51 protein-coding genes (1 of these 51 running past the window's edge) are annotated in these 57,671 nt (G+C 43.0%); 20 read left to right on the top strand and 31 right to left on the bottom strand.

The features are described 5' to 3' along the window. Positions 1-287 carry the 3' portion of an LpxL/LpxP family Kdo(2)-lipid IV(A) lauroyl/palmitoleoyl acyltransferase gene (gene lpxL, locus KO511_RS08970; protein WP_215987107.1) on the top strand. The gene continues 664 nt to the left of window position 1, outside the view, so only the last 287 of its 951 coding nucleotides appear in the window; its start codon lies beyond the left edge, outside the window; it ends in the stop codon at positions 285-287. A gap of 17 nt (positions 288-304) precedes the next feature. Continuing rightward, the gene (lpxM, locus tag KO511_RS08965; protein ID WP_215987106.1) at positions 305-1,264 is read left to right on the top strand and encodes a lauroyl-Kdo(2)-lipid IV(A) myristoyltransferase; all 960 of its coding nucleotides are present in this window, start codon (positions 305-307) and stop codon (positions 1,262-1,264) included. A gap of 91 nt (positions 1,265-1,355) precedes the next feature. Here the strand turns inward: lpxM and pyrE are convergent, their stop codons facing one another. Together pyrE and rph are read right to left on the bottom strand one after the other, a co-directional pair. Further along, positions 1,356-1,997: an orotate phosphoribosyltransferase gene (pyrE, locus tag KO511_RS08960; protein WP_215987248.1), complete on the bottom strand. Its 642-nt coding sequence runs from the start codon at positions 1,995-1,997 to the stop codon at positions 1,356-1,358. Between the two features lie 112 nt (positions 1,998-2,109). After that, complete coding sequence (gene rph / locus KO511_RS08955) at positions 2,110-2,826, bottom strand: ribonuclease PH (protein ID WP_171359946.1); 717 nt, start codon at positions 2,824-2,826, stop codon at positions 2,110-2,112. Positions 2,827-3,001: 175 nt separating this feature from the next. On the opposite strand from rph, the gene KO511_RS08950 reads away from it, so the two are divergent. After that, the gene (locus KO511_RS08950) at positions 3,002-3,868 is read left to right on the top strand and encodes a YicC/YloC family endoribonuclease (protein ID WP_215987105.1); all 867 of its coding nucleotides are present in this window, start codon (positions 3,002-3,004) and stop codon (positions 3,866-3,868) included. A 56-nt stretch (positions 3,869-3,924) separates the two neighbouring features. Here the strand turns inward: KO511_RS08950 and KO511_RS08945 are convergent, their stop codons facing one another. Both KO511_RS08945 and KO511_RS08940 read right to left on the bottom strand, forming a co-directional pair. Beyond that, positions 3,925-5,619 carry a hypothetical protein gene (locus KO511_RS08945; protein ID WP_215987104.1) on the bottom strand — a complete coding sequence of 565 codons (1,695 nt, stop codon included), beginning with the start codon at positions 5,617-5,619 and terminating at the stop codon, positions 3,925-3,927. A 316-nt stretch (positions 5,620-5,935) separates the two neighbouring features. Continuing rightward, positions 5,936-7,492, bottom strand: a complete 1,557-nt coding sequence (locus KO511_RS08940) for a hypothetical protein (protein WP_215987103.1) — start codon at positions 7,490-7,492, stop codon at positions 5,936-5,938. 582 nt (positions 7,493-8,074) lie between these two features. On the opposite strand from KO511_RS08940, the gene gmk reads away from it, so the two are divergent. The 5 genes from gmk to recG all read left to right on the top strand — a co-directional run bounded on the left by gmk (position 8,075) and on the right by recG (position 14,195). Continuing rightward, on the top strand, positions 8,075-8,698 hold the full coding sequence (gmk, locus tag KO511_RS08935) for a guanylate kinase (RefSeq protein ID WP_215987102.1): 624 nt from the start codon (positions 8,075-8,077) through the stop codon (positions 8,696-8,698). 116 nt (positions 8,699-8,814) lie between these two features. Next, complete coding sequence (rpoZ, locus tag KO511_RS08930) at positions 8,815-9,087, top strand: DNA-directed RNA polymerase subunit omega (protein WP_215987101.1); 273 nt, start codon at positions 8,815-8,817, stop codon at positions 9,085-9,087. 39 nt (positions 9,088-9,126) lie between these two features. Then, the gene (gene spoT / locus KO511_RS08925; protein WP_215987100.1) at positions 9,127-11,250 is read left to right on the top strand and encodes a bifunctional GTP diphosphokinase/guanosine-3',5'-bis pyrophosphate 3'-pyrophosphohydrolase; all 2,124 of its coding nucleotides are present in this window, start codon (positions 9,127-9,129) and stop codon (positions 11,248-11,250) included. A gap of 62 nt (positions 11,251-11,312) precedes the next feature. Further along, on the top strand, positions 11,313-11,996 hold the full coding sequence (gene trmH / locus KO511_RS08920; RefSeq protein ID WP_215987099.1) for a tRNA (guanosine(18)-2'-O)-methyltransferase TrmH: 684 nt from the start codon (positions 11,313-11,315) through the stop codon (positions 11,994-11,996). A 120-nt stretch (positions 11,997-12,116) separates the two neighbouring features. Then, complete coding sequence (recG, locus tag KO511_RS08915) at positions 12,117-14,195, top strand: ATP-dependent DNA helicase RecG (RefSeq protein ID WP_215987098.1); 2,079 nt, start codon at positions 12,117-12,119, stop codon at positions 14,193-14,195. 37 nt (positions 14,196-14,232) lie between these two features. On the opposite strand, the gene cysQ is transcribed toward recG, so the two are convergent. The 4 genes from cysQ to KO511_RS08895 form a co-directional block, all read right to left on the bottom strand. Continuing rightward, the gene (gene cysQ / locus KO511_RS08910) at positions 14,233-15,060 is read right to left on the bottom strand and encodes a 3'(2'),5'-bisphosphate nucleotidase CysQ (protein ID WP_215987097.1); all 828 of its coding nucleotides are present in this window, start codon (positions 15,058-15,060) and stop codon (positions 14,233-14,235) included. A 27-nt stretch (positions 15,061-15,087) separates the two neighbouring features. Beyond that, complete coding sequence (gene nudE, locus KO511_RS08905) at positions 15,088-15,636, bottom strand: ADP compounds hydrolase NudE (protein WP_215987096.1); 549 nt, start codon at positions 15,634-15,636, stop codon at positions 15,088-15,090. Positions 15,637-15,764: 128 nt separating this feature from the next. Further along, entirely contained in the window at positions 15,765-16,352 is a 588-nt protein-coding gene (gene nfuA, locus KO511_RS08900) for a Fe-S biogenesis protein NfuA (RefSeq protein WP_215987095.1), read from the bottom strand. A gap of 72 nt (positions 16,353-16,424) precedes the next feature. Next, positions 16,425-17,156: a ComF family protein gene (locus KO511_RS08895; RefSeq protein WP_215987094.1), complete on the bottom strand. Its 732-nt coding sequence runs from the start codon at positions 17,154-17,156 to the stop codon at positions 16,425-16,427. 62 nt (positions 17,157-17,218) lie between these two features. Between KO511_RS08895 and bioH the strand changes: the two genes are divergently transcribed. Both bioH and KO511_RS08885 read left to right on the top strand, forming a co-directional pair. Further along, the gene (bioH, locus tag KO511_RS08890) at positions 17,219-18,016 is read left to right on the top strand and encodes a pimeloyl-ACP methyl ester esterase BioH (RefSeq protein WP_215987247.1); all 798 of its coding nucleotides are present in this window, start codon (positions 17,219-17,221) and stop codon (positions 18,014-18,016) included. Positions 18,017-18,128: 112 nt separating this feature from the next. After that, entirely contained in the window at positions 18,129-18,599 is a 471-nt protein-coding gene (locus tag KO511_RS08885; RefSeq protein ID WP_215987093.1) for an ATP-dependent Lon protease, read from the top strand. A gap of 60 nt (positions 18,600-18,659) precedes the next feature. On the opposite strand, the gene KO511_RS08880 is transcribed toward KO511_RS08885, so the two are convergent. Continuing rightward, positions 18,660-20,972, bottom strand: coding sequence for a Tex family protein (locus KO511_RS08880; RefSeq protein WP_215987092.1), 2,313 nt, complete (start codon positions 20,970-20,972; stop codon positions 18,660-18,662). 210 nt (positions 20,973-21,182) lie between these two features. Between KO511_RS08880 and KO511_RS08875 the strand changes: the two genes are divergently transcribed. Continuing rightward, positions 21,183-23,090, top strand: coding sequence for a RimK/LysX family protein (locus KO511_RS08875; RefSeq protein ID WP_215987246.1), 1,908 nt, complete (start codon positions 21,183-21,185; stop codon positions 23,088-23,090). Between the two features lie 41 nt (positions 23,091-23,131). Here the strand turns inward: KO511_RS08875 and greB are convergent, their stop codons facing one another. Further along, positions 23,132-23,623, bottom strand: a complete 492-nt coding sequence (gene greB, locus KO511_RS08870) for a transcription elongation factor GreB (protein ID WP_215987091.1) — start codon at positions 23,621-23,623, stop codon at positions 23,132-23,134. Between the two features lie 179 nt (positions 23,624-23,802). Between greB and ompR the strand changes: the two genes are divergently transcribed. Beyond that, complete coding sequence (gene ompR / locus KO511_RS08865; RefSeq protein ID WP_215987090.1) at positions 23,803-24,522, top strand: osmolarity response regulator transcription factor OmpR; 720 nt, start codon at positions 23,803-23,805, stop codon at positions 24,520-24,522. Between the two features lie 69 nt (positions 24,523-24,591). Beyond that, positions 24,592-25,923, top strand: a complete 1,332-nt coding sequence (gene envZ, locus KO511_RS08860) for a two-component system sensor histidine kinase EnvZ (RefSeq protein WP_215987089.1) — start codon at positions 24,592-24,594, stop codon at positions 25,921-25,923. Positions 25,924-25,968: 45 nt separating this feature from the next. Here the strand turns inward: envZ and KO511_RS08855 are convergent, their stop codons facing one another. Genes KO511_RS08855 through gspC form a run of 12 tightly spaced genes read right to left on the bottom strand, consistent with a single transcriptional unit; the run spans position 25,969 to position 37,219 of the window. Then, complete coding sequence (locus tag KO511_RS08855; RefSeq protein ID WP_215987088.1) at positions 25,969-26,733, bottom strand: type II secretion system protein N; 765 nt, start codon at positions 26,731-26,733, stop codon at positions 25,969-25,971. A gap of 6 nt (positions 26,734-26,739) precedes the next feature. Then, positions 26,740-27,231, bottom strand: coding sequence for a type II secretion system protein M (locus KO511_RS08850; protein WP_215987245.1), 492 nt, complete (start codon positions 27,229-27,231; stop codon positions 26,740-26,742). A gap of 23 nt (positions 27,232-27,254) precedes the next feature. Further along, on the bottom strand, positions 27,255-28,466 hold the full coding sequence (gene gspL / locus KO511_RS08845) for a type II secretion system protein GspL (RefSeq protein WP_215987087.1): 1,212 nt from the start codon (positions 28,464-28,466) through the stop codon (positions 27,255-27,257). Then, positions 28,429-29,454, bottom strand: a complete 1,026-nt coding sequence (gene gspK / locus KO511_RS08840) for a type II secretion system minor pseudopilin GspK (RefSeq protein WP_215987086.1) — start codon at positions 29,452-29,454, stop codon at positions 28,429-28,431. Before gspK ends, gspL begins: the two co-directional genes overlap by 38 nt. Continuing rightward, positions 29,451-30,098: a type II secretion system minor pseudopilin GspJ gene (gene gspJ / locus KO511_RS08835; protein WP_215987085.1), complete on the bottom strand. Its 648-nt coding sequence runs from the start codon at positions 30,096-30,098 to the stop codon at positions 29,451-29,453. Before gspJ ends, gspK begins: the two co-directional genes overlap by 4 nt. Beyond that, on the bottom strand, positions 30,085-30,438 hold the full coding sequence (gene gspI, locus KO511_RS08830) for a type II secretion system minor pseudopilin GspI (protein ID WP_215987084.1): 354 nt from the start codon (positions 30,436-30,438) through the stop codon (positions 30,085-30,087). Before gspI ends, gspJ begins: the two co-directional genes overlap by 14 nt. Beyond that, positions 30,428-31,030 (bottom strand): type II secretion system minor pseudopilin GspH, encoded by a 603-nt coding sequence (gspH, locus tag KO511_RS08825; protein ID WP_215987083.1) that lies wholly within the window; start codon positions 31,028-31,030, stop codon positions 30,428-30,430. Before gspH ends, gspI begins: the two co-directional genes overlap by 11 nt. Positions 31,031-31,063: 33 nt before the next feature. Continuing rightward, positions 31,064-31,507 carry a type II secretion system major pseudopilin GspG gene (gspG, locus tag KO511_RS08820; RefSeq protein WP_215987082.1) on the bottom strand — a complete coding sequence of 148 codons (444 nt, stop codon included), beginning with the start codon at positions 31,505-31,507 and terminating at the stop codon, positions 31,064-31,066. 53 nt (positions 31,508-31,560) lie between these two features. Further along, entirely contained in the window at positions 31,561-32,784 is a 1,224-nt protein-coding gene (gspF, locus tag KO511_RS08815; RefSeq protein ID WP_215987081.1) for a type II secretion system inner membrane protein GspF, read from the bottom strand. Further along, positions 32,784-34,268: a type II secretion system ATPase GspE gene (gspE, locus tag KO511_RS08810; protein WP_215987080.1), complete on the bottom strand. Its 1,485-nt coding sequence runs from the start codon at positions 34,266-34,268 to the stop codon at positions 32,784-32,786. Before gspE ends, gspF begins: the two co-directional genes overlap by 1 nt. Next, on the bottom strand, positions 34,268-36,316 hold the full coding sequence (gene gspD, locus KO511_RS08805; protein WP_215987079.1) for a type II secretion system secretin GspD: 2,049 nt from the start codon (positions 36,314-36,316) through the stop codon (positions 34,268-34,270). The genes gspE and gspD overlap by 1 nt, the downstream gene beginning before the upstream one ends. 36 nt (positions 36,317-36,352) lie before the next feature. Then, positions 36,353-37,219 (bottom strand): type II secretion system protein GspC, encoded by an 867-nt coding sequence (gspC, locus tag KO511_RS08800; RefSeq protein WP_215987078.1) that lies wholly within the window; start codon positions 37,217-37,219, stop codon positions 36,353-36,355. A gap of 255 nt (positions 37,220-37,474) precedes the next feature. Between gspC and hslR the strand changes: the two genes are divergently transcribed. The 4 genes from hslR to KO511_RS08780 all read left to right on the top strand — a co-directional run bounded on the left by hslR (position 37,475) and on the right by KO511_RS08780 (position 42,892). Further along, the gene (hslR, locus tag KO511_RS08795; protein WP_215987077.1) at positions 37,475-37,861 is read left to right on the top strand and encodes a ribosome-associated heat shock protein Hsp15; all 387 of its coding nucleotides are present in this window, start codon (positions 37,475-37,477) and stop codon (positions 37,859-37,861) included. A gap of 50 nt (positions 37,862-37,911) precedes the next feature. Continuing rightward, positions 37,912-38,787, top strand: a complete 876-nt coding sequence (hslO, locus tag KO511_RS08790; RefSeq protein WP_215987076.1) for an Hsp33 family molecular chaperone HslO — start codon at positions 37,912-37,914, stop codon at positions 38,785-38,787. A gap of 339 nt (positions 38,788-39,126) precedes the next feature. Continuing rightward, positions 39,127-40,755: a phosphoenolpyruvate carboxykinase (ATP) gene (pckA, locus tag KO511_RS08785; protein ID WP_215987075.1), complete on the top strand. Its 1,629-nt coding sequence runs from the start codon at positions 39,127-39,129 to the stop codon at positions 40,753-40,755. Between the two features lie 181 nt (positions 40,756-40,936). Beyond that, entirely contained in the window at positions 40,937-42,892 is a 1,956-nt protein-coding gene (locus KO511_RS08780) for an AsmA family protein (RefSeq protein WP_215987074.1), read from the top strand. Here KO511_RS08780 and KO511_RS08775 read toward each other — a convergent pair. The 9 genes from KO511_RS08775 to typA all read right to left on the bottom strand — a co-directional run bounded on the left by KO511_RS08775 (position 42,847) and on the right by typA (position 52,781). After that, on the bottom strand, positions 42,847-43,785 hold the full coding sequence (locus KO511_RS08775) for a bifunctional GNAT family N-acetyltransferase/hotdog fold thioesterase (RefSeq protein ID WP_215987073.1): 939 nt from the start codon (positions 43,783-43,785) through the stop codon (positions 42,847-42,849). The genes KO511_RS08780 and KO511_RS08775 overlap by 46 nt on opposite strands. A gap of 50 nt (positions 43,786-43,835) precedes the next feature. Next, a complete protein-coding gene (dtd, locus tag KO511_RS08770; protein ID WP_215987072.1) occupies positions 43,836-44,270 on the bottom strand; it encodes a D-aminoacyl-tRNA deacylase in 435 nt (144 codons plus the stop codon). After that, complete coding sequence (locus tag KO511_RS08765) at positions 44,242-45,159, bottom strand: virulence factor BrkB family protein (protein WP_436840215.1); 918 nt, start codon at positions 45,157-45,159, stop codon at positions 44,242-44,244. Before KO511_RS08765 ends, dtd begins: the two co-directional genes overlap by 29 nt. Positions 45,160-45,248: 89 nt before the next feature. Further along, positions 45,249-46,157, bottom strand: coding sequence for an ABC transporter permease (locus tag KO511_RS08760; protein ID WP_215987071.1), 909 nt, complete (start codon positions 46,155-46,157; stop codon positions 45,249-45,251). Then, the gene (locus KO511_RS08755; protein ID WP_215987070.1) at positions 46,154-47,122 is read right to left on the bottom strand and encodes an ABC transporter permease; all 969 of its coding nucleotides are present in this window, start codon (positions 47,120-47,122) and stop codon (positions 46,154-46,156) included. The genes KO511_RS08760 and KO511_RS08755 overlap by 4 nt, the downstream gene beginning before the upstream one ends. Before the next feature lie 34 nt (positions 47,123-47,156). Then, positions 47,157-47,984 (bottom strand): ATP-binding cassette domain-containing protein, encoded by an 828-nt coding sequence (locus KO511_RS08750; RefSeq protein ID WP_215987069.1) that lies wholly within the window; start codon positions 47,982-47,984, stop codon positions 47,157-47,159. Beyond that, a complete protein-coding gene (locus tag KO511_RS08745) occupies positions 47,984-48,913 on the bottom strand; it encodes an ABC transporter ATP-binding protein (RefSeq protein WP_215987068.1) in 930 nt (309 codons plus the stop codon). The genes KO511_RS08750 and KO511_RS08745 overlap by 1 nt, the downstream gene beginning before the upstream one ends. A gap of 15 nt (positions 48,914-48,928) precedes the next feature. Further along, positions 48,929-50,605 carry a peptide ABC transporter substrate-binding protein gene (locus KO511_RS08740; RefSeq protein ID WP_215987067.1) on the bottom strand — a complete coding sequence of 559 codons (1,677 nt, stop codon included), beginning with the start codon at positions 50,603-50,605 and terminating at the stop codon, positions 48,929-48,931. Between the two features lie 346 nt (positions 50,606-50,951). Next, positions 50,952-52,781, bottom strand: a complete 1,830-nt coding sequence (typA, locus tag KO511_RS08735) for a translational GTPase TypA (RefSeq protein WP_215987066.1) — start codon at positions 52,779-52,781, stop codon at positions 50,952-50,954. A gap of 491 nt (positions 52,782-53,272) precedes the next feature. Between typA and glnA the strand changes: the two genes are divergently transcribed. The 3 genes from glnA (at position 53,273) to glnG (ending at position 57,368) form a co-directional block, all read left to right on the top strand. Beyond that, the gene (gene glnA / locus KO511_RS08730) at positions 53,273-54,682 is read left to right on the top strand and encodes a glutamate--ammonia ligase (protein ID WP_215987065.1); all 1,410 of its coding nucleotides are present in this window, start codon (positions 53,273-53,275) and stop codon (positions 54,680-54,682) included. 198 nt (positions 54,683-54,880) lie between these two features. Then, positions 54,881-55,936 carry a nitrogen regulation protein NR(II) gene (gene glnL, locus KO511_RS08725; protein ID WP_215987064.1) on the top strand — a complete coding sequence of 352 codons (1,056 nt, stop codon included), beginning with the start codon at positions 54,881-54,883 and terminating at the stop codon, positions 55,934-55,936. A gap of 28 nt (positions 55,937-55,964) precedes the next feature. Next, positions 55,965-57,368, top strand: a complete 1,404-nt coding sequence (glnG, locus tag KO511_RS08720; protein WP_215987063.1) for a nitrogen regulation protein NR(I) — start codon at positions 55,965-55,967, stop codon at positions 57,366-57,368. Positions 57,369-57,671 lie beyond the last annotated feature (303 nt).

The following is a 57,671-nucleotide window of genomic DNA, read 5'->3' as shown; positions in this document are numbered from 1 at the left end:
CCGTCGAAGATGCCTGCACAACAACAGGAACAAGAATTCTGGCTTCTACCAGTAAAAGTGCCATTGTACCTGGCTCAGGCTTTCGCAACCAACAAGGAAAGTACGAGATCATTGCTGATAAATCTATTGAGCAAGACTTTCCACAACAAGATGATACTGCATCCGCAGCATACATGAATAAGTTTGTCGAAGAGATAATTATGCGCGCTCCCGAGCAGTGGATGTGGCTACATAAACGTTTCAAATCCTTACCCGATCATTCACTTACCAACTCAAGGTATCAGTAGCATAGGTGCTAATTTCAATGAGCAACACAGATAAAAATAGCATCGACAAATATTTGCATAATCCAACTTTTGAATGGGCGTTTTTACACCCAAAACATTGGGGCACCTGGATAGGCATAGCCTTTGCTGCTTTGCTTGCCTTTATTCCCTATCGTTGGCGTGACACATTAGCACGTAAACTATCCGTATTTGTCGTTAGAAAAAATGGCCGAGTGGTTCGCCGCGCACGAGTAAACTTGGCGTATTGTTTCCCAGAAAAATCAGACTCAGAGCGGCAACAAATATTAGAAGAAACCTTTGTCAAAGCAGCACAGTATCTCTTAGGCTATTCAGAATTCTTGGTCCGTTCAACTAAACACAACCAAGATCGAGGTGTCATGATTGGCGAGGAAAATATACTACCGCTACTCGATAATGGTGAAAAAGTGATTATTTTAGCTCCCCATGCTTGGGCGGTAGACTACCCTGCCGTCATGCTGGCAGCCAAGGGCTACAAAGTCACCACCATTATGAAGCCTCAACGAAACCCAATTGGTGATTGGCTAATGCAAGTTCAACGAATGCAATATGGGGGACGTATTTTTGCTAGACATGCTGGAGTAAAACCATTTGTGCGCTCGATTAAAGACGGCTACCTTGGTTATTGGCTACCTGATGAAGACTTTGGCGCTGAAAACTCCGTTTTCGTGCCCTTCTTCGGCACAGAAAAAGCCACACTAAAAGGTTTTGGCAAAATGGCTCGTCTGTCAAAAGCTAAGGTTGTCCCTGTATTACCTGCTTATAACGATAAAACAGGCAAGTATGAAGTGCATATTCTACCTGCGTTAGAAAACTTCCCAACGGGGGATGAAGAAGCCGATGCACAAGCAATGAATCAAGCGATAGAACAACTAGTTAGGCCTCATCCAGAACAATATATGTGGAACCTATCTCTGCTAAAAACTCAGCGAGATGGCCAAGCGATTTATGATAATTAACATTTAATAGGCAAGATTTGAGAGTAAAAGTAAAAGGGTTGACTCAAACATCAACCCTTATTTTCGCTAGTCAAATATTGAATATATTAAACTAGATACCGTATTCAACTCGGTACGCTTTAACCGCTTCTAAATGCTCAGTAGCATTGCCTTGCTCCTCAAGATAAGTAACTAAGTCGCCTAAACTAACGATAGAAATTACCGCACAGTCAAAATCACGCTCAACTTCCTGAATCGCAGACAACTCTCCCTTGCCTTTTTCTTGACGATCGATTGCCACCAGCACACCCGCTAAATCAGACCCATTGGATTGGATTATCTGCATTGATTCACGAATTGCCGTTCCCGCAGTAATGACATCATCGACCAGCATGACTCGTCCTTCCAAAGGACTACCGACTAAGTTGCCCCCTTCACCGTGATCTTTTGCTTCTTTACGATTAAAACAATAGGGCGTATCTATATTATGGTGATCCGCTAACGCCACTGCCGTTGTAGTGGCAATCGGAATACCCTTGTAAGCAGGACCAAATAACACATCAAATTCAATAGCAGAATCAGCCAGCGCAGCAGCATAAAACCGCCCTAAACGAGCTAAGTCACTACCGGTGTTAAAAAGACCAGCATTAAAGAAATAGGGGCTCTTGCGGCCAGATTTCAAAGTAAACTCGCCAAACTTCAGTACTTGCTTCTCTAATGCAAACTCAATAAATTCATGCTGGTATGCTTTCATCACTTTCTCTCTTCGTAATAAGACCTAGTTGCCTAGATAATTTATCAACATCCTCAGTGTCACCTTCCAAAAGGTAAAAAAATAGCTTCCTAAATTGGAAGCTATTTTCAAATCACTGCTCTAATGCCGCCTTCTGCGCGGCGACAATATCGCGAATACCTGTTTTTGCCGACTCAAGTAACTTCATCAAATCATCATGACTGAAAGGTTCACCTTCCGCAGTACCTTGAACCTCAATCATTCGACCATCTTCAGTCATGACCACATTCATATCTGTATCAGCAGCTGAATCTTCAACATATTCTAAATCGCATAAAATGTCTTGACCCAACAGGCCTACCGACACAGCTGCAACATGCCCTTTCATCGGGTTTGCTTTCAGCTTACCATTTTCGACAAGGTGCTGGAATGCATCAGCCATAGCGACACTCGCACCTGATATAGCAGCTGTACGCGTTCCGCCATCAGCCTGAATCACATCACAGTCAACCGTAACCATAACTTCACCCATGGCTTCAAGATCCACTACAGCACGTAAGCTGCGAGCAATGAGGCGCTGAATTTCCATAGTACGGCCACCCTGTTTACCACTGGCAGCTTCACGGCGCATGCGCGAATGCGTCGAGCGAGGCAGCATACCATATTCTGCAGTAACCCAACCTTTGCCTTGCCCTTTTAACCAGCGTGGCACATTTTCTTCAACGGTCGCATTACATAATACTTTCGTATTGCCGAACTCAACTAAAACGGAGCCCTCGGCGTAAGCAGTGTAGTTACGAGTAATTTTTATTGGGCGAACTTGGTCCGCCTTGCGATCGTTTGGACGCATTGGCATCTACCTTAGTTGTCTATCTATAGGGGAAGACGAATCAGATTGGGGCGAGATTCTAGCAGAAACCACTGTGCCGGAAAAGCACCCTATCCTTATAGCATTCCAAATCTCGCGTATTCTGCTACTATTTGCCACGCGTTATTTTCATAGATGATGAAGACAGGAAAATTCGATGATTTATAGTATGACCGCCTACGCCCGTAAAGAGGTTAAAGGTGAATGGGGCAATGCTGTGTGGGAAATCCGTAGCGTCAATCAACGTTATTTGGAAACTTACTTCCGTTTGCCTGAACAGTTTCGTGGCTTGGAGCCAGTTTTGCGAGAGCGTTTTCGTAAGCGCCTCGCCCGCGGCAAAGTTGAATGCGCATTACGCTTTGAGGCTAATCCAGCCGCTAAAGGCGAGCTCAGTATCAATGAAACCTTAGCTCATCAGGTGATCAACGCTGCTAACCAGGTGATGACCATGACGGGCGATAACAGCAGACTCAACCCATTTCAAATCATGAACTGGCCTGGTGTGATGGCAACCTCTGAGCAAGATATGGATGCGATCAACAAAGACTTACTCACCGCATTTGATGAGGCTATCAGTGATTTTATAGAGGCTCGTGGTCGCGAAGGCGAAAATATGAAAGCACTTATCGAGCAGCGTTTGTCAGCCATTACCGAAGAAGTTGTCAAAGTACGTGCGCGTATGCCGGAAATTATCGAATGGCAACGCGAGCGATTGTTCTCAAAATTTGAGGAGGCAAGAGTCGAACTTGACCCATCTCGAGTTGAACAAGAGCTGATTATACTAGCTCAAAAATCTGATGTTGCTGAGGAGCTAGATCGTCTCGACTCTCATGTTAAAGAAGCCAATAATATCCTCAAAAAAGGAGGAGCGTGTGGCCGCCGCTTAGATTTTATGATGCAAGAGTTTAATCGTGAGTCCAATACCTTGGCATCTAAATCTATCAGCACAGATATCACCGCCTCTGGAGTAGAGTTAAAAGTTCTTATCGAACAGATGCGAGAACAGATCCAGAATATTGAATAACGCATATATGGTTCATCAAAGCCCTAAGCCTAGAAATTTAAAGGCTTAGGGCTTTTTTACATCTGGCAGTTGCCACCACCTTCTGCTGAAGGGTGCCTGAATGTCGTTAATAAGACATCTGCCATTTTCAGTGCTGTCGGGACAGTGACTTGCAATGCATTAGTATTATTCGCTGACGGACTGTCTGAAACCAATTGTGCACCAGATGTAAGGATTAGGGTCTTCACTTGCTCTTTATTATCATATTCAGCGATCTGATAATGATAGTTTCGGTGGCCAAGACTATTATTTGGCACTTCTCCTTCGAATAGAAGTTTACCTTGGCCAGAACCATTAGAAAATGCTACTGGCAACGACTCTCCTGTATAGTCAATCGTTATCGTCACTTGGGGAGCATTCGCAATTAATACCCCCGTAAGAGTGGCCAAATTTCCCCCTTGGTTGAAGCAGCCAAGGTTAAAAGAAGGACGATATACAAATTGATAACCCGTCTCATCCTGAGCTTGGTTGTTGACGGCTTGCCAAATCGGATCACTAAAATACCAGCCAGTCTGCCCTCCTGCACTCAAGCTTGTTCTTAATATAGGTAGATAGACATAACCTTGATAAACCACATCAACCATTACTTGACCACTTTCTGTCAAAGAATTTAAATCAGTAGAGCGCCCTAACTCGTCCACAAATATTATCTTGTTAGCAATCGTACCAACCGAGTTCTTAGAGGCTGACATGCCTTTTTTCCAGCCAGTTCTTAGTGTCAAACGTATCGTGCGGTTACCGTCGTTGAGTGCGTTGGTAATACTTGCAAGCGACACTCCAATATCATACCCGGGCTGGAATTGATCTGACTCGCTACCATCAACAGGATTAAAGGTTCTTATCCCTCCTGTAGCTTTGGTTGGAAACTGAACATTGTTTTTCAGAGCGTTAAGCATACCTGAGTTATACTGCAAACCATTACCTACGGCACTAATCAAACGATAGGAATGTAAATACAAACTGAGTTTTTGCAATACACCAGCCCCTGAAGCAGGAATATCTGGCAGTAATTGGGTAAGGCTTTTAGCATCAGCAAGCTGAGTAAAGTTCAGTGGGGGCTTGTCTTGTGCAACCAGCCCGCTCCACTGGTAACCCACGACATATTGAACGACATAATCAAGTTTGGTTTCAATCATTACTTGATAAGGCTCAACTGTCTGATGAGCTTGGGTAATCTTCTCAGGAGTAATAGTATTGAAGGCATATTCATAGACATCAACAAGATCACTGGCAAGCGTTTCCAGCTCTTTTTGTTGCTCGGCCAACTGCTGCTTAGTTTGTTGACTTAAACTAAAATCAATTGCTGACATCACCTGTAAGTAAGCATGGCTAAAACCGTTTCCGTCAGAGAGCTGAACCGTACCTTCAACCTTACCAGGCATAACACGAGCACTTATATAGTCATAGGTATACTGGTTAAAAATAAGATTTTCGTTGAGATACCAATATGGGAAACGGCTGTGAAGTGGGTCTGCAAGTACTGCTGCAGAACCCTCAGCATCGCCGGGCAATACCTGGCTAAATTGCTTGAGCAAATACTGATAGTATTCTTTAGATACCTGCTGTGGATCGGTGTCAGGTTTATCATCACACTTACTACCCTGTCGCTCACAAACCACTTGTTGGACAGAAGAGTCACTGGAGGAATCAACCTCGGCATTAACAGTTAAGGGAAGGAAAAACAGCAATAAATAATAAATTCGCCTACACAATCTCTAACTCCTTGCTTAGGTGGGCACCCTTTGGCTTCTAAATTGTCGTCAAATACATCAACAGCCCCCTTTAATGCTAGGTGCTTTTCCTGATATTGCCCTAAAATCTGAGTGAGTTATTTAGATACAAGATTGAATTGTAAGGTTATCCAAACAATTGCAAGGCTTTTGCTGCAAATAAAAACAAAATTTGGGACAGAACAATGTGTCAATAAAAAATAAAAGGGCATGGAGATAAAACGCCATGCCCTGAATTGAATAGACCTTAAATCAATAGAGAAAGGATCTAGATCAACGACCCCTTCCCACTTTAGTCTTATTTACCCGCAACACCTGGATTAGTCACTGATGTAGCAATAACAAAGCCCTGCTTTTGGAATTCAGGTACACTTATCAGTTCTTCCGATGGCGCAAAGGTCAAGGTAAACTCACTATTCGATGCACCTTGCTCATAATGACTACTCGACGCACCTGCACTAAAACTGCCTAAAGAAATAAGACCAAATAAGCTCATATTACCCGACGTTTTAGTACTCCATGCCTGTTTGAAACTATTAAAGTCAGCATTTTTGTACTTAATAGTAATCGTTGGGTAATTACTAATAATTACGTTATTGATAAGACCAAAGTTGCCACCTTCTTTGAGAGAATCAAAATTAAATGGAGGTGGCGTAGAAGACGCAAACTTAAAGCCACTGACATCTTTACCCTGGTTTTCAACTGCTTGGCGAATAATGTCACCATTATACCAACCAGTATTAATATCTTGCTGCCATGCTAATGGGCTCATGGGTACAATAGAGTAACCTTTGTACTGCACAGTAACTTCAGCATCACGACTGCAACCTTCGAACGTTGACATGTCATATGAAGCACTGGTTCCAACAGAGAACTTGAGCCAAGAGCCAACACTAATTCCAGCACTTCCATTCACACTCACATTCATGCTAGAACCAGACGCTTCAGAAGTCGTCAAATTAAACTCAATCACACGCTGCTCGTTATTGAGGTCATTCTGAATGTCAGCCATAGATTTATTGATCTGAAACTTAGTACGCAATTTAGTTTCTACGCTACCATCTACTGGGTTAAACGTTTCCATTCCACCATTTGCTTCAGATGGATTTTGAGTATTACGAAGTGCCTGAGCAACTACCCATGAACCATTTTGACTTTGAGTTTGCAAAGCATTGACAGATTGAGTCATATTAAGGTAAATGGCAACATCATTGATCACTTGATCACTGGATCCTGGGCGCTGTGGTAATAGGTCTTTAAGATTACGTGCCGTTGACATTTGTTCATAAGTTAACGGCGCTCTATTTGCTGCAGCCGTACCACTCCACTGAGTACCCAATACATATGAAATGATATAGTCATATTTAGTGCTCACGCCCCATTGCCCAACAACTGACTTCGCTTCTGCAAGTTGATCTTCGGTAATGTTGCCGTAAGTAGTTTGAAAATCTTGAACAATAGTCGCCTGCTGAGCCTGTGCATCACCTTGTACTTTATTTAACTTAGCGGTATCAGCTTCGTTTAACGCGTAAGCAATACCACTGAGCACCTGGACATAATCCACAGCAAAACTACCAGAACTACCCAATTCTGCAGCCCCTTCGATATTACCAGGGGCAACATTACCACTCATTAAATCATAAGTACCTTGATTAAAGAGATTATTTAGATTCTGCCAATTATAAAGAAAACCACCCTGCGCAGGAAATTGCAATGGATACACTTCGTCACTGACCACACCTTGAACTGCCGATTTAGTTTGCTGCTGAAGTACTTGATAGTACTCTGTAGAAGCCAAAAGTTCGTCTTTATCACCGCCAACTAACTTTTCATTTTGTTTTAATACGTTTCCCATTATTTAAATCCTTTATGTGCCTGCGCCAACCTAGAATCAAGAGACTCAGCCCCTGTAACACACTTATTCTGCAGGTATATTTTGTAGACATCATTTGGGTTGCCATTCAACCCATTCGGTACGCAAAATGTTATGGCTCATACCGCGCCTAATACCTGAGCCAGATAAAGCGCATGCCTAGGTATAGCTCAAGATATAGAATTTTTTTTAGCCTAGTGAGAGACAAATTCACCATTGGATTGAGTAATGAACAAAGCCATAATACAAACCTTTGAATCAAATATTGAATACCATTGCGCAAAATATTAAATGGAATGAAAAACTGTAAATGGCAGAGGATAATCATCATTAAATTCAATATTCATCACAATTTAATTTCTACAAATTACCCTCATAACTTAATCACTATTAGGGATATAAACAGGAGACGATAGCTTGTTACGGACGTGCAAATTATGCTAGTCTTCGCCTCTTTTTTGTGACCAAAACATAATCACTTCAGTGATTTCTCACGGTCAGTGCTATCTTTAATATGTCTGCTTTTAAAGTTGGCAAGATCGAACCAAACTTGGAAATGTACCTATGGGAAAAGGCACTCTTTACATCGTATCTGCACCAAGTGGGGCAGGTAAATCCAGCTTGATTTCTGCAATGCTAGAGACCAATCCGACTTACACCATGAAAGTGTCAGTATCACATACCACTCGAGGCATGCGCCCAGGCGAAAAAGATGGTGTTCATTATCACTTTGTACAAAAAGAATCCTTTGAAGAATTGATACAACAAGGTGCATTTCTTGAATATGCAGAAGTGTTTGGCAACTACTATGGTACATCACGCATTTGGATAGAAGATAATTTAGATAAAGGTATTGATGTCTTCCTTGATATCGATTGGCAAGGTGCGCAGCAAATCCGTAAACAAATGCCCAAAGCACAGAGCATCTTTATTTTACCACCTTCAGATGATGAGTTGGAACGACGGCTTAATGCTCGTGGGCAAGACAGCGAAGCCGTCATTGCAAAGCGCATGGCGGAAGCAAAATCTGAAATTTCTCACTATACCGAGTATGACTATGTGATCGTCAATGATGATTTCGATAACGCATTAATAGATTTTAAGGCCATTATTAGAGCAGAAAGGTTAAAGCAAGACAAACAAGCTGCCAAATATAAGGTGATGCTTGATGCACTTTTAGCTGATTAAGCCACTCATAGGTGCTTTATCACTAATTACTCTCAGTGGCTACTAGACACTGAGAACATAGAGACTGTATAATTTCTCGTCATACAAAATTTTTAGTTAACTAATTTGGAGTTCTCATGGCACGCGTAACTGTACAAGACGCTGTTGAAAAAGTTGGCAACCGCTTCGACCTAGTTCTTATCGCGGCTCGCCGCGCTCGTCAAATGCAAACTGGTGGTAAAGATTCACTAGTGCCAGAAGAGAATGATAAGGCAACGGTTATCGCTTTACGCGAAATTGAAGAAGGCCTAATCACTAAAGACATCCTTGATGCTCGCGAGCGTCAGGAGCAACAGGAACAAGAAGCAGCAGAGCTAGCAGCCGTAAGCAGTATTGCTCACAGCCGTTAATCTGAATATCTTCTAACAACTATCTTCCGGGCCTAAAGTTTGTATCTATTCGACAGCTTAAAAGACGTTGCCCAAGAATACCTACCAGAGCCTCAAGTTGAGGCTCTGCGTCAATCTTATGTGGTAGCGAAAGATGCCCATGAAGGGCAAACTCGCTCAAGTGGCGAACCTTATATAATCCACCCTGTCGCTGTTGCTCGAATTCTGGCTGAAATGCGCCTTGATATCGAAACATTGCAAGCAGCACTGCTGCATGATGTTATTGAGGACACGGCCGCAACCAAAGAAGATTTAGAAAATCAATTTGGTGCAACCGTTGCAGAGCTCGTCGATGGGGTGTCAAAACTTGATAAACTCAAGTTTCGTGATCGAAAAGAAGCGCAAGCAGAAAATTTTCGTAAAATGGTTCTTGCCATGGTGCAGGATATCCGTGTCATCCTTATTAAGCTTGCTGACAGAACCCATAATATGCGCACCTTAGGTGCTCTACGAGCAGATAAAAAGCGCCGTATTGCTCGGGAAACACTAGAAATATACTCACCGCTTGCTCATCGTTTGGGCATCCATAACATTAAAACTGAGCTTGAAGAGCTAGGTTTTGAGGCCTTATACCCCAACCGATATCGCGTGTTAAAAGCGGTAGTAAAGTCGGCTCGTGGCAACCGAAAAGAGATGATTCAGCGTATTCATGATGAAATTGAAGGTCGCTTAACAGAGGTTGGACTTAAAGCACGAGTTTTTGGTCGCGAAAAAAACCTCTATTCCATCTATAACAAGATGAAAACGAAAGAACAACGTTTTCACACCATTATGGATATCTACGCCTTCCGAGTAGTTGTTTCTGACGCAGACAACTGCTACCGCGTTTTAGGTCAGGTTCACAGCTTGTATAAACCGCGCCCGGGGCGAATGAAAGATTACATCGCAGTACCCAAGGCCAATGGCTATCAGTCAATTCATACATCAATGGTTGGCCCTCATGGCGTGCCTGTCGAAGTACAGATACGTACTGAAGATATGGACCAAATGGCAGATAAAGGGGTCGCAGCGCACTGGTCTTATAAAGGTAATAGCGATCGCTCTGGTACGACTGCCCAGATCAAAGCACAACGATGGATGCAGAGCCTACTTGAATTGCAGCAAAGCGCCGGCAACTCGTTCGAATTTATCGAAAACGTCAAGTCTGACCTGTTCCCTGATGAGATTTACGTCTTTACCCCTAAAGGTCGAATTGTTGAACTTCCTGTTGGTGCCACTGCCGTGGACTTTGCTTACGCTGTCCATACAGACGTCGGCAATACCTGTGTCGGCGCTAGAGTAGATCGTAACCCTTACCCTTTAAGTAAGTCACTTAAAAATGGCCAGGCGATCGAAATCATTAGTGCACCAGGAGCTCGTCCAAATGCCGCTTGGCTAAATTATGTCGTCACATCAAGAGCCCGTACAAAAATACGCCAAGTTTTAAAAACGATGCGCCGAGAAGAGTCAATAACTCTCGGTCGCCGCTTACTCAATCATGCCCTTGGCGACCTATCCTTATCAGATATCCGTGAAGATAATGTCCATAAAGTTTTGACTGAACTCAAGATAGATAGTATCGATGACCTGCTCGCAGATATTGGCCTTGGGGAGTTGATGAGCATCGTCATTGCACGTCGACTACTAGGCGATGTCGATGAACTGACTGAAGCTCAATCATCAGACGGCAGTAAACCAAAGAAAAAACTGCCTATACGTGGTGCTGAAGGCTTATTACTCACGTTTGCCAATTGCTGTCACCCAATACCTGACGATCACATTATTGCTCATGTCTCTCCAGGGCGAGGATTGGTTGTCCATAGAGAAACTTGTCCAAACGTACGCGGCTACCAGAAAGAATTAGATAAGTATATGGCAGTCGAGTGGTCTGAGGATTACGAGCAAGAATTTATTACCGAACTATATGTTGACGTACAAAATCGTCAAGGTGTTCTCGCCGAGCTCACAAACGTAATTTCAAAGACAGGTTCAAACATCCATGGTCTATCAACAGAAGAGAAAGACGGGCGTTTATACACAGTCACTGTCTTACTGACGACCAAAGACAGAGTACACCTTGCTGGTATAATGCGTAAGATTAAAGCTATGCCTCATGCTCTAAAGGTTCGGCGTCGTAAAAACTAGGCTTCCACTACACAAAAATGCCCTTGAACCATCGCTTCAAGGGCTTCTACCCTATTATCATTATGAACTTAGAACGTTATAACCGGATTCAACAGGTCCTCAAGTCACGCCAAACTGATCTAACTTTTTGTCTTGAGGAAGTCCACAAGCCCAACAATGTTTCAGCTGTAATTCGCACTGCTGATGCGACAGCAATCCATAAAATCCATGCTGTTTGGCCCCATTCAATGCGAACGCTCAGTCATACTTCAGCTGGAGCTCGTAACTGGGTAGAAGTGGAAACTCATGACACCATCAGCGATGCAATCAGTACATTAAAACACCAAAATATGCAGGTTTTAGTCACCAATTTATCCGATACCGCTGTAGATTTTCGTTCTATTGATTACACCAAACCAACGGCTATCATACTAGGTGGCGAAAAAATGGGCGTATCAGAGCAAGCCAAACAGCTGGCGGATCAAGATATTATTATTCCTATGCTTGGTATGGTTCAGTCACTCAATGTATCGGTTGCTAGCGCTGTACTCATGTATGAAGCCCAACGCCAACGACAAGCAGCTGGTATGTATCAAAACTCTGTCAGTGCACTCACCGAAGACATTATTCAACGGGTGCTATTTGAGCGCGGACACCCTGTATTAGCTAAAGTCGCCAAACGCAAAAAATTGCCGTATCCGATAATCGATGAACAGGGAGAAATAATCGCAGATGAAGATTGGTGGCGCGAGATGCAAAAAAAGTAGCGCTAAAACCAATCTTGAAGTAAAAGGCAGTACCCTTACCAAGTTTTCCTGTACAAAAACACAGCTCAGTGGTTAACTAGTATCGTCAATTAGCTAGTGAATAACGTACCGAGCTGTGTCATGTCTCAATTACTCTCTGCCATTCCTTTGACTTCTCTCACTGGCGTGGGAGCTAAAGTCGCAGAAAAGTTATCCAAAGTGGGTCTCCATTCAATTCAAGACTTGCTCTTTCATCTCCCTCATCGTTATGAAGACAGAACTCGTGTTTACCCTATCGCCAAACTTCATCCTGGTTTATGGGCAAGCGTGCAAGGCAAAGTCATGAATGCCGATACCATATTTGGCAAACGCAGAATGCTAGCGATTAAGATAAGTGATGGTAATGGCACTATTACACTGAGGTTTTTCAACTTTACCGCAGCGATGAAAAACAACTTTAGTGAAGGCAAAACAGTTCATGCCTATGGTGAAATTAAACGCGGCAGCATAGGACTGGAGATCATTCATCCTGACTACAAATTCTATGCACCCAACCAAACGACTGAAGTGGAAAAAAACCTAACCCCTGTTTATCCTACCACTGACGGGCTGCGCCAACTGACTCTTCGTAATCTAACCCACCAAGCATTGGATCTGCTCGATAAAACTGCCGTACAAGAGCTATTGCCTACTGGCCTCTATAACCAGCAAGTTTCGCTTAATCAAGCTCTACATATCATACATCGACCCACTCCAGATATAGATTTAGAGCTATTTGATGAAGGTAAACATCCCGCGCAAATCCGCCTGATAATGGAAGAGCTATTGGCGCAAAATCTTTCCATGCTGTCGGTACGCAGTAAGAGCCAGAAAGATGTCGCTCTTCACCTTGCTGAGAAAGACGAATTAAAACAAAAATTCATGCAGCAGCTACCTTTTTCACCCACGAGGGCACAATCACGAGTTGTGGCAGAAATTGAACGAGATCTGGAAAAACCGCACCCGATGATGCGCCTTGTACAAGGAGATGTGGGGTCAGGAAAAACTCTGGTTGCAGCTCTCTCCGCACTACGTGCACTCGAGCATAATTATCAAGTCGCATTAATGGCGCCCACAGAGTTACTAGCAGAGCAACATGCAATTAACTTCAAGCAATGGCTAGAGCCTATGGGTATTGAAATAGGTTGGTTAGTCGGAAAACTAAAAGGCAAGGCAAAACAAGCAGAGTTAGACAAAATTAAGAGTGGCCAAGCTCAAATGGTAGTCGGGACCCACGCCTTATTTCAAGAGCATGTGAACTTTCACCATCTAGCACTAGTAATTATTGATGAGCAACACCGTTTTGGTGTTCATCAGCGTCTTGAGCTGAGAGAGAAAGGCGAAAAGCAGGGTACGTATCCCCATCAGCTCATCATGACTGCAACACCTATTCCTCGCACTCTAGCCATGACAGCGTATGCCGACCTTGATACCTCAATTATTGATGAACTCCCGCCAGGACGTACCCCGGTCCAAACTGTAGCAATCCCAGATACTAAACGTAATGATATTGTCGAACGTGTTCGTAATGCATGCCTGACTGAAGGTAAACAGGCTTATTGGGTTTGTACGCTAATTGACGAATCAGAATTACTCGAAGCGCAAGCTGCAGAAAATACAGCCCAAGAATTACAGGCTAAATTACCAGACCTAAAAATAGGCTTAGTCCATGGGCGAATGAAGGCATCTGAAAAACAATCCATAATGCAGGACTTTAAAGACAACAAGCTGCACTTACTCGTCGCCACTACTGTAATAGAAGTTGGTGTGGATGTGCCAAATTCCAGTCTGATGATCATTGAAAACCCCGAGCGTTTGGGTCTATCCCAGCTCCATCAATTGCGAGGAAGAGTTGGGCGAGGAAGCGTTGCCAGCCATTGCGTGTTGCTCTATCACTCACCTTTGTCCAAAACAGCACAAAAACGCTTAGGAGTACTAAGAGAAACCAATGATGGATTTGTTATCTCACAACGAGATTTAGAAATCCGAGGACCAGGTGAATTGTTGGGCACAAAACAAACCGGTATCGCTGACTTTAAAATAGCGGACTTGGTGAGAGATCAATATTTAATATCGGAGGTACAACGTATCGCACGTCATATCCACGATAACTACCCTGATAGCGCAGCAGCCATTATTGCACGTTGGCTGGGCGAACAAGATATATACTCTAAAGCTTAAGCAGCCTCAGTGTCTAATCACAAAAGACCAACAGCCCCTAGTCTTTAACCTGTAGAATCTCATCCCATGGTAAGCTCTGATCACCGAGCACAATAAAGTTAGGGTTTTCCAACGTCTCTCGCTCATTGTATGACAAAGGTTCTAGTTGAGTACTCAGGATTCGTCCTCCAGCCTCCTCAACAATACACTGGGTCGCGGCAGTATCCCATTCTCCTGTAGGCCCCAAGCGTAAATAGCAATCAACCGCTCCTTCTGCAACTAAGCATGCTTTGAGGGCAGCAGACCCTAATGGAACTAAATCATAGTTCCAGCGACTGTTCATTCGGCTGGTAATACGGTTGATATCTTGCCTGCGGCTAATCGCCATAGCAATTGAGCTCGCCTGCCCTTCATGGTTAAGAGTATTAATGCGCAAGCTTTCATCCATATCTGGGATCTTCCAAGCGCCTTTATTTTTGTAGGCGTAATAGGTTACACCTGACACTGGACCATACACAACGCCCATTACTGGTCGATGGTCCTCCACCAGCGCAATAATAGTAGCAAAGTCACCACTCCGCGCAATAAACTCCTGTGTACCATCTAAAGGATCAACTAGCCAATAACGTTGCCAATTGGCCCGTTTATTAAAACTGACATCGGCATCCTCTTCTGAAAGTACTGGTGTTTCTGGGGTGAGTTCTGTGAGTTTTTCTAAGATGAGTTTGTGTGCAGCGATGTCTGCACTTGTCACAGGTGTTTGGTCACTTTTAGTATAAGCTTCGTAATCTTTTTTCTGATAGATATCAAGCGTTAACTGCCCTGCCGCGCGAGCAATATCAATTACGGCTGGTAAATGCTGGGAAAAGTCGTCTGTCATTGGCATAGTCAATCCTTCAACGCTCTACATTGATCATGGTTGCAGGGTACGTAGAGCAAGCAATAGCGCTGTAATACTGCGCGCTTCACAAAAATCGAGGTGATTAAGAAGCTCTTGTGCTTGAGAAAGTGGCCAACGAATCACTTCCAAAGGCTCTGGTTCATCACCTTCTAGTTGTTCTGAGTATAGATCTTCTGCAATAAACAAGGTCATTTTACTTGAAAAATAAGAAGGGGCGAGAACAACATCTTTTAAATACGTAAGCTGATTGGAACCTAATCCAATTTCCTCTTTAAGCTCTCGATTAGCTGCATCAATGGGAAGCTCTCCACTATCCACTAAGCCCTTAGGAAACCCTAATTCGTAAGAGTCTGTGCCAGCTGCATATTCACGCACGAGTAATAAATCACCATCCATTGTCACTGGCACCATCATTACCGCACCTCGTCCGCTAGGTTTCATGCGTTCGTAGGTTCGTTCAACACCATTACTAAAACGTAAATCAATGGCCTCTACAGTGAATAGCTTAGACTGAGCAACGGTTTGCTTACTTAGGATTTTAGGAGGGATCCGCTTAGCCACTAACTTACTCCTTAGTTATGGTTAAGCCACTAATATATGAGAAAACAAATTGTTTTGAAAACAAAAAAGGCTGACTTTACCGTCAACCTTTCAAATGAGAGACTTTATTTTACATTGTTGACTGGTGATTAGTAGTAAGAATGCTCACCACGATCGTGTTCTGTAGCATCACGAACAGCCGTCAATTCACCTTCAAATTGCTGAAGCAATTCTTTCTCTATCCCTTCTTTTAAAGTCACATCTACCATTGAACAACCGTTACAGCCGCCACCAAATGCAACAATAGCAATACCATCGTCGGTTATTTCAACCAAATTGACATGCCCACCATGACCTGCTAATTGAGGATTAACTTGTGTTTGGATCGCGTACTCAACTCGTTCAACTAATGGTGAATCATCCGAAACTTTACGCATTTTGGCATTGGGCGCTTTCAAAGTCAGTTGAGCCCCCATTTTATCTGTCACAAAGTCAATCTCGGCATCTTCAAGAAATGGCAGGCTTAATTCATCAATATAAGCAGAAAAATCTTGGTACTTAATTTCAGTATCAGATGATTCAATCGCTTCCACTGGGCAATATGAAACACCGCATTCGGCATTTTGAGTACCTGGATTTACAACAAACACACGAATATTGGTCCCTTCAGGCTGCTGACTTAGAAGATTTGCAAAGTGCTGCTGGGCATTTTCAGTAATAATAATAGAGTTTGACACGACGAATACCTGAGTAATTTTGTAGGCTATTTATCTCTCATTTTACTCCTCATTTCCTCAAGATCTAGCCTTTTAGATCAAATTAGCATCACTTAGGTTATCCGCAGGCTCAGAGGTACGGCAAACACAATAAATATCAATCGTTTTCACCCCATTTTGATACAGCAATTGACATAGAGGCTCTACAGTACTCCCCGTGGTCAGTACGTCATCAACAATCGCCACATGATCCGTATCAGTATCAATAGCTTGACCAAGCTCAAAAGCTTGCCTGACATTATGTACTCGTTGCTTCTTGACCATACCTCGCTGTCTTGCTGTTGCCCTAACTTTACAAAACAATCCATTGCAGGCTACATCCATATGTTTACTTAATTCCCAAGCAAGATGCTGACTTTGATTGTAACCACGGTACAAGAATCTGCGCCAGTGAAGCGGCACAAAAGTAATCAGGTCGGGTTTTACTCTAATATGAGGTGCAAGTAATAAAGCAAGCGTTTTTGCGTGCCAAAATTGCCCTAAATACTTTAATCGATGAACATAACCCGAAAGCGGTGCCTGATAATCACCGACACAATAAAGACGTGACCATGCAGGTGATGATATTAGACAGCTGCCACATTGCTCCACCTGCTCAGGCATAATAAGACCACAACATAAACAACGGGGCTGAACTGCAAAGTTTTTTAGACAAGAATGACAAAATAGAGGGTGCGGGTAAGGCTTGTCGATTGCTAAACCACATAAATCACAATGATTAGGCAACAGGTAGGTTGTGTATTTATTAATCCAATAGGTTAACATAGGTGTCATACCTGCCAACGATACAATCAGACTACTTTAACCTTTTAAACCCGCTCTTGAGGATGGAAAACGTGGTACAAAATGAGATCAAACAAACAACACCATACTGGCAACGTGTTGGTCAAGGTAATGACCTAGTTCTTGTCCATGGCTGGGGAATGAATGGCGCTGTTTGGCAGCAAACAGCCGAACAATTAAGTCAACACTTTAGAGTCCATATTGTCGATCTGCCAGGATTTGGTCATAGCAATAGTCTTACGTTCAAAACGATGGAAGATCTTAGCCAACAAATCCTAAATGGCGCACCAGAAAAAGCCGTTTGGCTAGGTTGGTCGCTCGGTGGATTAATCGCTACACACATCGCCCTTCAATATCCTCAACGTATCACTAAATTGGTTACCGTTGCCAGCTCACCAAAATTTTCAGCACACAGGCAGTGGAAAGGAATACAACCAAAGGTACTTAATGCCTTCAATGATCAACTAATCGATGATATAAAATTAACCATAGAAAGGTTTATGTCACTTCAGGCTATGGGTAGTCCTTCAGCTCGCCAAGATGTCAAAAACCTCAAACGTGCCGTTTTATCGAGACCAGAGCCTAACCCAATTTCTTTACTTTCAGGCTTAGAACTACTTGCAACTATTGACCATAGGCTTGATCTTAAAACGCTTGATACACCAACATTGCGCTTGTATGGACGGTTAGATGGCTTGGTTCCGGCACAGGTCGCTAAGGATGTTGATCTATTGATGCCCATGAGTAAAAGTCATGTTTTTCATTCCTCTTCTCACGCACCTTTTATTACCGAAAATGAGCAATTTTGCCACCAAGTTATTCGCTTTGCTGAGCTAAAATAAAAATGATTTAATCAATAAGCTAAAATTTTAGTTATCAAGGCCGATAAATAAATCGAGTCAAGAAAACGCTGTTTTATTATGCGTTATTGGCTGAGCGTGAGGAGGTAAAGCAATGCTAGTATCACCTACGAATGTAAGTGTACCGCTAATCGCTCCATCGGTTAATGTGCAAACTGAACAGGCTGCACGAGACAATAAGGTTCGAGAACCCGTCAACCCTACGGTGGCATTAACTAAAAGCAACGCTGAGCGTCAAGTCAAAGCTGACGATAAAAGGCGGAAGCAATCTTCTTGGGATCCAGCCGAGCACCCGAGCTATGAGGCAAGTGAACAAGAAGATATAAAAGCCATTTATTACGAAGATCCTAAAGATGTTCTTGAAAGGATTTTTAAGCTAATTGCTCTGGAAAGCTACAGTAAAGATCAGGGTAAAGGCTATGCAATGCGCTTTCGGTTACCAAGGCACATTATTGATGCAGCGATCACCGAAGGGAGAATGGCAAAACGTAGAACCATAATCAAATTTCATTATGGTGATGCAGTCGCGCCAAACACACCTTCGGATGTCATAGCAGTATTGTAAGGTACATTTAATACTACTCAAAAATCCCCGCACTGCGGGGATTTATATTGCTATACAAGGTTACTTTTTTGCTTTAGCAAAAGCGGCAGCAAAAGCACCACCCATCGCATTATTTGATGACTCATCATTACGCTTGGGCGACGAACGACCTGGATTATTACGCGGAGTTGCTAAGCGTTGCGAACGGTTGTCTTGTCCCGGCTCATCAGTAAGACGCATAGACAAGCCAATTCGTTTACGCTGAATATCGACTTCCATCACCTTAACTTGGACGATATCACCCGCTTTGACAACTTCTCTCGGATCAGAAACAAAACGGTCTGTCAGAGCCGAAATATGTACAAGTCCGTCCTGATGAACACCAATATCGACAAAAGCGCCAAAGTTAGCCACATTGGAAACGACACCTTCCAAAACCATTCCTGGTTCCAAATCAGAGACCTTGTTAACGCCATCAGCAAAAGTTGCCGTTTTAAACTCAGGACGTGGGTCACGGCCTGGCTTATCAAGCTCTTTGATAATATCAGTCACTGTAGGCACACCAAAATGTTCATCGGTATAGTCAAGCGCATGTAGATCACGCAAAAATTGTGTATCCCCAATCAAAGCATCAACCTTCTTACCGTTTTTCTCTGCTATGGCTTTGACTACAGGATACGCTTCTGGATGGACTGAAGAGGCATCAAGTGGATTCATCCCCCCCATGATACGCAAGAAACCAGCACATTGCTCAAATGCTTTCGGGCCTAGACGAGCAACTTTCTTCAACGTTGTACGAGCTTCGAATCGACCATAATCATCACGATAATTAACAATATTCTGTGCGATAGTGCTAGATAGACCAGCAACTCGTGTCAATAAAGCTGGTGAGGCGGTATTTACATCCACACCTACCGCATTCACACAATCCTCGACGACAGCATCTAAGCGTTTTGCTAGTAATGATTGACTGACATCATGTTGGTATTGACCAACACCAATAGATTGGGGATCAATTTTAACCAATTCCGCCAGAGGATCTTGCAGGCGGCGAGCAATTGATACCGCGCCTCGCAATGACACATCTAGATGAGGAAACTCTTTCGCTGCAAGCTCAGAGGCAGAATATACCGAAGCCCCAGCCTCACTGACTATTATCTTTTGCACTTTAAGGTTGTGGCGTTTAACTAGCTCTGCAACAAAACTGTCTGTTTCACGCGAGGCAGTGCCATTACCAATCGCAATTAAATCAACGTCATACTTTTCGACTAAACTCGCCACTATTTGGGCCGATTTATCGTACTGATTTTGAGGCTGATGTGGATAGATAGTCTCTGTCGTCAATACTTTACCGGTCGAGTCTACCACCGCAATTTTAGACCCAGTCCTAAGCCCAGGATCCAATCCTAACGTCGCACGTGGCCCTGCGGGCGCCGCCATCAAAAGGTCTTTGAGGTTGGTGGCAAAAACTTCTATTGCCTCAATCTCAGCGCGCTCTTTCATTGCACCCATTAGCTCGGTTTCCATATGCATTGACACCTTTACGCGCCAAGCCCAACTGATCACCTGTTTACGCCACCCATCACTGGCTGCCTGACTGAGCGAAATACCATAATGGTCTGAAATGATATTTTCGCAATAAGACTGGCGAACGCTCTGTTCCTGCTGTGGATCCGCATTCATGTTTAAAGTTAGGAAACCTTCATTTCGACCACGCAGCATAGCCAACGCACGGTGAGAAGGAACTTTGTTAAGCACTTCAGAATGGGAGAAATAATCTTTAAACTTTTCTCCATCTTGTTCTTTACCTTCAACCACTCGAGCTTCAAGTTCGGCGTGGCGAATTAGGTATGCACGTATTTTCTCAAGTAAATCGGCATCTTCTGCAATTCGTTCCATTATAATTGCACGCGCGCCATCCAGCGCGGCTTTACTATCTGCCACACCTTTTTTCAAGTCGACATAGCCAGAAGCTTGCTGCTCAGGGTCATAGTCTGGCTGGTCCCATAATTTTTCAGCCAAAGGCTCAAGGCCAGCCTCAATCGCAATCTGCCCTTTGGTGCGGCGCTTAGGTTTATAAGGCAAATACAAGTCTTCCAAGCGCGTTTTGCTATCTGCTTGGCGAATATCGGTTTCCAGTTCACCGGTTAGCTTGCCCTGCTCTTGAATCGACTTGAGAATAGTCTGACGGCGATCATCCAATTCTCTTAGATACATTAGTCGGCTATCAAGGTTACGTAATTGGGTATCATCCAACCCTCCTGTCACCTCTTTACGATATCGGGCAATAAACGGCACTGTATTTCCATCATCGATCAGGTTAACAGTCGCAGTAACTTGCTCAAGGCGAACATTAAGTTCCTGAGCAATCATTTGGCAGATAGCTTGGCTCATCCGGTGATTCTCTTCATTCTTAGTGAGATAATTTGTGTATAGAACATTGGGGTCCTTGATAGAATTTGCAACGTTTTTAATTAAGCTTGATAAAATTTACCAATTGCTGATAGACATCCATCAAATTTATGTCAAAACTGGACTTAATTAAAAACTTATACCCTGAATATCAGATTCACTTCTGTACTTTCGCACACACGGGACACTATGATGAAGAAAGCCTCTTCTGCCCTAATACTAATAGGGACTCTACTCACCATGCCACTTGCTTGGCAGCAGTCTATTGCTGCAACCACACAAGACCCCATTTATCAACTTGATGGAAAACCTGTTCTGGGTAGAATAGAAAATGTCTACTACAGCGATATACCAGAACTTACTCAAATCCCTTTCGCTGGCAAGATTGATACAGGAGCCGACAGTACCTCTATCCATGCTGATAATATTCACTTATACAGCAACAACCCAGAGTTTAAACAGTTCAAAGATGACCAACTTATGTGGGCAGTTTTCGGTGATTTAATTGGCACGAATGGGACTTGGGACGCCGAAAAGTTTGCCTCAGCAAATTGGGATCAAAATAGCTTCGATGCTTATAAGGTACATATTACCTTTAACATACAACACCCCATAACAGGCAAGGCAATAACTGTAGATAAAAAGCTCGAAAAGCTGAGTGTTATCCGCAGCCGAACCAGTAAAGCGCCAATTCTACGCCCAGCGATAAAGCTTGCTTTAACTATTGCAGACAAAAAAGTCGAAACTTTGGTTAACTTAACCGATCGCTCCCACTTCTCGGCCCCAATCCTGATTGGTAAGACCTACCTTAATGACAATGCTTGGGTTTTAGCGGGGTACGATTACCTTCAAGAGCAACCTAACGCGAGAATGATTGGCAAAAAAGACTTAGTCCGCATCTCTGATACAACCTATAAAACCAGCATATCAACCACAGCTCGCTATACCAGTGCCCACGGGCTAAATATTCAAATAGACAAAAAAAATAAACAAGTCTCTTTTTCTCTGGAAGGCGAAAATAAAAAGCGTCAAGCCATGACCCTCCCCTTAGTTCGCATGCTCAAAACGAGCAGCGGCGAACGCCCTCTGGTTTACCTTCCTGTCAAGATAGATAAAACCCACACTCAATACTGGCTAGTTTATTTACGTGATCGAAGTAAGTTCAGCTCTCAAATAAGAATTGGTAAAGAGTTAGCCAGTCAGCACTTTGTGATAGATACTGACAATGAAAACTTGCTCGAAGATGGACAAACATTCAACTCAGCACTAAAAGCCGATCCTCTTGTTATTTCAACGCAAGAATCAATAAAATTAGATAACATTACCCTCCCTGCACACCCAAGTTTTACCGTTAAAACACCACTGCTTCGCGTCGAAAGTTTCGAACTCACTAAAAAAGATCAACAAGAAGTTGTCACTTTTTATCTACCAACAACTACAGGTAAAGCGGAAAAACTAACGAAAGCCGTTATTAAAAAACTCAAAGTAGGTGATTCGGTTCGCCCCGTTGTGGAAGGCGACTTTTTAGTTGGTAATCAAAAACAATCGATACGTTTTGCTCTCGATATACTCGACAAAGAAAAGCATCAGCAACCTTTTTTTGTCTTGGGTCATAATATAGCCAAAGGTGGCGTGCTGCTTAATACACGTTCAGACCACCTGTTAGATAGCGAACCATTATTTAAAGTAGGTCACATTGAAGTCGCGCAAGTCGAAGGCATGTCTTTCCCAGTCAAGCTCGATACTGGCGCCGATGTAAGCTCAATCAACGCTAAAAAAATCAAGCAATTTAAAAAAAATGGGCAGGACATGGTCAGCTTCATCTATGAAAACGATGTTGGGATGAGCAAAAAGTTCACCAAACCAGTCGTTGATGTTATGCGTATCAAGGCAAAAAAGGGAGAGAAAGCCAACGTCCGTCCTGTGGTTGAAATGCAGGTTAAGCTTGGCGATCTAGAAAAGAAAGTTCGAGTCAATCTCCAAGACCGTAGTCGCTTTCATTACAGCATGATATTAGGTAAAAACTTCCTAAAACATGGCACTATGGTCGCCAGTGAAGCTAACTACATAGTCACAGATAAACCTAGATACGAGAAATAATGTATCTCTTTCAGCCGTACATAGGCACGGCTGTTAGTTTATTAATTATTAGCATCATCTATTTGATAAACAATGCTGTTTACAAACCACTCTTTCTCTCCCTCAGGCGTTCTTACCATCACTTCATCGTCCACTTCTTTCTTAAGTAAAGCCCTAGCCATAGGTGAATCAATAGAAATATATCCTTTCGCATCTCCATAAATTTCATCAGGACCAACAATACGAAATTTTTTCACCTCTCCGGCTTGGTTTTCCACCTCAACCCAAGCACCAAAAAAAATCTTGCCTTCTTGCTGAGATGCGTAATCTATCACTTTAACCTGTTCCAAACGCTTGCGAAGATAACGCACTCTGCGGTCAATTTCACGAAGGCGCTTTTTGTTATATTGATAATCAGCATTTTCTGAGCGATCGCCTAAGCCGGCTGCCCAAGTCACTTTCTTAGTCACTTCAGGGCGCTCTTCTCTCCACAAATAGTCGAGTTCTTTTTTTAATCGTTGGAAGCCTTCTCGCGTGATCAAGTTTGTTTTCATAAGTTATGGGACTACTAAATTGAGCATGGCGTATACATTAGCCAAAAAGGGATAAAAAGGTAACAATGGTTAACAATTCTTTTGACCACTTTACGCAGAAGAATGTTACATTTTAGTCGGGATAAGAGCCCAATCGCGTCTCATTCTGAGCACTGGTTACAAATAGGTGGATTCATTTTATGCAAGAAAAGCACAAGATTTTAGTCGTTGATGACGATGCACGTTTGCGAGCACTACTAGAGCGTTACTTGTCTGAACAGGGATTTCAAGTTCGCAGTGTTGCCAACAGCGAACAAATGGACCGCCTATTGACCCGTGAAAACTTCCATTTAATGGTGCTGGATCTCATGCTACCAGGAGAGGACGGTTTATCTATCTGCCGACGGCTTCGCAACGCTAACAATATCCTTCCTATTTTAATGTTGACTGCCAAAGGTGACGAAATAGACCGCATTGTCGGGTTAGAGGTCGGCGCAGATGACTATTTACCAAAACCATTTAACCCGCGTGAATTACTCGCTCGGATTAAGGCAGTATTACGCCGTCAGACCATTGAACTTCCCGGCGCTCCGAGTGCCGAAGAGTCCATCGTGGAGTTTGGTGAATTTAGTCTCAACTTAGGTACACGTGAAATGTTCAAAAAGGATGAAGCCATGCCTCTGACTTCTGGTGAATTCGCCGTCCTCAAAGCACTGGTAACAAATGCGAGGGAACCCATGTCCCGTGACAAACTGATGAATATGGCAAGAGGTCGTGAATACTCTGCGATGGAGCGATCAATTGATGTACAAATATCGCGCCTACGTCGCATGCTTGAAATCGATCCGAGTAAGCCGCGCTATATACAAACTGTTTGGGGTTTAGGTTATGTTTTTGTTCCCGATGGTAAAGAGGCATAATGGATAATCCGGTAAGAATGCGAGCCTAAGTCTCACATTCCTTTGATTGATTGCGACTAAGGCTTTGGCATGCGTATTACGAGTTCATTTACCCAATCGATATTTATCTTCTTTACCTTACTTATCGCCAGCCAGATATACTCCTATTACGCCGTATTCAATTACGCTTTAATGCCTAGCCTACAGCAGTTTAATAAGATACTCGGTCATGAAATAAGCCTTATGCTAGATGACTCTGCAAATGCAGAGCACGAACTTCAAATGGATGCACCATTACGAAGAAGGGTGCTTGAACAGCTCGGTGTCACTCTTCATAGCGATGATAGCCCAATCGCAAGCGAATACTATCAAGGTATGAATATTGACCTAATGAGCGAAGAAATGAGCAAAGAGTTAGGTACTCAAACCGATGTACGTATGACGCTCGGCCCCGAGAGCTATGTACTGTGGTTAAAAATTGATTCCTTACCTGGCTCTTTACTACGTATTCCACTCTCTGAGTTACAAGAAAAAGACTTTGCACCGTTATTTCGTAATAGCTTAATCATGGTAGTGCTGATTGTTGCTGGTGGGTGGGTGGTGGTCCGCTTACAAAACAGACCATTGATCACCTTAGAAAAGGCTGCTAAAGGTGTGGGGCAAGGTAATATACCACCGCCTCTACCAATAAAAGGCGCTTCTGAAATTCGCGCAGTAACCATAGCATTCAACCAAATGGCTAAGGGTATTCAGGCCCTTGAAGAAGATCGAACACTTCTAATGGCAGGCATTAGTCACGACTTGAGAACCCCGTTAACACGCATCCGGCTTGCCACTGAGATGATGTCTCCACAAGATAGTTATCTTGCAGAGAGTATCATTAGCGACACCGAAGAATGCAACCAAATAATCAGTCAATTCATGGACTACCTAAAACCTGCAGACAGAGGCGCTTTCATTTCGGTAAACCTCAATGAAATAGCCAACGAGGTCGCCTCTGCTGAAGGTGGGTATGAAGTGAAAATTGAAACCGACTTTCACTTACCGCTCAAGCAAGCTCATGGTAACCCGATTGCCATAAAGCGAGCACTTACTAACTTAGTGATTAATGCAATCCGCTATGGTGACGGCTGGATTAAAATAAGCACAGGCGTCACTGCCGACCACACACTGGTGTGGGTTTGTGTTGAAGATAATGGCCCAGGTATTGAAGAAAACCAGATAGGCAAATTATTCGAGCCATTCACTCGGGGAGATACTGCACGTGGAAGTGAAGGTACAGGGCTAGGGCTAGCAATAGCTAAACGCATTGCCAATCAGCACCAAGGATGCGTGACTATCAGTAATCGTAGTATCGGTGGGCTTAGAGCTCAAATCAGCTTTCCGACGGCTAAAGCTGATTTGAGTATTTCCACATACTAGGATGGAAATTTACCATAAAGGCTATTTGCAAAAATATAAGTAGCTCTAGTTTACACGCCCTTGATAAGTAAACTGGTAACGGCCTTGTCCATCAGGCTCTGGTAGCCACCTTAGTTGTTCAGAAAAAGCCTGAGGGAAGTTGCCCTCTGGTTTAAACCATGCCGATGCTTGATAAGTACGATTGGGGCTCAACACGACATCAGCAGCACTACTTACATGCTGACTACTTTGCTCCGCATTTAGCGTAATTTCACTATTTTGACATGTAAAATTGGCCACCACTGGGCCTAAAGTCAATTCATCTAGAGGAGTGATGACTTTATCCGTATTCCAAACTAACGACCCCGATCCCGATTGACAATAAGGCGCATCATAGATCATAGACTTAATACTCAGCTCCACTTGGCCGGTTAATTCGACCGGAATTGGTAATGGTGGCGCCATATCTAGGACCTTTGCAACAGGAAGGGAAACAATTAAATTATATGCATACGGACCTGAAGTGCTCATACCAACAGTACCTCGCCCGTTAATCTTCATATCACTACCATGGCCAAAGCGCACCTGAGCCTCAATTTTTGCGGTCAAAAACTTGAGCGGCGCTAGCTGCCAATTGATTGCACCAAGGTTATTCTCTTGCCACTTAACACCTGCAGCATGCCCATTCCACATGCTGCCAGAAACCCCACTTAAAACAAGTTGTGAAGGTAACGGTAAATAATTCAATACAACCTGAGCTGGCACATGTGCTATGGCGCTAATCAAGAACACCATAAACAGAGCTAAACTCAGCAGAATCACTTTTTTCACTTCACTCTATCCTTTTACAAACTGGAGGCGCTTAATTTCAACAGTTCCTTCTTGATCGCCTTTATCTATATCCATAAATGTCGCTGACACACCATGCTTCTCTTTTAGAAAAGTCATCCAATCAACTAATCGATTAAACGGCATTGGTTGCACCCATACTTGTAATTCTTCACCACGAGGCTGAACCCTCACAAGCTCAGCACCAAAACGTGATGCCGAAGACGAAATCGATTGGTTTAAAGGCAAGCTTGAAGAAGAAACCCCGCCCTGTGCACGCAATTGACTAATACTATTCGCTTTATCTTTAACCCAACTCAGCAGTTGCTTTTCACTTTGGATCCGCTGCGTTGCCATCTCTGCCCTTTGGCTAACTGGTTGCACCACACCCCAATAAATAATGCCTAAGCACAAAAATGCACCGCAGGCCATCAGCATACGCTGCTCGCGCTGGCTGGTGCTTATCCACCAGCGCTGCACTGGCGTTAATAATTGTGATATTAATAACTGTTTCATCCGCCCCCCTATAGACTCTTAAGCACAAAGGTGCCGTTCACTAAAGAACCGGATTTACTCAGCTGTCCCTGCTCAACTGTAAATTGCTCTGACATTAGCTCCCTTGCCTTTTCAAAGGTTTGGAAGTCATTACTCTGAGCTTGCAATCGCACCTCATCACGGGAGCCATCATATTTAAAGCTAGTTAACTTAAGCCCAGGAACTTGCTTCATTGCTTTAGGCATTTTTATCATCCAGTTCAATACAGAGTCGCCACCACCACCCACTAATAGCTTCTCTTCACGCTTCAGCTCCCGTTTGAGGTAGGTAATCGTAGGAATTTTATTTTTGCTGGTTATCTGGCGAAAAATACGTTCACTCTCTTCTCGGTATGCATGGGCTTGTGCTTCTGCATTTTTTATTTCTAACCAGTTATTCACACTCAGCATAACCACTAAAATACCAGCCGCTATCCCGGTTTTACGCCATATATTGAGATGGCGACCAAATGAAGATTTAGGTTTGAATTCCCCTGAGAGTAAATTCATCTTACTCTGCACTGCACCTTCAGCAAGCAACTGCATGACTAACTGCGGTGATTCATTTTGCCAGTTCTGCCCTTCCGACAAACCAATAGCTGGTAATGCAGAAAAAGCCTTTAGCGATAGATAATCCTCACCTTGCTTAACCCAACTAGATTGCGCCAAAATAGTAAGCCAAGCTTGATCAACACTCACGGCCTGATACTGGCCTTTTTTTACCAACCACTGGCCATCTAATTCAACCGCCATTAGAGCCATGTCTTCAGCAACAGGCAAAGCAAGTGCATCAGGTAAGATCTTGTGCACTACAAATCCCAGCTCTAGGAAATCAGCAAGTATGGCCTCTAACCAACTATAATCTATGCCACAAACATGAGCTTGCCCATTTTGCTTGGCAAGTACAGTAAAATGCAATTCATCCACATCTTGAGCAATGTCATCTTCTAGCATAAATGGCAGCATTGGTTCTAACTGACGGCTCGCCCCTGCGGGAATGTCCAACGTAGTTAATACCAAATTCTCAGCTGATACTAATAAAATAAGCTGACGCCCTTCAGCGTAATGGGTAAGGTCTGATAAGTCCTGGTGATCTTGCAAATCACCACTCGCTATCACCTCTTGTTGGCTCTCTGACCAAACCAGCCATTGAATTACTGCTGTTTTATTTTTGCTCAGCCGAACGATTAGAAACTCGTTCACCGATACCTCCAAAGCGACGGCGTACTACCGTTGCAGTTTTTTTATCATCACTAAATAACAGGCTGCGCAGCCGCACCCTAGAATTGTCCACTAATACCTCAGCATCTAGCTCAAAATATTTACTATCAACACTCAGGTACTTCTTCGCTTGTTTTTTTGTCTCATCACTCAGTTGACTAATTACCGCCTGGTTCAGGAAGTCATCTATTGACGCCCAACCATCTCGCCCCCGCCCCTCAAGCACTTCTTTTGCTTGTGATGCGCTCAAGTTTGGATAAAACAAGGCAACTAATAAGGCCGCATGCTCTACAGGTATAGTATTGACATTCAGACGTAGCTCCGCGATTGGCAACGCGCAAATCATAGAGCTGATTTTTTCCATCACATCACCACTAACTTCTTTAACAGCCCGAAGCTCACTACTATCCGCTAATAAGGTGTTGGCACTAAGATACGCTGGGGATAAACCCTCATAATAACTATCTTCTGCCCCTGATGGTGAATTAACAGAGTCATTGCTATCGGTAAATTCCCATAGAGATTGAGCTATGGTTTCAGCTTGGTAATTCTCAACCTGTAACTCTTCAAGTAGATTTTGAAACCTAGCAACCAAAAAGGGGACTTGTGACGAGCCTGTACTCTGCTCTATATCAGATAATGCGTTAATATTGAAACACGCCTGCGCATCAACTAACTTACCACTCACAGTACCATAATCGAGCGGAAGACTATCAAATTCGTTAGCCCACTCTTGCGATAAATTAATGCTATCTGGGTTATCTTTATAACTTTGCTCGATCCCATATTTAGCTAATGCTTCAACGCCTAAACTGTACCAATATGCTTGTTGGTAATTTATTTGATTCTGTGCCCGTTTAAATTGAGTAAAAAGTCGATCAGCCATACTCGCTGAAATGCTCACCATAACAGCTAACAAAAGCAAAATAACAATCAGGGCCACACCATGTTGGGAGCGCCTAGCTGTCATTGCTTTTTCTCATCAGAAACATCGATGCTGCCCCCAGCAGTTAAATAAATTCGCTCAATTTTACCGTAATCTTTTAATTCCAGTTCAACAGCAACCGCCTTAGGTAACGCTTCTTTTTTAGTCCACTCTTCCTTCCAGTCTGAGCCATCTAAAAATTTAACTTCAAACGCTTCTACTTTATCTATTAGAGGCATAGTTATACCCTCTTGACCCGCCGGAGTATCTACATAACGCCACCATACGCGCTCAAGAACATCCTCTTTAATCCGATAACCGACTTTACTGATTTCCCCCCGGGGAAACTGCTGCTGTGGGTTATGCCATCCCAACCTGGTAAACATAATGCCCTTGGCATCAGAGTCTAAAAGATACTCTTTCCATTGCAGCAACATTCCATTTGGTTCTGCGCCATTAGTTCGAGTTTGGCGCACCGCCATTTGACGAAAATCGCCATCCATATAAACCAAAGCACGCTGCAGCGTTTTTAATCTCTCACTACGCTCAAGTGATAATGCATTGCTGCGTTGGACCTGATTAAGCACTTGATAAGCGCCAACACTCAAACTAGCAAAAATAGCAATTGCGACTAGGACTTCAATAAGCGTAAAACCACCTTGTATAAAAGGAGCTCTATTTCTGCACATAACTTCTTACCGTGACGACAGGAGAGCCTTTCTCCGTTGTCGAGACCTTAACATCAAACGCTTGCAAAATATCACCTTCAGTTTTCACAGGCTCTATCAACCAAAACCATTCTCGACCTGCTAATTCCTGTTTGCCTTTCTTTTTGCTCGGTTTACTTTCCGACAACAATACTTGCGCCATTTGGTTATCGGCAACTAATGCTGCAAAAGTTTTCTCTTCGAGATAACTCAGAGTATTTATATGTTGGCTCACCGAACGAATGGTTGCGATGGCTGCTGTTGCAAAAATAGCCAATGCCACCAACACCTCTAGCAATGTCATTCCACGCTTAGCTCTCATCCAGACTTTCTCCCGGAACCAAGAGCACTACCTGACCATTTTCTTTAGCAACCACTTTCCAGGCATCTTGTTCTACATCACCTTGCCGTGGGTAAATCGAAATGGTAAAAGGCGTCACCTCTCCACTAGAAACAATGAATACCTGTGGTGGTGGAAGTTTTTTCTTTTCAAAAAGGTCTTCAAACATATCATCATCAAACAAAGTACCCGGCTTGAACAAACGGTCATCATCTCCCCAAGCTCCTCCCCCCAGAGTTAAAGAAATCGCAGACGACTCCTTGAGCTTTGTTTGGTAGGGTATCTGATCTACATTGAGTTTCTTCCAACCCTCACTCTCTAGTGTCATCAGATAGTAGGTCGATTTTTTTTCATCTACTCGCAAACCAAAATCTCGACCACTCAACATAGCTTCTTCATTGAGCAAAAGAAGACGCTGATAAAGTGAATTTGCTTGCTTTTCAGATGCATCCTTTGCACTAGTGGGTAACGTTGATATCACAGCGACAGACGCCAGTGATACCAACACCAGAACCAGAAGGATTTCGAGTAATGTAAAGCCTGCTTGAAAGCGAGTTTCGTAATTTCGACACATAGGGAAAAGAGGGCAGCTTATGCCGCCTCTACCTTATTGAAAATCCTGAATATTCCAGTTGCCGATATCTGTATTGATACCTTCACCACCTTCCTGACCATCTGCTCCAAGCGTAAAGATATCAACATTACCGTGATCCCCCGGACTTAAATACTGGTAATCATTACCCCAAGGATCAGTCGGCAAGCGTCTAATATAACCACCTTCACGATAATTACGTGGCTCAGGGCTAGATGGCTTCTTAACCAATGCTTCTAAGCCTTGATCTGTATTCGGATACACGCTGTTATCTAATTTATACATATCGAGAGAATTCTCTAGCGCAACAATATCGGTAATAGCTTTTTGTTGATCTGCTTTCTCTTTATTGCCAAGCAAGTTAGGTACAACAAAACTGGCTAAAATACCTAAAATAACAATTACAACCATTACCTCTAACAGCGTAAAACCAGACTGTTTACTCATATTTCCTTTCATTACATTCTCCAAATAAAAACTCGTATCAAGATGGAAGAACCACCTTACTATGACTAACCACTCATTAAGTTGTTCATTTCTAAAATTGGCATCATGGTAGCCATCACAATAAACAGTACTAATCCCGCCATCAAAGCAATCAAAACGGGGGTAAATATACCCAAAGCGATATTAACTGTTGATTCGAAATTCGCATCTTGAGTATCTGCCGCACGAGTTAGCATACCCTCCAGCTCTCCACTTTGCTCACCGCTGGCAATCATGTGCAGCATCATAGGAGGGAATAACTTGGTCTGTTCAAGGGATTTACGCAGACTGGCTCCTTCTCGAACATTATCTGTGGCACTCAATACCTGCTGCTTTACATAGTGGTTAGACATCACATCAACAGCAACCTTCATGCCCTCAAGAATAGGAATTGCACTGGATGTACAAATTGACAAAGTACGCGCAAAACGTGACGTATTTAACCCGCGTGAGATTTTGCCGATTAAGGGCATATGTACAACTTTACGATCCCAACTCAATCGCACATTGGGTTTGCTCAAAGCAAATTTAAACAAATAAATGAATGCTATGATGACAAAAAGAACCTGTATTCCCCAATGTTGAATAAAGTCACTAGATGCTAAAAGAATCTGAGTTGATTGAGGTAATTCCTGCCCCATTTGCACGAACTGACCAATAATTTTAGGTACAACCGCTGCCAACAAAAATGCCACGATACAAACCGCAAAAACTACCAAAACCACTGGATAAATCATCGCTTGTTGCAACTTAGAACGCATTTTCTGGCGATTTTCAGCATAGTCAGCTAAGCGCTCCAATACCGCATCTAGATGACCCGATTTTTCACCCGCTGAAACCATAGAGCGGAACAAATCATCAAAGATGTGTGGAAAGTCGGCCAAACTATCCGAAAGAGTGTAACCCTCTGTCACTTTTGAGCGCACCGCAAGTAACATATTTCGAATACGTGGTTTTTCCGATTGCTCGGAAACCGCCTTGAGGCACTCTTCTAAAGGCATACCTGATTGAACCAGGGTCGCCAATTGGCGAGTGATCAACGCCAAGTCAGGGGTGCTAATACCACGCTTAAAAGTTAACCCTGCTTGGTCGGCTTGCTTCTTGGCTTTCTGCCGAGTTTCACTGACCTCAACAGGCATCAACCCCTGCTCTTTGAGTCGAGCTCTAACCTGACGAGCATTATCACCCTCAATGACACCTTTTTGAGTTTTGCCTTTTTTATTCAGTGCTTTATATTCAAACGCCGCCATTAACCTTCCTTAGTCACTCTCAGCACTTCTTCAAGAGAAGTCACTCCCAGACGGACCTTACTTAAACCGTCCTGACGAATGCTTGGCGTATATTGGCGAATAACTTTCTCGATTGCCTGCTCACCGGCTTCACTATGGATATTTTCTTGTACCTGTTCATCCACAACCAATAGCTCATGAATACCTGTACGACCTCGATAACCTTTATTGTTACAGTGTTCACAGCCCTTAGGCTTAAACAAAGTCAGATCATCTTGCTCATCAACATTAAACAGTTTTTTGGTTTCTCTATCAGCTTGATAGGGCTCTTTGCATTCAGAGCATAAGGTCCGCACCAGACGTTGAGCCAGTACACCCAATAAGGAAGAAGAGATCAAGAAAGGCTCAATTCCCATGTCTCGCAAACGTGTAATTGCACCCACAGCAGTATTAGTATGCAAGGTTGACATAACCAGGTGCCCTGTTAAAGATGCCTGAACAGCAATCTGAGCCGTTTCTAAATCTCGAATTTCGCCAACCATGACAACATCGGGGTCTTGACGCAATATGGCCCTCAGCCCACGAGCAAAGGTCATATCTACCTTAGGGTTCACCTGAGTCTGGCCAATACCATCAATATCAAATTCAATTGGATCTTCAACAGTAAGAATGTTGCGTTCATTACTATTAATCTCCTGAAGTCCTGCATACAAGGTGGTCGATTTACCAGAACCTGTCGGGCCTGTCACCAAAATGATACCGTGAGGTCGTTCTATCATAGTACGGAAATTAGCATGATTAGCAGGCGTCATACCTAAGCTATGCAAGTCAAGGCGAGTGGCATTTTTATCTAACAGACGCATTACCACACGCTCACCATGCGAAGAAGGCATCGTCGACACACGAACATCAACCGCTCTACCACCAATACGCAATGAGATTCGGCCATCTTGAGGAACACGTTTTTCAGCGATATCCAACTTAGCCATAACTTTAACCCGAGAGACCAACAAAGGGGCAAGTTTACGGCTGGGCGATAATACATCCCGCAAAACACCATCAACACGAAAACGAATAGATAGTGCTTTTTCAAAGGTCTCGATGTGAATATCGGAAGCACCTTCTTTAATCGCTTCACCAAGCATGGCATTTATCAGCTTTATAATAGGCGCGTCGTCGTCAGACTCAAGCAAGTCCTCATCCTGCGGCAGGTCTTCTGCCAAAGAAAAGAAGTCATCATTATCTGCGCCAAGGTCTTCCATCAACTGACGTGCCTCTGATGAATCGCGCTGATATGCTTCTGTAAGCTTGGCGTCAAAAGCATCTTTCGATATCTCTTGAATATCAAAATGCTCGCCAACCACTCGTTTAACTTCGAGCAAAGCTTCAAAGGCTAAAGGTGAGACATAATGCAATACAACCCCTAATTCACCAGGCTCCAACACCATCTTAAATCGATTGGCGAAACTAAAGGGGAGGCGGCGAAATGTGATTATTTCATCCATCACTTAGTTTCCATCTGATCCAAGAAAGCCTGAATTTCAGCAGGGTGTCGGATATCATCTCCAAACTTAGGCAATACTGGCGTTGGAACATCCTCCATTAACTTGATGCCATCTTCTGCCTTATACAATTGTTCAGCTCGGATAAAATTATATTTGCGCTGCGTAATTCCATCAGCTGTCAAACCATCACGTAAAATAGTCGGCTTGATAAATACCATTAGATTCGATTTAGTCTTTTGTGAACTGGTCGATTTAAACAGTCGGCCTAGATAGGGAATATCACCCAAAAGCGGCACTTTAGATTCGGTTTCTTGGGTACGTTCATCTATTAAACCACCCAGAACAATCATTTGCCCATCTTCAACCATAACTGTGGTATTGAGCTGACGTTTAGCAAAACTTACATCCACCGCCGCATTTGCGGTAGCAGGCAGAACGTTGGAGACTTCCTGATTAATCGTTAATTGTACCGAAGTACCTTCATTAATTTGTGGTGTTACCGTTAGCTGAATACCGACATCCTTACGTTCAACAGTTTGGAATGGGTTCTCGTTATTGGACCCTGTCTGAGAACCTGTTAGTACAGGTATTTCTTCTCCGACAATAAACTTTGCCTCTTCATTGTCCACCACCGTGATACTCGGAGAAGAAAGAATATTAGAACTTGTATCACTAGATACTGCGCTAATCAAAGCTGTCCAGTCACCCATTACCACACTTAAAGCAGCACCATTTACTCCACCTAATGCTGAAGCCAAGGTAGAATAATCACCACTTTCAGTTGTAATCTGCTCAACATAACCAGCACTGTTGGCAGCAGCATTATCAGGATCATAAGTCAAATTTGAGTTTTCTGTATCCTTCGCTTCTTCAAGACCAACCAAAACCTGGCCAATAGATGCGCCTGTATTACCATATTGAATCACGGCGCCTGTTTCTAGTGAACCCCATTGCACGCCTAAGTTAATACCATCACCTTCAGACAATTCGACAATCAAAGCTTCAATTAACACCTGCGCACGGCGAATATCAATCTGAGAAATAACATCCAGTAAGGAATTCATAATATCTGGCGGCGCTGTCAGCACAAGTGCATTAGTACCTTCATGAGCAGATATCATGACTTCGGTGCGCTTAGAGCTTTTCGCTGCTTTAGAACCCGATGATTTTTCTTCCTCAAGGTTTTCAGATACGCCCTTCAGAACATCAACTAAGTCTTCCGCTTTTGCATATTTTAGATAAACAACACGGTTATTACCTTTCGATGCCATTTCAACATCAAGCTGCTTGATCAGTCTGCGCAAACGTTGGCGAACCTGTGGATCCCCAGAGATAAGTATCGAGTTAGTTCGATCATCGGCTACCAATTTAGGCTGAAGAAAAGCAGGGGTACTTTTGTTATCCGTTGTTTTATTTAAAGCTTCAACAATACGCACCATTTCTGCTGCTGAAGCATTATCAAGTTCAACAACTTCAATTTCCTTATCCCCAGCCTGATCAACTCGCTTGATAATATCAGCCAACCGATTAACTACCGCCGCACGCCCGGTAATAAGAATAATATTGGCAGGATCGTAATGAACTACATTACCAGCACCCGCATTATCATTGAGTTGACGCAACAAAGGGGATAACTCTCGAACCGACACATTTCGCACTGCCACAACCCGAGTAACCACTGCATCACCGCCAATAGCACCATCACCAACAACAGGAATGGCCGAAGTTTTGGCATCTTTAGACTTAATAACCTTAATCACGCCATTGTCCATTTCAACCACAGCGTATCCGTAAACTTCAAGAACATTGAGAAAAAAGCTGTAATATTGTTTTTCGGTCAACATGTCATAGCTTCGGACGTCAATTTTCCCTCGCACAGAAGGGTCGACTATAATGGTTTTTTCTAGATTCCGGCCAACAATATTAATGAATTCCTGAATATCTGTGCCTTTAAAACTTGCACTATATTCATTCGCCACTGCCATTGCTGGAGACATCAATAAGCTTCCTGCCAAAAGCCAAGCGCTTTTTTTAAGCCAATGGTTCACTTTTTACTCCTCGGAATGATTCATGCATCCGCATCATTATAATTCAATATAAATTTCAAAAGATTGGCTATCTCTTTCTACCGTTAGATTAAGCTCGGTAAGCTGAGATATGTTTTTAAAAATCTCCCCCATTGCCGCTGGGTCACTGAGATTTTGGCCATTAAGTTGGGTCGCCACATCCCCTGGTTTTAAACCCACAGATTCAAACAACTCTTTATCTTTACCTGGGGATAAGCGATAACCTATCACTTCACCATCTCTTTTCATCTGAGACATGCGAACATACTGGAAAATCTGTTTGGGATCTTTGCGGATAACTGAACGAATTTCCTCTAACTTATCTAGCGACACGTCTGCCTTTATTGCTTTGGTTTTAGGTTGGGGTTGAGGGTCTTTAGTATACTTTAACCCTTCTAGCATCACTGTCTCGTTACGACCAGAGTTATCAACAATTATACGGTCATAGAGCACCTGAACAACCTTTGCTCGTGTTCCTTCAAGCGTTTCACCAATACCATAAGTAGCTTGTTGACCACGATTAGACACCACGGCTAAATTCTTTCCCTCTTCACTACTAGTAACCACACCAACAAGAACAACACTCAAGCGACTTTTGGGTGCGTCTGTGACGACCTTTTTCTTTACTACAGGCGCTTCAGTCTGATAACGACCAAATAAATTACTATTTTGTAAATCTGCAATATTCAGCCCGCTCTCTTTACTAACACCGCCAGAAAGCAAAGTAGGCTGCCAAGGCGTGACAGATTGAGACTCCAAAGGCTTCCAAACAAGAATACCAGCAACCCAGGCACTTAGGGCCAACAAAATAACAGTTGCTGCTATACTCAGGCGATCCTGATTTTTCAGAAAACTGTCCAGTTGAATTACACCACGAATATTCACTCACAATCCTTTTTATAACCAGCTGACTAGGTCATGCCAAATATAATTTACCCAAGTAGAGCATTGTTAAATTTATGTTTTTCTTTGAACTGAGCATTCTACCAAAATATTGTACAGTCAACATAGGAAACGGACTGATTAGCATACAAAGGGGCTGATTTTTGCTACGTACCTTGAAAAATGAGCGCTTCATCACCATTGTTACTTCAATAATTTGGCACAAGATTGATCATTAGTCAGGGGTTAGTATCCACTATGGGCACCGAAATCGAAGCAGTGCGACTTGATAAATGGCTCTGGGCTGCACGTTTTTACAAAACACGCTCTATTGCTAGGAACATGGTCGATGGGGGAAAGGTTCATTATAATGGACAACGCAGCAAACCAAGTAAAGCCGTAGAGATTGGTGCAATAATTACTCTTCGCCAAGGGCATGAAGAAAAAACCATAGTGATAGAAAAAATTTCAGCTCACAGGCGTGGTGCGCCAGAAGCCGTGACACTTTACAGCGAAACCAAAAGTAGTGTCATTAAACGGGAAGAAAATGCTAATCAACGTAAACTTCACGCACACAACCCAAGCCCAGACCGTCGCCCTGACAAAAAACAACGGCGCGATATTATTAAATTCAAACACCAATAAATATCAATCTATAACATCTGAAATGCACCATACGCACAAGGAAATACTTAATGGCACACAATGTTTTGAACCGCTATCTTTTTGAAGACCTGTCTGTACGTGGCGAATTGGTACAATTGGACGACGCATTTCAACAGATTATTTCCAGCAAAGAATATCCCGCACCACTAAAAAATCTATTAGGTGAACTGCTAGTCTCAACAACTTTATTAACCGCAACTCTAAAGTTCGAAGGCTCTATCACCATGCAGTTGCAGGGCGATGGCCCAGTATCTTTAGCCGTAATCAATGGTGACAACGATCAAAAAGTCCGTGGGATAGCACGTTGGGAAGGCAAGATTGAAAGCAATGCAACTATTCATGACATGATGGGCAAAGGTTATTTAGTGATTACCATTGAGCCTAAAAAGGGAGAACGCTATCAGGGCATCGTTGCTCTTGAAGGTAACAACTTAGCAGAAATTTTAGAAGGCTACTTTGCTAATTCAGAACAGCTCAAAACTCGCCTCTGGATCCGCACTGGTGAACATGAAGGAAAACCACAAGCAGCAGGCATGTTGATTCAGGTCATGCCAGATGGTAAAGGAGGTGAGGAAGACTTCGAGCATCTAGAGCAGCTGACGGATACGGTAAAAAATGATGAGCTATTTACCCTACAGGCAAACGATTTACTCTATCGTCTATATAACCAAGAAAAAGTCCGTTTATATCAACCGCAGCCTGTTGCTTTCCATTGTGGCTGCTCCAGAGAGAAAAGCGGTGCTGCTATCGTTACTCTAGGTCATGCAGAAGTAGACAACATTCTAGATGAAATCGGCTCAGTTTCCTTACACTGTGATTATTGCGGTACAACCTATTCTTTTGACCAAACTCAAGTAGCAGAATTATTCAATCAGACTAACTCCGGCGATAATACGCTGCATTAATTCATATAGCGTAAAAAGCTCGTAATTTTTCATTCAAAAAGCCAGCTAATACCTGGTTTTTTTGTGACTTAAAACACGATAATCCTGACTTATGACGTAATAAAATAACCACTTAATTTTCGTAAATTAATAATCAATTTATCTCTAGCGCAATCCTTTGCGTGCACGATACACTGTATCTGCTATTGTGTGATGAGTCGCTGAAAACCAGATTGCGAACATGGATTCTTTTTGAACTATATCCCTGTTTTGCACAGCACCCGTTGTTAGCATGGTGAGCAAATAACCAATAAAACATTATTAGAACATCCCTACGATATATTCCTACAAGGAGCACCTATGACCGTTATGGAGCATGCACAGGCTGCAACAATTGATCTTACCAAACATGGGCTTCACAACGTAAAAGAAGTTGTTCGCAACCCAAGTTACGAAATGCTGTTCGAAGAAGAAACTCGCGCCGACTTACAGGGCTATGAGAAGGGCGTGATAACAGAACTAGGTGCCGTGGCTGTGGACACTGGTATTTTCACTGGGCGCTCACCGAAAGATAAGTACATAGTAAAAGACACCACAACAGAAGAACACATGTGGTGGACTTCTGACTCAGTAAAGAATGATAACAAGCCTATCACTCAACAAGTCTGGGATGATCTTAAAGAGCAAGTTACTAGCCAACTATCAGAAAAGCGTGTATTTGTCGTTGATGGTTATTGCGGCGCAAATCCAGATACTCGCCTTAGTATCCGGGTGATCACTGAGGTTGCTTGGCAAGCGCATTTCGTAAAAAATATGTTCATTCGTCCTAGTGAAGAAGAACTACAAACTTTTGAACCTGATTTCGTCGTAATGAATGGCGCCAAATGTACCAATCAAAAATGGCAAGAACATGGCCTAAATTCAGAAAACTTTACCGTATTTAACCTAACCGAACGCATGCAACTCATCGGTGGTACTTGGTACGGCGGTGAAATGAAAAAAGGCATGTTCGCCATGATGAACTATTTCCTGCCCTTGCAAGATATCGCATCGATGCATTGCTCTGCTAATATGGGTAAAGATGGCGATGTGGCTATTTTCTTTGGCTTATCCGGCACAGGTAAGACAACACTATCGACAGATCCTAAACGCGCACTAATCGGTGATGATGAACATGGCTGGGATGATGACGGCGTGTTTAACTTTGAAGGTGGTTGTTACGCTAAAACCATCAAGCTATCCAAAGAAGCAGAACCCGATATTTTTAACGCCATCAGACGCGATGCACTGCTAGAGAATGTTACTATTCTTAGCGATGGCGCTATCGACTTTGATGATGGGTCTAAAACTGAAAACACTCGTGTTTCTTACCCAATAGAGCATATAGAAAATATTGTTAAGCCAGTATCAAAAGGCGGCCATGCCAACAAAGTAATTTTCCTATCTGCCGATGCATTTGGTGTTTTACCACCAGTATCTAAGCTCACGCCAGAACAAACTAAATACCACTTCCTATCTGGCTTCACTGCCAAGCTAGCAGGAACAGAGCGTGGTATTACAGAACCAACACCAACCTTTTCAGCGTGCTTTGGTGCAGCTTTCCTAACCTTACATCCAACCAAATATGCTGAGGTATTGGTTAAGCGCATGGAAGCAGCAGGTGCAGAAGCGTACTTGGTCAATACAGGCTGGAACGGCAGCGGTAAACGTATATCCATTCAGGATACTCGTGGCATCATAGATGCCATCTTAGATGGTTCGATTGAGAAAGCAGAAACCAAGCACATTCCTATCTTCAATCTAGAAGTGCCAACAGCGCTGCATGATGTGGACTCTAACATCCTAGATCCTCGCGATACATACGCAGACCCCCTACTGTGGGAAAGCAAAGCTAAAGATCTAGCCCAGCGCTTCATTAATAACTTTGCCAAGTATACCGATAATGATGAAGGTAAGTCTTTGGTTGCTGCCGGACCACAATTAGATTAATTCAACCATCGTTAATGGGCTTAAGTTCAATCCCAACGAAAGTTGAAAGCACTTGGAATTAGTAATAAAACAATTTTACAGGTTGATTTCATGTTCTAAGCCCCTATTAAAAGGGGCTTTTTGTTGCCTGATGAAGAAAAATGCTCCAAGCTAGCTAAATCTGCTCAATAGGAAGGTTGGGATGTTCAAAAAAGCACTACTGGTTACGACTGTAACGACGTTGGGCATAATCAGCTTGTTGATGCTCTCATTATTTTTTCTACTTCAATCCAGTTACTCGGGAAAAGTCGTCAATGTAATGCTCAACCAACTTACCCCCTACACTGTGAGTGTACAACAAGCTTCTTACTCTCCTCCATACCAACTAACACTTATGGATGTTGAAGTTAATAGTGATTCTCAACTCATCCATATACCTAAGCTTTCGCTCTGGCTATCTTCTTCATTATGGAAAAATCAAAAACTATCTTTAGATTCTATTCTCATAGAAGAAGCAAACTTGGATCTTGCAGTGCTGAGTTCACCGCTTCTAAAATCGATGAACATTCAGCAACTCGCTCTCCAAAATGTTGATATTAAGGCACCAAATTGGTCGGCAAGGGACGTTAATATCCAAATAAAGCAACCTCAATGGCTTTCGCCACAACAAAACCTACCTTATGGAGAAATTCAGTTATCAGCTCAGCAATTGTATGTAGGTGGGGAAGCCTTAGATAAATTGCTAATTGACGCGCAATATCAAAGCAAAAACAGTACAATTTATGGCGCTTCATTTAAATGGTATGGTGCAGACATTTCCGGCCAAGCAGAGCAATTTAAACAAGGTTGGTCACTGATTAATGTCACCGTTAATAAACTCAAACTGCCACACTCATCCTCAATTAGCACATTGCTATCTAAATTTGAGGTACTCGACCTGCCCTTTTATCACATCAATAGTTTGGATATTATTAATAGCGACTTACATTACGCTGGCTGGCAATTTAACCAAATCGATGCCTCACTAGAAAATCTTTTACTCGATAGAACAATCTGGCAACAAAAGCAGACCAAGTTATCATTTGATGCCGAAAGTATCGACTTTAGTCAGCTACGCTTGGTTGGCCCAACAGCAAAACTGACTCTGGGTGATAACGGTATTTCTTTAGATGAATTCGATGCAGACTTCAAGCAAGGTCGCTTGCAGATGAGCGGTATATGGAGTAAAAAAAACCTACGTATAAACTGGTTAAAAGCGTCAGGCATTAAATGGGTAGACGATGTAAATCAGTCATTTATATCATTATCTAATGCCTCAAGTATTCTAGAATCGCTGACCATTAAACAACTTGAGATAAAGAATTCTCAGCTAATTCAAGTCGAACAGCGTCCATACTGGCAGTTATCTGGTGTGAACATAGAAGGACAACACTTGAATTTGATTCAAGATGGAGAGGTCAACCTTTACAACGGCAGCTTAGAAGTGAGCGCAAACAATGCCAGTATTGATAATTTTTTAACATCACAAGCAATCATCAATGTAACAGCTAAAAGTGGTGATATTAGCTTAGAACGTGCTTTCCTACCCTTAGCCAAGGGATACATAGAAGCTAATGGTAGATGGCAGCGACAAGCGATTAGCGATCCTTGGTACCTATCATTACATTTAGATGGGCTTCCCATCGATCAGCCTTTACTGCAAGCTCGATTGCCCTTTCAAGTAACAGGAATGGCTGAAGCAGATGTTGAACTTAATGGCCTCTCTGGTGACTACCCGATTTTAGCGCATAGCCTCACTGGCTCCATCGATTTGCAGTTACACAATGCAGCACTGCAAGTACAAAAAGCTGATAATACCATTGACTACCAGCAAGAATGGCCTCTCGATACTGTAAAGATACGCATAGATAGAGGCCGAATAAATATCAACTCACGAGGGAGCAAAGCAGAATTAGCAGGCAATATTGACCTCACTAAATATCACTTTGGGACCCTACTTTTCACCAGCGAAAATGGCTGTAAGAGGCTTTGGTCCGATATTCTTAGTCAAACAAATGTTACTCAGCAACTCTGCCCATCCCCAACAAACGAATCCACCTCCAATAAACCAGATCAGGATTCATCACTTGATAAAGGTAAGCCAAGAACAGACTTATAATTTGGCAGTAACATGTATGTGCCTACAAATTCAACAGCAGTTACATCACCGCTATAAATAGTCACATATATAATGATGCGCGCCTTGCGTCCAGAAGCAAGTCTATCTAAATCACCGCTTATGCCATCTAAAGAGGTAGATGCTACTGGGTTCTGAGTCACTGGGTGACGATAACGAATCTGACTATCTGCTAAAACAATATCACCACTTAAACCACGCTCTTTCATCAGAAGCCACGTCATTCCCCAACCAGTAAGTGTCGCCAATGTAAAGGCAGAGCCAGCAAACATTGTGTTATGAGGGTTTAAGTTAGGATTAAGCTGGGAGCCACACTCAAACTGATAACCTGTGTACTGATTGATCTTGATGCCCATTTTATCACTGATAGGGATCTGGTGTTCCCAACGTTCTTGCAATTCAGTACACCAATCTGGCCGACGCAATACATTAGACATAGGATCTAATTGCTTAACCATTTGTTGATGACGAATTGGCCCTCGTTCATCAGTGAGTTCACCCCGCCGTTCAAAGCCATTCTTTTCATAAAAAGAAATGGCATCCTCACGTGCATTACACACTAAGCGCTTGGCACCGTCTTGACGAGCTAGTGACTCTAATGCCACCATAACTAAAGAGCCCACACCTTTACTGCGGCGAGTATTTTTTACAGCCATATAGCGAATCTGCCCTTCGCTATCTGGCGTAATATACAAACGCCCGACGGCCATCGGCCTTCCTCTTCCATCCACAATCATACGATGATGGCTCATTGGATCGTACTCATCCCGCTCAGAACCAATTGGCATACGCCATGGTTCACGCAACATCTGCCAGCGAAAATGATAGTATTTGTTAAGTTGGTTGTCCGTTTTAGGCGTGATCAGCTTAAACATAAAAATCCCTGTTAATGGCTGCGCTAAGGCACCAGCCTTTTAGTCTAACTTTATACCTGTAACCAGAATGTCACTGGACCATCATTGACCAATGAAACTTTCATATCTGCGCCAAAATGACCACACTCTGTTGGTATAATCTCGGTACACTGGTTAGCAAAGTAATCATATAGACGTTCTGCATCTGCAGGGTGAGCACCACGAGAAAAACCAGCTCGTGTCCCTTTAGTAGTATCAGCAGGCAAGGTGAACTGAGATATTACCAGCACTTGGCCGCTAACTTGTTTAACATTGAGGTTCATTTTACCTTCTTCATCGCCAAACACACGATAAGATGTCACCCGCTCCACAAGACGTTTAGCTTTTGCTTCATCATCACCTTTCTCAACACCTAATAAAACCAGTAATCCACACTTTATCTCGCCAATCACGTCACCATCAACGCGAACTGCGGCCTCACTTACTCTTTGGATCAGTGCTATCACTGCGCTTTCCTTCTTCTTGCTGCCGATTTTCAGCCGCCAAGTTTACCACTTCTTGAATATCACTCCACTGCTCACGTTCACCTAAGGCAGCAGTGATCTCTGCACCAATCAATACAATTAACCAGCATAAATATACCCAGACAAACAAAATCGGAATCGCAGCTAATGCACCATAAATAAGTTGATACGATGGAAATTGCGTTATGTATGCCGCAAAACCCTTTTTACTTGCTTCAAACAATAATGCCGCAATGATAGCGCCAACAAGCGCATGAGAAATATAGACCTTTTTATTGGGAACGAGAATATAAAGTCCCATAAAAGCAAAAAATGATAGTAAGAACGGCAACCAACGCAATAATAGTTCGTAAACACCTGAAATAGCTTCACTATCGAGTATTTTTAATGAGGTAAAATATGAGGTAGCAGCGATACTCGCGCCGACTAAAATCGGGCCTAGTGTGAGAACCATCCAATACATAGAGAAAGAAAATACCATGCGACGCTTTTGTTCAACTCGCCAGATATAGTTTAGGTTTTTATCTATATTTGAAATCAACATCAAAGCAGCTACAAACAGAAACAAACCACCCACTGCCGTCATCTTACCTGTATTTGCAACAAATTCGAGTAATGCCTGTTTGACGGCATCTCCTGCCGCTGGAACGAAGTGAGTAATCACAAAATCCTGGATCACATCGCCAGAATTAGCAAAAACGGCAAACGAAGATAAAACCGACAGTAGCACTGTCAGCATAGGAACAATGGAAAGTAAGGTTATATAAGCCAGATAGCCAGCATTAATGTTGACTCTATCATGGTTCATGCGCTTGAGTAGATATCGCCCAAAGCATAGACCTTGCTTACTCAGCTGCTCAATGTCCAACATGGTTTCTCCTAACCAAAACTAAATTACCAAGGCTTGTATATACGACAAGTTTAAACCCGCTTGCTCGGTCAACAGGCCATGGTATTTACCTAAGACTTAGGATCAATGGCCTCTTGTAACCCATCACCCAAGAAATTAATCGTGATAACCGTCATTAGAACCATAATGCCGGGATACACCGCAGCCATAGGATAAAGCCACATCGCTTCGCGAGCGTTTTGTAGCATATTACCCCAAGACGGCGTCGGTGGGTTAATGCCAAAACCTAAAAAGCTCAGCGCACTTTCAGTCAAGATAGCCCCACCTACACCTAAAGTTGTCGCGGTTATGACCGGGGAGATTACATTGGGGATAATATGTCTTAACATCACAAACCAGTGACTTGCTCCATAGCCAATCGCCGCCTGCACATATTCCCTATGTTTTACAGATAGAGTATTCGAACGAACCAAACGAGCAGCAAAGGGCCATCCTAAAATAGAGAGTACAATCACTAATCGATAGATACTAAAGCTATCACTGCGCACCAATTCTTCAGATAAACCTAATTTCGTCATATCCACGCTTTGAATCAGTATAAGCAACATAATACTAGGCAAGCTAATAATGAAGTCAGCACTACGCATAATAAAAGCATCGACTCTACCTCCATAATAGCCCGCAACCACGCCAAGAACCGTGCCTATGATAGACGTAGTTAAGGCGGCCATAAAGGCAAAAGTCAGTGACACTTGACCACCTAAAAGCAAGCGGGTAAAAATATCACGCCCAAGCTCATCGGTACCAAGTAGATTAAGATCGCTTGGTGGTGAGAAACGAGAGAACAAGTCATCTGCATAGGGGTCAACACCTAGCCAAAATGCAATTGGATTAGCGCCAAAGCAAACTAACGCCAGCAAACATAAAAACACGAGCGATAGCATAGCCAATTTATGTCGAGACAAACGTTGCGTGACCTGAAACCAAGGGTTTTGACTGCGTTTTACTATATAACTCATTGAATACTCCCCTTGGTTAAATCAATTCTAGGGTCAACTTTGGAGTAAAGTATGTCCGCAATAAAGTTCATCACTAATATTGCTGTAGTCGCAACCATAAAACACAGCATAGCCACGTTGTAGTCATTGCCATTAATAGAATCAACAGTTAACTTTCCTATGCCTGGCCAACTAAAAATCGTTTCAGTTAACACAGCCCCACTCAATAGCCCAGCCACATCCATCGCAAGAACTGTAATCATAGGAAGCATGCCATTTTTTATACAGTGTTTAAGTAATACTCGTCTCGATGACAATCCCTTGGCCTTAGCGGTGCGCACAAAGTCTTGTCTAAATACCTCCAGCATACTTGAGCGCATAAAACGTGAAATGGACGCGATACTAAGCAGAGTTAAGCTCAATATTGGCAAAAACATATACTCCAACTTAGCCAAACCTTCAGCGCCTTCAGCTTCTCCTGTCCCCCCAGCTGGGAAGATTGGCAATACCACCGCAAAAATCATGATCAGCATTAGCGCAAGCCATGCCGCTGGCGTTGATAGAAATAGATAAGTCAAACCACTGATAATATAATCTGTTGCTTTATTTTGCTTCACTGCGCATAGCACCCCGACAGGCAGAGCAATTAAAATCGATAACAGTGTTCCACTACCAACCAAGATCAAGGTGTTTTTCATCGCATCCCATAAAACATCGACTGCTGGCTGAGCAAACATGCGAGAGTAGCCAAGATCGCCATGCATGGCATCTTTAAGCCAGATAAAATATCTCACATAGACAGGCTTATCGAGCCCCTGCTCTGCTTTAAGCCGAGCGATATCTTCAGAAGTCATACTTGGATTACTTTGCACCAATAAATCGATAGGGTCACCGGGCATAAGTCCCATCAAATTGTATGCAGCAAATGAGGCTAAAAAGAGTACCAGCATCATTTGCAAAAAACGGGAGATTATAAAGCGCTTCATCTGAATCCCCCTAAGTACTGAATGTTGATTACTCTCATGCTGACTTTCTCTCTAACTGATTACGACGCCTCGCTTTACCAATATCAGGTACAGCATTAAGCAGCTCTTGACTGTAAGGGTGCTTTGGGTGGGCAAAGAAGCTGGTTTTGTCAGCCCGCTCGACTACCTCACCATTTTTCATCACCATCACTTCATCCGCTAAGTGGTATACCACCGCCATATCATGGCTAATAAAGAAAAAGGCAATGCCATGCTGCTCTTGCAAATCTTTAAATAAATTAAGAATTTGAGACTGGACGGATACATCCAATGCAGAGAGAGGTTCGTCAGCAATAATAAGCTCTGGTTTAAGCATCAGTGCGCGAGCAATAGCAATACGCTGCCGCTGACCGCCTGAAAATTCATGGGGATAACGCGTCAATACATCTTCATGCATTCCAACCCATTCCAGTACTTCCAGTGCGCGCTCTCGTTGAGAGTCACGGTTACCTATTTTGTTGACTTTCATTGGTTCAATCAGAGAGTCCAAAATAGGCATTCTTGGGTTCAGTGCAGAATAAGGATCTTGAAAAACCAGACCAATACGTTGGCGTATTTGTCTTTGCTGCTTTGAACTTAGGCGGGAAACCTCACGTCCTGATATGTAAATATCCCCTGAAGCAGGCCTATCTAGCATGCTGACCATTCGACCCAGGGTCGACTTACCCGAGCCAGACTCACCCACCACAGCTAAGGTTTTACCTGCCTCTAAACTAAGAGATACATTTTTTGTCACATGCAGATATTGAGGCTTACGTCCAAATAAAGAGCCCGCTTCAAGCACATAGTATTTGTGTAGATTATTCACTTTTAATAGTGACATCAATATCCCCCTGCTATTTGACCGTTGCGCTGCTGCGCTAGTTGGACGTAATGATCGAAAAGCTCAGGGCAGCGATCACGGAAGGTATAGTTCTCACCTCTCTTATCGAGAGGCGGCACGCTACCAGGAATAGCAGGCAAACGTTTGATATCAGCGCCGACCCGAGGGATTGTATCCAGCAGCGCCTGAGTATAAGGGTGTTGTGGGTTATCAAAAATATCGTTTACATCGGCAATCTCAACCACTTGCCCTGCGTACATCACCATAACGCGATCAGAGATTTGCGATACCACACCAAGTGAATGACTGATAAATTGGATAGCAGTACCTGTGGTTTCCCTTAGCTCTTCGAGCAAATCAAGAACCTGAGCTTGTACTGTCACATCCAGTGCTGTGGTAGGCTCATCAGCAATCAACACTTTGGGCTTACAGGCCAGCGCTATAGCAATCATTACCCGTTGGCGCATACCGCCAGACAGCTCATGAGGAAACGCTTTCGCTCTCTTTTCCGGGTAGGGTATATGGACTTGCCTTAGCATTTCTATTGCTCGGTTCATTGCTTCAGCTTTAGATACACCTTCATGAACCAAAAACATTTCTGCCACTTGTTCACCAACGGTAACAACAGGGTTAAGTGCTGTCATCGGCTCCTGGAAAATCATACCAACGCCTTCACCACGAATATGTTGATAACGTTTTTCACTCATGCCAACCAAGTTCTCGCCCGCAAATAAGATCTCACCCGATAGTGCCAGTTGCTTATCCAAAAGACCCATTATCGCAAGAGAGGTCAGCGACTTACCGCAGCCTGATTCCCCAACCACACCTAAAATTTCACCAGCGCGAATCTGATAGCTGACATCTTTCACCGCAAAATGTGGCCCCAAGACCACACTCATATTGCGAACATCTAATACTACATCACTCATAGATATGCCTACCGCTTAGTTTGCTCGCGCCCAGTTTTCCGACCAAAAACTCGAATAATACTGATGTCCTGTTGGCTCCACACCAATTAACCACTTAGGATAAATGTAACTCTCTGAGCGATAGAAAAGGGGCAGCGCAGGCAGCTCGGTGGCATAAAGCTTCTGCAAGCTTTTCCAAAGATGCTTGCGCTTTTCTGTATTCACTTCAGCTTCTATTTGATCAATTAATTCATCCATATGGGCACTTGAATAGCCTGCATAATTTTGCCCAGACCAACCATTCTCTTTGGTAGGTATATGCTCAGAATGCAATACAGTATTAGGTAAGCCCTCTGGTGAGCTTGACCAAGCAAACATGGCTAAGCCTTTATGTTTACGCTCATTAAGGGTTGTGCCAAAGTAAACCCGCGCCGGTTGATTATTTATTACCACTTTAATGCCAACTTTTTTCCATTGTCCTTGGGCAAACTGCTGCACTAACTCACGGGTTTTATTGCCAGCTGTGGTCATAAATTCCAACACCAGCGGCTGACCATCTTTCATTTGTACGCCGTTGACCAATTTATATCCTGCTGCTTTGAGTAGCTGCTTTGCCTTCTCAGGATCATAACCATAAGAGGGCGTATTGGGATCAAAAATCGAATCTAGAGGGCTAACACTTGAACTTGCCACAGATTGTTTGCCCTCAAACAACTTTTTCGTTAGCAGCTCGCGATCAAGGCCATACAATAAGGCTTGACGCACCCGAACATCACTTAAATGGGAGTTATTTAGCTGTAAGTCCAAGTGCTCATACAAGGCTGCAGGGCGAATATCAACATTAAACTTACTGCCATAGCGTTTTTCAAACTGTAATGCCTGATCTAACGTCAATCCAAGTTCACCCGGAATAAAGTCAATATCACCAGAAAGCAGATTAGCCTGTAGTGCCTGCGTATCTGTGATTGTTTTTAATGTGATTTTATCAAAGTGAGGCGCTTTACCTTTCCAGTATGGATTACTGGCAAGCTTTACAAACTGACCTTGTTTGGCTTGTTCAATAATATAAGGTCCGTTGTACAAACCAGGATTAGTTTGCTCAGTCACGTATTTGGTCTTAAGGTGATACTCTTTGGGATTAGCTTTAAAAATAGGCTCCTCAAGATGACGGGGAAGAACCTTAGGTCTAAGGCTAGAGTTGTATTCATAAGTAATTCTGTCGATATACATATCAACGGTATAATCATCAACCACATCTAGCTTTTCAATTTGCCTGACAAGAGATAACTCCGGATTACCTTGTACATCCGGCGATGTCGCTACCTGATACCAAAACGCTATATCTTGGCTGGTCACTGGTGTTCCATCTCCCCAGAATAAATCCTTTTTCAGCCGAATAGTCATTTTTATCCCTTGCTGGCTCTCTCCTTGCTTAACATTTGGGCGCTCAATAATGGTAGCTAACCCATTTTCAAAAGTCGGTACTTTCTCACACAAAAAGCAAGTCAATTGCCAATTTTGATCAAAGCCTATCGAGTCACGCTGAATAAAGCCTCGGATATACCTTTTCGCCACGGCACTATCTATCGCAGGATGAAGAGTTGATGGGTACTGGGATATACCGATAGTTAGTGAATCTTCAGCCGAAATAGCTGAGGCGGAAAATAGGGATGCGCTGCAAAATGTAGCGAGTAGAGTCTTATTAAAATTCATTTGATCTCCATATCTTTAAATAAATAGCAGCTCAGAATCTTAGTTATCAAAAAGTTCATGATCTAAGACTGCGACTAATAAATTAAGATACGCAGTGCCGCAAGCAAATAAGAGATCGAGACATTATCTAAACGAAAACTTTACCAAGATAAATCCATTATTTGCTTGTTCTACGCACGATACGTTCCATGTATACGAGAAAACAATATGCATTAATTGTTTGTTCAACTCAAGCATATGATATTTATTGGAAAAATATTTGAGTGGGCATGAATTGTGGAATCAGAATAGAAAAAAGCCCCGCAGAGAGGCTCTACGGGGCTTTAGAGTATTGTTTGGCGTAATTTTACTTAGCGCTTCGCGCTTCGCGCTTACGGTCGCTTTCTGTTAGGAATTTCTTGCGAATACGGATGCTTTCTGGTGTTACTTCTACTAACTCATCATCATCAATAAACTCAAGTGCTTGCTCTAGAGTCATAATGATTGGCGGCGTAAGAACCTGAGCGTCATCAGTACCAGAGGCACGAACGTTGGTTAGCTGCTTACCTTTAAGGGCGTTAACCGTCAAGTCGTTATCGCGGCTGTGAATACCGATCACCATACCTTCGTATACTTCAATACCATGACCGATAAACATACGACCACGCTCTTGTAGATTAAATAGCGCGTTGGTTAATGCCTTACCAGCCGCATTTGCAACCAATACACCGTTGATACGCTGACCAATATTACCGCCTTTATGTGGGCCATAATGATCAAACGTGTGGTATAGCAGACCAGAGCCTGAAGTTAACGTCATAAACTCAGTTTGGAAACCAATCAAGCCACGAGATGGCATGACAAAGTCCATACGCACGCGACCTTTGCCATCCGGTGACATATCTTTTAGTTCACCTTTACGCAGGCCAATGTTTTCCATTATGCCACCTTGATGCTCTCCCATCACATCGATAGTCACTATCTCAAACGGTTCCATAAGCTGACCATCTTGTTCTTTGATAATAACTTCAGGGCGAGATACCGCTAGCTCAAAACCTTCACGGCGCATATTTTCGATCAAGATAGACAGGTGAAGTTCACCACGACCTGACACGCGGAACTTATCTGGATCGTCTGTTTGCTCTACTCGCAATGCAACATTATGTACCAGTTCTTTTTCAAGACGTTCTAGAATGTTACGTGAGGTAACAAACTTACCTTCTTTACCCGCAAATGGAGAGGTGTTAACTTGGAAAGTCATAGTAACGGTAGGCTCATCAACCGATAATGGCGGCAGAGCTTCTACAGCGTTTTGCGCACAAATCGTATCTGAGATTTTAAGTTCGCCCAGACCAGTAATAGCAATAATATCACCCGCATTTGCTTGTTCTACTTCATGACGCTCAAGGCCTAAGTAACCCATAACAGTACCCACTTTACCATTACGAGTTTTACCATCAGCGCTGATTACTGTTACTTGTTGGTTAGCCTTTACACTACCACGAGTAACACGGGCAACACCGATAACACCAACATAAGAGCTGTAGTCTAACTGAGAAACTTGCATCTGTAACGGACCGTCTAGGTCAACCTGAGGTGGCGCTACTTGCTCAACGATAGTTTGGAATAGTGGCTCCATATTCTCGCCAATTTCGTCTTCTTCTTGAGAAGCCCAGCCGTTAAGAGCAGAAGCATACACAACTTTAAAGTCTAATTGCTCATCCGTCGCACCTAAGTTATCGAATAAGTCGAATACTTGGTCCATAACCCAATCAGGCCTTGCTCCTGGACGGTCAATTTTGTTAATAACCACGATCGGTTTAAGACCGTGCGCAAACGCTTTTTGGGTGACAAAGCGAGTTTGTGGCATAGGGCCATCAACAGCATCAACAATAAGTAGAACAGAGTCTACCATCGACATGATACGCTCAACTTCACCACCAAAGTCTGCGTGTCCAGGAGTATCAACGATATTAATGCGGTAATCATTCCAGTTAATTGCTGTATTTTTCGCAAGAATGGTAATACCACGTTCTTTCTCGATATCGTTCGAGTCCATGACTCGCTCTTCAGCCTCACCGCGAGACTCTAATGTCCCTGATTGTTGCAGCAGTTTATCAACCAACGTTGTTTTACCGTGGTCAACGTGTGCGATGATCGCAATATTTCTTAAATTATCAATCTGTGGAGTAGCCATGGATTTTGATTCACTTATAAAAAAAGCAACCCTCTTAAATTGGACATTTAATGAGCAGTGCCTATTTGATTAAAAAAACGACCGTAATGTACCAGATTCTAGCGAAAAACCCAGAAATATGTGATCTGATACATTAGTTTTCTTCGCAACCAGTGGCAAAGAAACACAATATCACTCCACCAATACACCATTACTCACTGACGCCAGTAGTAATTATCAAAGGAATGAAATAGTCTTTGATTTCAAAATAGTGTAAAAGTACATCATAGCACCATAATGGTGCAAAATGACTTCACCTTGGTGCAGAAATTCGCACCAAAGTGGTGATAGATCATATAAATATCTGAATTTAAAGATTTAAAATATTGGCATGGTATTAGCTTATACTAGATTGAGCATCGATTAATACAGTTGAAACAAAATTAATCAATGCTAGATTTTTATATTCAATCAAGCCAATACTGCTTTAATAACACTGGAGGTTATCCAAGATGTCAGTTGAAAACGTTCTGTCGCTGATCCAAGAAAACGAAGTTAAGTTTGTAGATCTGCGTTTTACCGATACTAAAGGGAAAGAGCAGCATATCTCTATCCCAACTCACCAAGTCGATGCAGACTTCTTCGAAGAAGGCAAAATGTTCGATGGCTCCTCCGTCGCTGGTTGGAAAGGTATCAATGAATCAGACATGGTTATGATGCCAGATGCTTCATCAGCAGTGCTGGACCCATTTACTGAAGATGCGACTCTAAACATTCGCTGTGACATTCTTGAACCAACGACAATGCAGGGCTATGACAGAGATCCTCGTTCAATCGCTAAACGCGCCGAGGATTACATGCGCTCAACAGGTGTTGCAGATACTGTGCTTATTGGGCCTGAACCTGAATTTTTCCTCTTTGATGATGTAAAATTCGCAACAAATATGTCAGGTTCGTTTTTCAAGGTTGATGATATAGAAGCTGCGTGGAACACAGGGTCAGATTACGAGGAAGGCAACAAAGGTCATCGTCCTGGCGTTAAGGGTGGCTATTTCCCTGTTGCTCCTGTGGACTCATCTCAAGATATCCGCTCCGCAATGTGTCTCATCATGGAAGAAATGGGGCTAGTGGTAGAAGCACATCACCATGAAGTTGCCACTGCAGGACAAAACGAGATTGCCACTCGCTTTAATACCCTAACTTCCAAAGCCGATGAAATCCAAGTGTATAAGTATGTAGTACACAACGTTGCTCATGCCTTTGGTAAAACAGCGACCTTTATGCCTAAACCACTCGTGGGCGATAATGGTAGCGGTATGCATGTCCACCAATCCCTTGCCAAGGATGGAGTGAATCTATTTGCGGGCGATAAATATGGCGGTCTTTCTGAGACAGCGCTTTACTATATTGGTGGTATCATCAAACACGCTCGTGCAATCAACGCGTTTGCTAACGCATCAACCAACTCTTACAAACGCCTTGTTCCTGGCTTCGAAGCCCCTGTCATGCTGGCATATTCGGCTCGAAATCGCAGCGCTTCTATTCGTATTCCTGTAGTTCCAAGTCCGAAGGCAAGACGCATTGAAGTTCGCTTCGGGGACCCGTCAGCGAATCCATACTTATGCTTTGCTGCAATGCTTATGGCTGGCCTTGATGGCATTAAAAATAAGATTCACCCAGGTGAAGCAATGGATAAAGATCTCTACGATTTACCCGCAGAAGAAGCTGCAGAGATCCCAACCGTCGCATATTCACTCAAAGATGCCCTAGATTCACTCAACCAAGATCGTGAGTTCTTAACTACTGGCGGCGTATTCTCTGATGACTTTATTGATTCTTACATCGATCTCAAGTCCCAAGATGTTGCTCAAGTAAACATGACCACTCATCCACTTGAGTTTGAACTTTATTACTCAGTGTGATGACTGAAGAATGGTAGTATTAGAATAGGCTCACTTTTTGGTGAGCCTTTTTTATATCAAGCAATATCAGATACTTACTAAGTCTACTAACTAATATCATTTTTACTTCTTGTATTTGAATCTATAGGCCATACTAAAGACAAGGTTGCACCATTTTGGTGCGAATTATTATCTTGCTTTCATGAATGAGGACAGGCTGTGGACAGCGAGCTCAAAAGTATCATACTCAGTCATCAAACGACCGCAGTGATTATTGTCAACGAATCACTGCAAATCCACTATGCAAATTCTTCAGCAGAGCAACTATTTGCTCAAAATACCAAACGCATTACTGAGCAGCGGTTACCAAGCCTAATTCAAAACCCATCAATTGATTTAACTTGGCTATCACGACCACTTCAAACTGGTCAAAGTTTGACCGACAGCAATTTCACTTTAGTCATCGATGGTAAGCCTCTCATTCTAGAAATAACAGTCAGTCCGATTTCATGTCAAAAGCAGCTACTGCTATTAGTTGAATTAAGAAAGGTAGAACAGCAACGTCGTTTGTCACAAGAACTCAATCAGCATGCCCAACAGCAAGCTGCAAAGCTATTGGTTAGAGGGCTAGCACATGAGATAAAAAACCCTCTTGGCGGCCTTAGAGGTGCTGCGCAGCTTTTAGAACGTATGCTCCCAGACCATTCCATGGTTGAGTATACCCAACTGATCATTGAACAAGCTGATAGATTACGAGTATTGGTCGATAGGCTTCTTGGCCCACAAAAGCCAGGACAAAAACAACGCCAGAATTTACACCTTATTCTTGAAAAAGTGCGCCAGCTTGTAGAACTGGACATCGGAACATACGTGAGGATTGAAAGAGACTATGACCCAAGCTTGCCAGAGTTTTTACTTGATGTTGATCAGATAGAACAGGCCTTATTAAACATCGTCAGTAACGCTGGACAAATTCTACAGCGCCAACCACATGGCCATATTGTCATCCGTACCAGAGCCGTACACCAAGTTAATATCCATGGTCAAAACTGTAAATTAGCAGCACAAATAGACATTATTGATAATGGTCCTGGTGTCCCAAATGAGCTACACGATACCCTTTTTTACCCCATGGTGAGCGGAAGAGAAGGGGGGACAGGACTTGGATTATCTATCGCCCAAAACTTAATCGACCAGCACCAAGGAAAAATAGATTTAGAAAGTTGGCCTGGTCACACAAAGTTTAGTATTTATCTACCGATTTCAATTGTTTGAGTGGCATTGCTTAAAGGACAAATGTTTTATGAGTAAAGGATATGTATGGGTCGTCGATGACGACAGTTCCATCCGCTGGGTGTTAGAAAAAACCCTTTCATCAGCCAATATTAGATGCGAAACATTCTCTGAAGCTGAAAGTATACTTATCGCGCTAGAACGTGAAGTGCCAGATGTATTGGTCTCTGATATTCGTATGCCTGGCCTAAGCGGCATGGATCTGTTGCAGCGAGTGCATCAAACCTCCCCAGAATTGCCAGTAATCATAATGACAGCGCATTCAGATTTGGATGCTGCCGTTAATGCTTATCAACAAGGCGCATTTGATTATCTACCCAAACCATTTGACGTCGACGAAACCCTCAGCTTAGTTGAAAGAGCCATCGCTCACCGTCAAGAACAACAACGTGATCAAAACCTAGATGAGATTAATAGCAATAATGCCCCAGAAATTATTGGCGAAGCACCAGCAATGCAAGAAGTCTTTCGCGCCATTGGCCGGCTTTCACGGTCTTCGATTTCTGTGCTAATAAACGGCGAATCCGGAACAGGCAAAGAATTAGTCGCTAAAGCTCTTCATCGACATAGCCCTAGAGCCACCAAACCTTTTATTGCACTTAACATGGCTGCCATCCCAAAAGATCTGATTGAATCCGAGCTCTTTGGTCATGAAAAAGGGGCCTTCACTGGTGCAAATGGCATACGTAAAGGACGCTTTGAGCAAGCGAATAGCGGTACCTTATTCCTTGATGAAATTGGCGACATGCCGCTTGATATTCAAACTCGTTTACTTCGTGTACTCGCTGACGGTCAGTTCTACCGAGTCGGCGGACACTCTCCTATCAAAGTCGATGTTCGTATCATAGCAGCCACACATCAGCATCTAGAAAATCTCGTCCATCACGGCGATTTTCGTGAGGACTTATTTCATCGACTTAATGTAATACGTATACATATACCTGCATTGCACCAAAGAAAACAAGATATTAAAACACTAGCCCTCCACTTTTTATCTATAGCTGCACAAGAACTTGAAGTCGAGACCAAGACTCTCCACCCGTCAACCATACAAATACTTACCGAACTCAATTGGCCGGGCAATGTTAGGCAACTCGAAAATACTTGCCGGTGGCTAACAGTGATGGCAAGTGGGAATGAGATTTTACCACCGGACCTTCCTCCGGAACTCTCTACAAGTAAAACAAACACTGGTGGGGAGATTAATACCAGCTGGCAAAATCAACTTTCTAATTGGGCTAAACAATCGTTAACGGAAGGTGAGACGGAAATACTTAGTCATGCCCAGCCAGAATTTGAGCGTATTCTTCTAGAAGCCGCTTTGGCGCATACTAAGGGTCATAAACAAGACGCCGCTAAAGTACTTGGTTGGGGGAGAAATACATTAACTCGAAAACTAAAAGAACTGTATTAACAAAAAAACCCATGAGGATACCCCATGGGTTAAAACTAATTGGCTTGGGTAATAAAATTCTAAAAGCGAAGACTTTTGCTATGCCAAGCAATAAAAAAGCACAGCATTTCTCACTAAAATTGTACAAATGTGAAAATGAACTCTTAGCCACTAATCTAAAACGTGTTAAAGACAAACATTATCCATCAATATGTTAGCATTCAATACTCACAAGCGTGTCGTCAGAAGTGACCACTGGAGGTACATAAATGACTCTATTCCGTGATGCAGTGCACTATAGTAAAAACTCTTCTGTCCAACAGA

The organism is Vibrio hepatarius, assembly GCF_018860525.1.
GTDB lineage: Bacteria > Pseudomonadota > Gammaproteobacteria > Enterobacterales > Vibrionaceae > Vibrio > Vibrio hepatarius_B.
Note: the sequence above shows the minus strand (reverse complement) of the source record. Positions and strands in the feature narration are given on the sequence as shown.

Excerpts from the sequence above, each read along its gene's own strand:
- lpxM (WP_215987106.1), top strand. The coding sequence starts at position 305 with ATGAGCAACACAGATAAAAATAGCATCGACAAATATTTGCATAATCCA.
- pyrE (WP_215987248.1), bottom strand. The coding sequence starts at position 1,997 with ATGAAAGCATACCAGCATGAATTTATTGAGTTTGCATTAGAGAAGCAA.
- rph (WP_171359946.1), bottom strand. The coding sequence starts at position 2,826 with ATGCGTCCAAACGATCGCAAGGCGGACCAAGTTCGCCCAATAAAAATT.
- KO511_RS08950 (WP_215987105.1), top strand. The coding sequence starts at position 3,002 with ATGATTTATAGTATGACCGCCTACGCCCGTAAAGAGGTTAAAGGTGAA.
- KO511_RS08940 (WP_215987103.1), bottom strand. The coding sequence starts at position 7,492 with ATGGGAAACGTATTAAAACAAAATGAAAAGTTAGTTGGCGGTGATAAA.
- gmk (WP_215987102.1), top strand. The coding sequence starts at position 8,075 with ATGGGAAAAGGCACTCTTTACATCGTATCTGCACCAAGTGGGGCAGGT.
- rpoZ (WP_215987101.1), top strand. The coding sequence starts at position 8,815 with ATGGCACGCGTAACTGTACAAGACGCTGTTGAAAAAGTTGGCAACCGC.
- trmH (WP_215987099.1), top strand. The coding sequence starts at position 11,313 with ATGAACTTAGAACGTTATAACCGGATTCAACAGGTCCTCAAGTCACGC.
- recG (WP_215987098.1), top strand. The coding sequence starts at position 12,117 with ATGTCTCAATTACTCTCTGCCATTCCTTTGACTTCTCTCACTGGCGTG.
- cysQ (WP_215987097.1), bottom strand. The coding sequence starts at position 15,060 with ATGCCAATGACAGACGACTTTTCCCAGCATTTACCAGCCGTAATTGAT.
- KO511_RS08895 (WP_215987094.1), bottom strand. The coding sequence starts at position 17,156 with ATGTTAACCTATTGGATTAATAAATACACAACCTACCTGTTGCCTAAT.
- bioH (WP_215987247.1), top strand. The coding sequence starts at position 17,219 with ATGGAAAACGTGGTACAAAATGAGATCAAACAAACAACACCATACTGG.
- KO511_RS08885 (WP_215987093.1), top strand. The coding sequence starts at position 18,129 with ATGCTAGTATCACCTACGAATGTAAGTGTACCGCTAATCGCTCCATCG.
- KO511_RS08880 (WP_215987092.1), bottom strand. The coding sequence starts at position 20,972 with ATGAGCCAAGCTATCTGCCAAATGATTGCTCAGGAACTTAATGTTCGC.
- KO511_RS08875 (WP_215987246.1), top strand. The coding sequence starts at position 21,183 with ATGAAGAAAGCCTCTTCTGCCCTAATACTAATAGGGACTCTACTCACC.
- greB (WP_215987091.1), bottom strand. The coding sequence starts at position 23,623 with ATGAAAACAAACTTGATCACGCGAGAAGGCTTCCAACGATTAAAAAAA.
- ompR (WP_215987090.1), top strand. The coding sequence starts at position 23,803 with ATGCAAGAAAAGCACAAGATTTTAGTCGTTGATGACGATGCACGTTTG.
- envZ (WP_215987089.1), top strand. The coding sequence starts at position 24,592 with ATGCGTATTACGAGTTCATTTACCCAATCGATATTTATCTTCTTTACC.
- gspK (WP_215987086.1), bottom strand. The coding sequence starts at position 29,454 with ATGACAGCTAGGCGCTCCCAACATGGTGTGGCCCTGATTGTTATTTTG.
- gspJ (WP_215987085.1), bottom strand. The coding sequence starts at position 30,098 with ATGTGCAGAAATAGAGCTCCTTTTATACAAGGTGGTTTTACGCTTATT.
- gspI (WP_215987084.1), bottom strand. The coding sequence starts at position 30,438 with ATGAGAGCTAAGCGTGGAATGACATTGCTAGAGGTGTTGGTGGCATTG.
- gspH (WP_215987083.1), bottom strand. The coding sequence starts at position 31,030 with ATGTGTCGAAATTACGAAACTCGCTTTCAAGCAGGCTTTACATTACTC.
- gspG (WP_215987082.1), bottom strand. The coding sequence starts at position 31,507 with ATGAAAGGAAATATGAGTAAACAGTCTGGTTTTACGCTGTTAGAGGTA.
- gspF (WP_215987081.1), bottom strand. The coding sequence starts at position 32,784 with ATGGCGGCGTTTGAATATAAAGCACTGAATAAAAAAGGCAAAACTCAA.
- gspE (WP_215987080.1), bottom strand. The coding sequence starts at position 34,268 with ATGGATGAAATAATCACATTTCGCCGCCTCCCCTTTAGTTTCGCCAAT.
- hslR (WP_215987077.1), top strand. The coding sequence starts at position 37,475 with ATGGGCACCGAAATCGAAGCAGTGCGACTTGATAAATGGCTCTGGGCT.
- hslO (WP_215987076.1), top strand. The coding sequence starts at position 37,912 with ATGGCACACAATGTTTTGAACCGCTATCTTTTTGAAGACCTGTCTGTA.
- pckA (WP_215987075.1), top strand. The coding sequence starts at position 39,127 with ATGACCGTTATGGAGCATGCACAGGCTGCAACAATTGATCTTACCAAA.
- KO511_RS08780 (WP_215987074.1), top strand. The coding sequence starts at position 40,937 with ATGTTCAAAAAAGCACTACTGGTTACGACTGTAACGACGTTGGGCATA.
- KO511_RS08775 (WP_215987073.1), bottom strand. The coding sequence starts at position 43,785 with ATGTTTAAGCTGATCACGCCTAAAACGGACAACCAACTTAACAAATAC.
- KO511_RS08765 (WP_436840215.1), bottom strand. The coding sequence starts at position 45,159 with ATGTTGGACATTGAGCAGCTGAGTAAGCAAGGTCTATGCTTTGGGCGA.
- KO511_RS08760 (WP_215987071.1), bottom strand. The coding sequence starts at position 46,157 with ATGAGTTATATAGTAAAACGCAGTCAAAACCCTTGGTTTCAGGTCACG.
- KO511_RS08755 (WP_215987070.1), bottom strand. The coding sequence starts at position 47,122 with ATGAAGCGCTTTATAATCTCCCGTTTTTTGCAAATGATGCTGGTACTC.
- KO511_RS08750 (WP_215987069.1), bottom strand. The coding sequence starts at position 47,984 with ATGTCACTATTAAAAGTGAATAATCTACACAAATACTATGTGCTTGAA.
- KO511_RS08745 (WP_215987068.1), bottom strand. The coding sequence starts at position 48,913 with ATGAGTGATGTAGTATTAGATGTTCGCAATATGAGTGTGGTCTTGGGG.
- KO511_RS08740 (WP_215987067.1), bottom strand. The coding sequence starts at position 50,605 with ATGAATTTTAATAAGACTCTACTCGCTACATTTTGCAGCGCATCCCTA.
- typA (WP_215987066.1), bottom strand. The coding sequence starts at position 52,781 with ATGGCTACTCCACAGATTGATAATTTAAGAAATATTGCGATCATCGCA.
- glnA (WP_215987065.1), top strand. The coding sequence starts at position 53,273 with ATGTCAGTTGAAAACGTTCTGTCGCTGATCCAAGAAAACGAAGTTAAG.
- glnG (WP_215987063.1), top strand. The coding sequence starts at position 55,965 with ATGAGTAAAGGATATGTATGGGTCGTCGATGACGACAGTTCCATCCGC.